This is a genomic window from Clavibacter sp. MX14-G9D (genome assembly GCF_032917815.1).
Taxonomy (GTDB): domain Bacteria; phylum Actinomycetota; class Actinomycetes; order Actinomycetales; family Microbacteriaceae; genus Clavibacter; species Clavibacter michiganensis_K.
The window spans coordinates 1-57,671 of sequence record NZ_JAVCVL010000001.1; the positions used below are offsets into that span (position 1 = coordinate 1).

Genomic DNA, 57,671 nt, shown 5'->3' on the forward strand with positions numbered 1-57,671 from the left:
CCCGCCAGTCGCAGCTCGAGTCGGAGCTGCTCGGCGACCTCGGGCCGCTCCTGCCCATCGTCACCCCGGGCGCGAGCGACTCCGCGTCGTTCGACGAGGTCCTCGAGCTCCTCAGCCTCAGCGGTCGCAGCCTGCCCCACGCGATGATGATGATGGTCCCCGAGGCGTGGGAGAAGCAGAGCGACATCGACCCCGTCCGCCGCGACTTCTACGAGTACCACTCGATGGTCATGGAGCCGTGGGACGGGCCCGCCGCCCTCACGTTCACCGACGGCACGCTCGTCGGCGCGACCCTGGACCGCAACGGGCTCCGTCCGGGCCGCTACCTCGTCACGCACGACGGCCTCGTCGTGCTCGGCAGCGAGATCGGCGTCCTCGAGATCGACCCGGCGCGCATCGCCCGCAAGGGCCGCCTCCGCCCGGGCAAGATGTTCCTCGTCGACACCGAGGCCGGCCGCATCATCGAGGACGACGAGATCAAGTCCCAGCTCGCGGCGAGCGCGCCGTGGGGCGAGTGGCTCGAGAACCGCATCCACCTGGCCGAGCTCCCGGAGCGCGAGCACATCGTGCACACGCCCGCGTCGGTCGTCCGCCGCCAGCGCACCTTCGGCTACACGGAGGAGGAGGTGCGGATGCTCCTCATGCCCATGGCGAAGGTCGGCGCCGAGCCCCTGGGCGCCATGGGGTCGGACACGCCCATCGCGGTGCTGTCGCAGCGCCCGCGACTCCTGTTCGACTACTTCACGCAGCAGTTCGCGCAGGTCACGAACCCGCCGCTGGACTCCATCCGCGAGGAGGTCGTGACCAGCCTCCGCCTCGGCCTCGGCCCGCAGCGGAACCTGCTCGACGCGGGGCCGGAGCACGCCAAGCAGGTCGTGCTCGACTTCCCCGTCATCGACAACGACGAGCTCGCCAAGGTCATCCACATCGACCACCGGCCGGGCAGCCGCACCACCACGATCGTGAGCGGGCTCTACCGCGTCGACGACGGCCCGCTCGCCATGCAGAAGCGGATCGACGCGATGTGCGACGAGGTCGACCGGGCCATCGTCCACGGGGCGCAGTTCATCGTCCTGTCGGACCGCGACTCCAACCGCGACCTGGCGCCCATCCCGTCGCTCCTCATGATCGCGGCCGTGCACCACCACCTCATCCGCAAGCAGACCCGCATGAAGGTCGGCATCGTGGTCGAGGCCGGCGACGTGCGCGAGGTGCACCACATCGCGCTGCTCATCGGGTACGGCGCCTCGGCGGTCAACCCGTACCTGGCCATGGAGTCCTGCGAGGACCTGGTCCGCAGCGGCATGCTCACGGGCGTCACCCCGGAGAAGGCCACCCGTAACCTCATCAAGGGCCTCGGCAAGGGCGTGCTGAAGATCATGTCCAAGATGGGCATCTCGACGGTCTCCTCCTACGCCGGCGCGCAGTGCTTCGAGGCCGTCGGCCTCTCGCAGCAGCTCGTCGACCAGTACTTCTCGGGCACCACCACGCGCCTCGGCGGCGTCGGGATCGACGTCATCGCGGCGGAGAACGCCGCACGCCACCGCAGCGCCTACCCGACGGACGGGGCCGTGCTGTCGCACGAGCGCCTGCAGACGGGCGGCGAGTACCAGTGGCGCCGCGACGGCTCGCCGCACCTCTTCAACCCGGACACGATCTTCCGGCTGCAGCACGCCACGCGCACGCGCCGGTACGACATCTTCCGCGAGTACACGTCCATGGTCGACGCGCAGTCGAAGGACCTCATGACCCTCCGGGGCATGTTCCAGCTGCGCACGGGCACGCGTCCGCCGGTCCCGCTCGACGAGGTGGAGCCCATCTCCGACATCGTCAAGCGCTTCTCCACGGGGGCCATGAGCTACGGCTCGATCTCCGAGGAGGCGCACGAGACGCTGGCGATCGCGATGAACCGGCTGGGGGCGAAGTCCAACACGGGCGAGGGCGGCGAGAACGTGGAGCGCCTGCTCGACCCCGAGCGCCGGAGCTCCATCAAGCAGGTCGCGTCCGGCCGCTTCGGCGTCACGAGCATGTACCTCACGCACGCCGACGACATCCAGATCAAGCTCGCGCAGGGCGCCAAGCCCGGCGAGGGCGGGCAGCTCCCCCCGGGGAAGGTCTACCCGTGGGTGGCGCGCACCCGCCACGCGACCGCGGGCGTCGGCCTCATCTCGCCCCCGCCGCACCACGACATCTACTCGATCGAGGACCTCAAGCAGCTCATCTTCGACCTCAAGCGCGCGAACCCGTCCGCCCGGATCCACACGAAGCTGGTGAGCCAGTCGGGCATCGGCGCGGTCGCCGCGGGCGTGGCGAAGGCGCTCAGCGACGTGATCCTCGTCTCGGGCCACGACGGCGGCACGGGCGCGAGCCCGGTCAACTCCCTCAAGCACGCGGGGACGCCGTGGGAGCTGGGTCTCGCGGAGACGCAGCAGACCCTCCGCCTCAACGGCATGCGCGACCGCGTCGTCGTGCAGGTGGACGGCCAGATGAAGTCCGGCCGGGATGTCATCGTCGGCGCGCTCCTCGGGGCGGAGGAGTTCGGCTTCGCCACCGCGCCCCTCGTCGTCTCGGGCTGCATCATGATGCGCGTCTGCCACCTCGACACCTGCCCCGTGGGCGTCGCCACGCAGAACCCGGAGCTGCGCAAGCGCTTCCCCGGCAAGGCCGACCACGTCGTCAACTTCTTCGAGTTCATCGCGCAGGAGGTGCGCGAGCACCTCGCCGCGCTCGGCTACCGCTCGCTCGACGAGATCGTCGGCCGCAACGACCTGCTGGGCGTCGGCGACGCGATCGACCACTGGAAGGCGTCCGGGCTCGACCTGTCGCCGATCCTGGTCGGTCCGGCCTTCGCCGACGACGAGCCGATGAAGCACGCCCGGTCGCAGGACCACGAGCTCGAGGACCACTTCGACAACGAGCTCATCCGCCTCAGCCGCGACGTCCTCGACCACGGCGGCCGCGTCGAGATCGACCTGCCCGTCCGCAACACGGCGCGCGCGGTCGGCACCATGCTCGGCCACCTGGTCACCAAGGCCCACGGCGAGAACGGCCTGCCCACCGGCTCGATCGACGTGACCCTCCGCGGGTCCGCGGGCCAGTCGTTCGGCGCGTTCATGCCCGCGGGCATCACCCTGCGCCTCGTCGGCGACAGCAACGACTACCTGGGCAAGGGCCTGTCCGGCGGCGACATCGTCGTGCGTCCGGACTCGAAGGCCGGCTTCCCCGCCGAGGAGAACGTCATCGCCGGCAACGTCATCGGCTACGGGGCGACCCAGGGGACGATGTTCATCCGCGGCATGGTGGGGGAGCGGTTCCTCGTCCGCAACTCCGGCGCCACCGCGGTCGTCGAGGCCGTCGGCGACCACGCGCTGGAGTACATGACGGGCGGGCTCGCGCTCGTGCTCGGCGGCACCGGCCGCAACATCGGCGCGGGCATGTCGGGCGGCACCGCCTACGTGCTCGACCTCGCCGAGGACCGCATCAACACCGACGCCCTCGCGTCGGGCGAGCTCGAGCTGCACCCGCTCGGGAGCGCCGACGTCGAGATCGTGCTCGACCTCCTCCGCCGGCACCTCGCCGAGACCGGCTCGACCGTGGCCGAGCGCCTGCTCGCCGACCCGGAGACATCCATGCACCGCTTCACCAAGATCCTGCCGCGGGACTACGCGGCCGTCCTCGCCACCCGCCAGACCGCGGTGGACGAGGGCCTCGACCCCGACGGCGACGTCGCCTGGAAGCGCATCCTGGAGGTGACCGGTGGCTGACCCCAAGGGCTTCCTCAAGGTGACGGAGCGCGAGCTCCCGAAGCGCCGCCCGGTCTCGGTGCGGCTCATGGACTGGAAGGAGGTGTACGAGCAGCAGGAGCGCGGCGAGCTCGTGCGCCAGGCCGGCCGGTGCATGGACTGCGGCATCCCGTTCTGCCATCAGGGCTGCCCGCTCGGGAACCTCATCCCGGAGTGGAACGACCTGACGTGGCGGGGCGAGGGCCGGCAGGCCATCGAGCGCCTGCACGCCACGAACAACTTCCCGGAGTTCACGGGCCGCCTGTGCCCCGCTCCGTGCGAGAGCTCGTGCGTGCTCGGCATCAACCAGCCGCCCGTGACGATCAAGCAGGTGGAGGTGTCGATCATCGACGACGCCTTCCAGAACGGCTGGGTCGAGCCGCACCCCCCGGAGCGCCTCACGGGCAAGACCGTCGCGGTCGTGGGCTCCGGTCCCGCGGGCCTCGCCGCCGCGCAGCAGCTCACGCGCGCCGGCCACACGGTCGCGGTCTTCGAGCGCGACGACCGCATCGGCGGGCTGCTGCGCTACGGCATCCCGGACTTCAAGATGGAGAAGCGCCACCTCGAGGCGCGCCTCGCGCAGATGACGGCCGAGGGCACCCGCTTCCGCGCGGGCGTCGACATCGGGAAGGACATCACCTGGTCCGACCTGCGCCTGCGCTACGACGCGGTCGTGGTCTGCACGGGCGCGCTCGTGCCCCGCGACCTCGACATCCCGGGCCGCGACGTCGACGGCGTGCACTTCGCCATGGACTACCTCCGCCAGTCGAACCACGCGACGGCCGGTGACCAGGTGCCCGAGCAGATCCACGCGGAGGGCAAGCACGTCGTCGTCCTCGGCGGCGGGGACACCGGCGCCGACTGCATCGGCACGGCGCACCGCCAGAAGGCGGCGTCCGTGACGAACCTCGCGATCGGCCAGCAGCCCCCGTCGGAGCGCCGCGCCGACCAGCCGTGGCCCACGTACCCGACCCTCTTCGAGGTGTCGAGCGCGCACGAGGAGGGCGGGGAGCGCCACTACCTGGCGTCCACCGTCGAGTTCCTGAAGGACGACGACGGGCACGTCCGCGCCGTCCGCGTCGCGGAGACCGAGTTCCGGGACGGGCGACGCGTGCCCAAGTCGGGCAGCGAGCGCGAGATCCCCGCGGACCTGGTGCTCCTCGCGCTCGGCTTCACGGGTCCCGAGAAGGAGGCGCTCGCGTCCCAGCTGACGGTCCCGTTCGACGAGCGCGGCAACGTCGCGCGCGGCGAGGACTACCAGACCGACCAGGCCGGCGTCTTCGTGGCGGGCGACGCGGGCCGCGGCCAGTCGCTCATCGTGTGGGCCATCGCCGAGGGGCGTTCAGCGGCCTCCGCCGTCGACCGGTACCTTGAGGGGGACACGGAGCTCCCGTTCCCGGTCCGTCCCACGGATCGCGCTCTCTCCATCTGACCCCGTCGCCGCGTCCGCGCGCGCGACCACTCACCCGAACCGCGTCCGTGTGCGACGCAGAAACGCGAGACAGACAGAGCATGACCAGAAGAGCGAAGATCGTCGCGACCCTCGGGCCCGCGACCAGCTCCTACGAGAGCATCCGAGCCATCATCGACGCCGGCGTGGACGTGGCGCGGATGAACCTGAGCCACGGCACCTACGACGTCCACGAGGGCATCTACTCCACGATCCGCAAGGCCGCCGACGACGCGGGACGCGCTGTCGCGGTCCTGGTCGACCTGCAGGGCCCGAAGATCCGCCTCGGCAAGTTCTCCGACGGACCGCACGACCTGGCCTTCGGCGACACCTTCATCATCACGATCGAGGACATCCTCGGCACGAAGGACATCTGCTCGACTACCTACAAGGGCCTCCCCGGCGACGTGAAGCCGGGCGACCCGCTGCTCATCGACGACGGCAAGGTCACGCTCCGCGTGGTCTCCACGGACGGCACGCGCGTCACGACCACGGTCGAGGTCGCCGGCGCCGTCAGCAACAACAAGGGCATCAACCTCCCGGGCGTCGCGGTCAACGTGCCCGCGCTCTCCGGCAAGGACGAGGCCGACCTCCGCTGGGGCCTCCGCCTCGGCGCCGACCTCATCGCCCTGAGCTTCGTGCGCGACGCGTCCGACATCGTGCGCGTGCACGAGATCATGGACGAGGAGGGCCGCCGCGTCCCCGTCGTCGCCAAGGTCGAGAAGCCGCAGGCCGTCGACGCGCTCGAGGAGATCGTCGACGCGTTCGACGCCATCATGGTCGCCCGCGGCGACCTCGGCGTCGAGCTCCCGCTCGAGGCCGTGCCGATCGTGCAGAAGCGCGCCGTCGAGCTCGCCCGCCGCAAGGCCAAGCCCGTCATCGTCGCGACCCAGATGCTCGAGTCGATGATCACGAGCCCCCGCCCCACGCGCGCCGAGGCCTCCGACTGCGCCAACGCCGTCCTCGACGGCGCCGACGCCCTCATGCTGAGCGGCGAGACGAGCGTCGGGGAGTTCCCCGTCGTCACGGTCAAGACCATGGCCCGCATCATCGAGTCGACCGAGGAGCACGGGCTGGAGCGCATCCCGAAGCTCGGCACGCGCCCCTTCACGCAGGGCGGCGCCATCACGCTCGCGGCGGCCGAGGTCGCCGAGTTCGTGGAGGCCAAGTTCCTCTGCGTGTTCACGGAGTCCGGCGACTCGGTGCGGCGCATGACGCGGCTGCGCAACGGCATCCCGATCCTCGCGTTCACGCCGAACGAGGGCATCCGCCGTCGCCTGGCGCTGTCGTGGGGCGTGCAGACGTACCTCGTCGACACGGTCACGCACACCGACCAGATGTTCCACCAGGTGGACGACGTGCTCCTCGCGGAGGGCCTCGCCGAGGTCGGCCAGAAGGTCGTCGTCATCGCCGGGTCCCCTCCCGGCATCGCGGGCTCGACCAACGAGCTGCGCGTCCACGTCGTCGGCGACGCCGTGAACGAGGCGGCTCCGGCCTACGAGAAGTAGGTCGGCGGGGCCGGGCGGGAGCCCGGCCCGGACGCACGGGAGGGCGGGCGACCACGTGGTCGCCCGCCCTCCCGCATGTCGTCCGCGCGTGCTCCGCGGGACCCGGTGCCGGATGTGGGACTCGAACCCACACGCCCTCACGGACAGAGCATTTTGAGTGCTCCGCGTCTGCCATTCCGCCAATCCGGCGCGCACCGGCCAGGCTGACGATACCGTAGGCTCCTATCCGTGAGTGACCAGGAAACAGCCCCCGCAGCCCCCCGTCGTGTCGTCGTCGCCGAGGACGAGTCGCTCATCCGCCTCGACATCGTGGAGACCCTCCGCGACAACGGCTTCGAGGTCGTCGGCGAGGCCGGGGACGGCGAGACCGCCGTCGCCCTGGCCACGGAGCTGCGCCCGGACCTCGTCATCATGGACGTCAAGATGCCCCAGCTCGACGGCATCTCCGCGGCGGAGCGGCTGAACCGCAACCACATCGCCCCCGTCGTCCTCCTCACGGCGTTCAGCCAGAAGGAGCTCGTGGAGCGCGCGGGCGAGGCCGGCGCGCTGGCCTACGTCGTCAAGCCCTTCACGCCCAACGACCTGCTCCCCGCGATCGAGATCGCGCTGGCGCGCTACGCGCAGATCATCACCCTCGAGGCCGAGGTGTCCGACCTCGTGGAGCGCTTCGAGACCCGCAAGCTGGTCGACCGGGCGAAGGGCCTCCTCAACGAGAAGATGGGCCTCACCGAGCCCGAGGCGTTCCGCTGGATCCAGAAGGCGTCCATGGACCGCCGGCTCACCATGCACGACGTGGCGCAGGCCATCATCGAGCAGCTCAGCGCCAAGAAGGCCTAGCGGCCCCCGGCCGCCCGGTCCCGCGGACCGCGGGTCGAGGACGGCGCTCCCGCCGACGAGGGCTCAGGCCCGCCCGCGCTCCCGGACGATGTTCGTGATCCGCACGGTCGACAGCCGCCGGCCCTCGTCGTCGGTCATCACGATCTCGTGCGTGGTGAGCGTGCCCCCGAGGTGGATCGCCGTGCACGTGCCGGTCACGGTGCCGGTCGACGCGGAGCGCGTGTGGCTCGCGTTCAGCTCGATGCCGAAGGCGACCCGGTCCGGGCCCGCGTGCACGTTCGCCGACATCGAGCCCAGCGACTCCGCGAGGACGACGTAGGCGCCGCCGTGCACGACGCCGTAGGGCTGCGTGTTGCCCTCGGCGGGCATGGTCGCGACCGAGCGCTCGGCGCTCAGCTCGGTGACCACGATGCCCATCTTCCGCGCCAGGGCGCCGACGTCCTGCGGCTGCCGGAGCCGCGGATCGGCGGCGTGGTCCTCGGGTGCGGGCTGGGTCATGGGGATCCTCCGAGGCCGGGTCCGAGGTCGGGAGCCCTCGATAGGCTGGGCCCGTGCCGAACACGGAAAAGCCTACCCTCCTCGTCATCGACGGCCATTCCCTGGCGTTCCGGGCCTTCTACGCCCTGCCGGCGGAGAGCTTCCAGAACCGCGAGGGGCAGCACACGAACGCCGTCCACGGCTTCATCGCGATGCTCATCAACCTCCTGCAGAAGGAGAAGCCCACGCACGTCGGCGTCGCGTTCGACATCTCGCGCTTCTCGTTCCGCACGCGCGAGTACCCGGAGTACAAGGGCACCCGCGGCGAGACGCCGGCGGAGTTCACCGGCCAGGTGCCGCTGCTCGAGCGGGCGCTGAAGACCATGAACATCCCCACCCTCACCAAGGAGGACCACGAGGCGGACGACATCCTCGCGACCCTCGCGCGGCAGGGTGCCGAGCAGGGCTACCGCGTGCTCGTCGTCTCCGGCGACCGGGACGCCATCCAGCTCGTCAACGACGACGTCACGCTCCTGTACCCGTCCACGCAGGGCGTCTCCCAGCTCACGCGCTACGACGCCGAGAAGGTGTTCGAGAAGTACGGCGTGCAGCCGGAGATGTACCCGGACATCGCGGCGCTCGTGGGGGAGACGAGCGACAACCTAATCGGCGTCGACAAGGTCGGCCCGAAGACCGCGGTCAAGTGGCTGAACCAGTTCGGGTCGCTCGACGCGGTCATCGAGCACCGGGACGAGATCACGGGCAAGGTCGGCGACAACCTCCGCGCCCAGTACGAGAACGTCATCCGCAACCGCCGGCTCAACCGGCTGCTCACCGACGTCGAGCTCCCGCTCGGCCCCGCGGACCTCGAGCGCAAGCCCATCGACGAGCCCGCGCTCCGCGAGGTCTTCGCCGTGCTGGAGTTCAAGCAGCTCCTGGAGCGCGTGCTGAAGCTCGAGGGCTCCGGCGCCTCCGCGTCCAGCGAGGGCACGCCCGTCGGCGCGGTGGAGCAGGAGCCGTCGACCGCCCCGCAGGCGCCCCGCGCCCAGCAGCTGCTCGACGAGGAGCTCGAGAAGTGGATCGCGACGCAGAGCGCCGCGTCCCCGCACGGGCTCGGCCTCACCGTGGAGACCCAGGACGGTGCGCCCGTCGGGTTCGGGCTCGCGAGCGCGACGGAGGCCGTCACGCTGCCCTGGCAGCCGGGCCGGGCGGACTACGCCCCCTTCGAGCGGTGGCTCTCGAGCGACGCCCCGAAGGTCATGTCCGACGCGAAGGTGCAGGTGAAGGCCATGCGCCGGGCCGGCCTCGCGTTCTCCGGCCTCGCCTTCGACGTGCTCGTCGCCGGCTGGCTGCTGCGGCCCGGCTTCACCGACAAGACGCTGGCGGCGCTCGTCAGCCGCTACCTCCTCGAGGACCTGCCCGAGCCGGACGCCAACCAGCTGGTCCCCGAGACCGAGGCCCTCACGGCGCCGGTCGAGGCCTGGTACACGCTCCGCGTCGAGCACGCGCTCCGCGAGGTGCTCGACGAGCGCACCCTCGGGGTCCTCGTCGACATCGAGATGCCCACCCTGCTCGTGCTGGTGGAGATGGAGCTGCGGGGGGTCGCGACGGACCGCGCCGGGCTCGCCGAGCTCAGCGCGCAGCTGCAGGAGCGCATCACCGACCTGGCCCAGCGCGCCTTCGCGGAGATCGGCAAGGAGATCAACCTCGGCTCGCCCAAGCAGCTGCAGGAGGTCCTCTTCGACCAGCTCGGCATGCCGAAGACGCGAGCGAACAAGACGGGGTTCTCGACGGACGCCGGGGCCCTCGCCGACCTCCAGGCGTCGAACCCGCACCCGTTCCTCGATCTCCTGCTGGAGCACCGGGACGCCAGCAAGCTGCGGCAGATCATCCAGACGCTCGAGCGCGGGATCGGGGACGACGAGCGGATCCACACCACGTACGTGCAGACCGGCACGACCACGGGCCGCATCTCCTCGAACGACCCGAACCTGCAGAACATCCCGGTGCGCACCGAGGAGGGTCGCCGCATCCGCAGCGCCATCCGCGTGGGCGAGGGCTTCGAGACCCTGCTCACGGCCGACTACTCGCAGATCGAGATGCGGATCATGGCGCACCTCTCGGGCGACGAGGGCCTCATCGAGGCGTTCGCGGCGGGGGAGGACCTGCACCGCTTCGTGGGATCCCGCATCTTCGGCGTCGAGCCGGCCGACGTGAGCGCCGAGATGCGCACCAAGGTCAAGGCCATGAGCTACGGCCTCGCGTACGGGCTGAGCGCCTTCGGGCTGTCCAAGCAGCTGCGGATCGCGTCGTCCGAGGCCAAGCAGCTCATGACCGACTACTTCGCCCGCTTCGGCTCCGTGCGCGACTACCTCCGCCAGGTGGTGGAGGAGGCGCGCGCGGCCGGCTACACGGAGACCATCTTCGGCCGCCGCCGTCCGTTCCCCGACCTCACCAGCCCGAACCGGGTGCTGCGCGACAACGCCGAGCGCGCGGCCCTCAACGCGCCCATCCAGGGCTCGGCCGCCGACATCATGAAGATCGCGATGATCCGCATCGAGGCCGACATGCGCGAGCGCGGCATGGAGTCGCGCATGCTGCTCCAGGTCCACGACGAGCTCATCCTCGAGGTCGCCGCCGGGGAGTGGGACGCCCTCGAGGCGATCGTGACCGACCGCATGGCCCACGCGGCGGACCTACGGGTCCCGCTCGAGGTGCAGGTCGGCCGCGGTGACTCGTGGGCCGCGGCCGCGCACTGACCGCCGGCGCCCCTTCCGACCCGTCCACCCCCAGCACGAGGAGCACCAGCGCATGACCCAGGCCCGACTCTCCGACCTCCTCGCGGACGGCTCCATCCGGCTCGCCGCGCGCGCCGACGACCGGGAGGACGCCATCCGCCAGGCCGGTGAGGCGCTCGTCGCGGCAGGCGCCGTGGAGCCCGCGTACGTCGAGGCCATGGTGGAGCGGGAGCGATCCGTGTCCACCTTCGTGGGCGAGGGCGTCGCCGTCCCCCACGGCACGCTCGCGGCCGGCCGCGACCTGGTGCGGGCCGACGCCATCAGCCTCCTCCGCCTGCCCGACGGCGTCGACTGGGACGGGCACGACGTCCGCATCGTCATCGGGATCGCCGCCACAGGAGGGGGCCACATCGCGCTGCTGTCGCGACTCGCGGAGATCCTGCTCGACCCGGTGCGCGCGGAGCAGCTGCGCGGGGCGACCGATCCCGCCGCCGTCCGGTCCCTCCTGGGAGCCGGTACGGTCGAGGGATGACGACGACGCCGAGGGCCCCCCGACCGCAGACGGACATCGACCGCATCGCCGAGGGGTGGATCGACACCAGCCTCGACCTGCACCCCGAGGAGCGCGTCTACCTCGGCCGGCCCGGACGCGAGGGCGAGTACGGCGACCACTCGCCCGCCGGGCACGCCGCCCACGCGGACGCGGCGCGGTCCGTCATCCGGCAGCTCCACGCCGCACGGCCGGTCGACGCGGTGGACGAGGTCACCCGCATGGACCTGACGCGCGAGCTCGAGCTCGACGTCGAGATGCACGACGCGGGCGTCCACCTCTCCGACCTCAACGTCATCGCCTCGCCCGCCCAGGCCATCCGCGAGGTGTTCGACATCTCGCCGACCGCGACCGAGGGCGACTGGGCGCACGTCGCCACGCGCCTCGGCAACGTCGCCGGCGCGGTCGACGGCTACATCGAGACCCTGCGGGAGGGCGTGCGCCGCGGCCAGGTGCCCGCGAAGCGCCAGATCCGCGAGGTCCTGGGCCAGGTCGAGCGCCAGGCCGCTCCCGACGGCTTCTTCCGCGGCTTCGCGGAGGAGGCGCGACCCGACGCGGGCGAGCTGCGCGCGTCCCTCCGGAGCGACCTCGGCGCCCGCGCCGAGGAGGCCCGCTCCGCCTACGAGCGCCTCGCGGCGTTCCTCGGCTCCGAGCTCGAGCCCGCCGGACGCGACGCCGACGCCGTGGGCCGTGAGCAGTACGCCCTGCGCTCCCGGTCGTTCCTCGGCGCGGAGGTCGACCTCGACGAGACGTACGAGTGGGGCGTGGGCGAGCTCGCCCGCATGGTCGAGGAGCAGGAGTCCATCGCCCGCGAGATCCTCCCCGGCGCGAGCGTCCTGGAGGCCATCGCGCACCTCGACGGCGACGCGTCGCGCAAGCTCCACGGCACGGACGCCCTCCGGGCCTGGATGCAGGAGACGAGCGACCGCGCCGTCGAGGAGCTCGGACGCACGCACTTCGACATCCCCGAGGAGATCCGCGCCCTCGAGTGCATGATCGCCCCCACGCAGGAGGGCGGCATCTACTACTCCGGCCCCGCGGACGACTTCAGCCGGCCGGGCCGCATGTGGTGGTCCGTGCCCGAGGGCGTCACCGAGTTCGACACCTGGCGCGAGCTCACCACCGTCTACCACGAGGGCGTCCCGGGGCATCACCTGCAGATCGCGCAGGCCACCTACAACAAGGCCGAGCTGAACACATGGCGCCGCTTCGCGGGCACCTCCGGGCACGCGGAGGGCTGGGCGCTGTACGCCGAGCGCCTCATGCAGGAGCTCGGCTACCTCGACGACCCGGCCGACCGGCTCGGCATGCTCGACGGCCAGCGGATGCGCGCCGCGCGCGTGGTGCTCGACATCGGCGTCCACCTCGGCAAGCGCGTGCCCGACGGCGACGCGGTGTGGGACGCGGGATACGCCTTCGACTTCATGGGCCGCAACGTCAACATGGACCCGTCGTTCGTGCGCTTCGAGGTGAACCGGTACCTCGGCTGGCCGGGCCAGGCGCCCTCCTACAAGGTCGGCCAGCGCATCTGGGAGGACCTCCGGGACGAGACGCGACGCCGCGAGGGCGACGCCTTCGACATCCGCGAGTTCCACCGCCGGGCGCTCGACGTCGGCGGCGTCGGCCTCGACACGCTGCGGGCCGCGGTCCTCCGCTGATCCCGGGGGTGGGCGCCGCGCGGCGGTCCCGCGCGGCGCGGTCGTCCCGCGCGGTGCGGTCGTCCCGCGCGGCGCGGTTGTCCCGCCTCCCGGGCCGGGTCTAAGATCGACTGTCGCAGTTCTGCGACGACCCATCCGTCCGCCGCTCGACCGGTACCCGCGCGGGTCCGCGTCCGCGGCCTTATTCATGCCCATCCTGGAGCACTAACTACATGACAATCGCAACGACCGACAAGGCGCCCAAGCAGGTCGCGATCAACGACATCGGATCTGCTGAGGACTTCCTCGCCGCGGTCGAGAAGACACTGAAGTTCTTCAACGACGGGGACCTCATCGAGGGCACCGTCGTGAAGATCGATCGGGACGAGGTCCTGATCGACGTCGGCTACAAGACCGAGGGCGTCATCCCCTCGCGTGAGCTGTCCATCAAGCACGACGTCGACCCCACGGAGGTCGTCAAGGTCGGCGACACCGTCGAGGCCCTCGTCCTCCAGAAGGAGGACAAGGAAGGCCGTCTGATCCTGTCGAAGAAGCGCGCGCAGTACGAGCGTGCGTGGGGCGACGTGGAGAAGATCAAGGAGTCCGACGGCGTCGTCACCGGCACCGTCATCGAGGTCGTCAAGGGCGGCCTCATCGTGGACATCGGCCTCCGCGGCTTCCTCCCGGCCTCGCTCATCGAGCTCCGCCGCGTCCGCGACCTCACGCCGTACCTCGGCCAGGAGATCGAGGCCAAGATCCTCGAGCTCGACAAGAACCGCAACAACGTGGTCCTGTCGCGCCGCGCCCTGCTCGAGCAGACGCAGTCCGAGAGCCGCAGCACGTTCCTCAACAACCTCCAGAAGGGCCAGGTCCGCAAGGGCGTGGTCTCCTCGATCGTCAACTTCGGTGCGTTCGTGGACCTGGGCGGCGTCGACGGCCTCGTGCACGTCTCCGAGCTCAGCTGGAAGCACATCGAGCACGCCAGCGAGGTCGTCGAGGTGGGTCAGGAGGTGACCGTCGAGATCCTCGAGGTCGACCTGGACCGCGAGCGCGTCTCGCTGTCGCTCAAGGCGACGCAGGAGGACCCCTGGCAGGTCTTCGCCCGCACGCACGCCATCGGCCAGGTCGCGCCCGGCAAGGTCACCAAGCTGGTGCCGTTCGGTGCGTTCGTCCGCGTGGCCGAGGGCATCGAGGGCCTCGTGCACATCTCGGAGCTCTCCGGCAAGCACGTCGAGCTCGCCGAGCAGGTCGTGTCCGTCGGCGACGAGGTGTTCGTCAAGGTCATCGACATCGACCTCGAGCGTCGCCGCATCTCGCTGAGCCTCAAGCAGGCCAACGACGGCGTCGACCCCGAGGGCACCGAGTTCGACCCGGCCCTCTACGGCATGCTCACCGAGTACGACGACCAGGGGAACTACAAGTACCCCGAGGGCTTCGACCCGGAGACCAACGAGTGGAAGGAAGGCTTCGAGTCGCAGCGCGAGACCTGGGAGCAGCAGTACGCCGCAGCCCAGGCCCGCTGGGAGGCCCACAAGAAGCAGGTCGCGGCGGCAGCCGAGGCCGAGGCGGCCGACACGGGCATCACGTCCGCCGGTCCCGGCTTCACGAGCGACTCGACGGGCGCCGGCACGCTGGCGGACGACGAGAGCCTCGCCGCCCTGCGCGAGAAGCTGTCCAGCTCGAAGTAGCACCACCCGCACCATGACGAGGCGGCCCTCCCTTCCGGGAGGGCCGCCTTCGTCGTCCCCTGGCGCCGCGCCGCTCCTCCGGGCGCACCTAGGCTGGATGCATGCGGAGGATCGGACTGACGGGCGGCATCGCCGCGGGCAAGACGGTGGTGGCCGACCGGCTGGCGGAGCTCGGCGCCGTGCGCATCGACGCCGACCGGCTGGCCCGCGAGGTGGTGGAGCCCGGCACGCCGGCGCTGGCGGAGATCGCCCGCCGCTTCGGCCCGGACGTCATCGCCGCCGACGGCTCGCTCGACCGGCCCGCGCTCGGCGCCGTCGTGTTCCGCGACCCGGACGCCCGGCGCGACCTGGAGGCCATCACGCATCCGGCGGTCCGCGCGCTGTCCGCCCGGCGGATGGCCGAGGCGGAGGAGCGGGACCCGGACGCGGTCGTCGTCTACGACATCCCCCTGCTGGTCGAGTCCGGCCGCGTCGACGAGTTCGACCGGATCGTGGTGGTCCACGCGCCGCGCGAGGAGCGGATCCGGCGCCTGGTCGAGCTCCGCGGCATGCCCGCCGAGGAGGCCGAGCGGCGCATCGCGGCGCAGGCCACGGACGCGGAGCGCCTCGCCGTCGCCGACGACGTCGTCGACTCCGGCGTCTCGCTGGCGAGCACCCTGGCGCAGACCGATCGGCTGTGGGCGAACCTGTCCGGCGGTGTCGGAGGCCGCTCGTAGACTCGGGGGCATGCAGCCCACCCGGTCCGTGCGCCCGTTCAAGGTCGTCAGCGAGTACTCCCCGAGCGGCGACCAGCCCACGGCCATCGCCGAGCTGGCGGGTCGGGTCAACGCCGGCGAGCCCGACATCGTCCTCCTGGGCGCCACCGGCACCGGCAAGTCCGCCACGGCGGCCTGGCTCATCGAGAAGGTCCAGCGGCCGACGCTCATCCTCGCCCACAACAAGACCCTCGCGGCGCAGCTGGCGACGGAGTTCCGCGAGCTCATGCCGGACAACGCGGTCGAGTACTTCGTCTCCTACTACGACTACTACCAGCCCGAGGCCTACGTCCCGCAGACGGACACGTTCATCGAGAAGGACTCCTCGGTCAACGCCGAGGTCGAGCGCCTGCGGCACTCCACCACGAACTCGCTGCTCAGCCGTCGGGACGTGGTGGTCGTGAGCACCGTGTCCTGCATCTACGGCCTCGGGCAGCCGGAGCAGTACATGAACGCGATGGTGGCCCTGCAGGTGGGCATGCAGATCAACCGCGACACGCTCATCCGCAAGTTCGTCTCCATGCAGTACCAGCGCAACGACGTCGACTTCTCGCGCGGCAACTTCCGCGTGCGGGGCGACACCATCGAGATCATCCCGATGTACGAGGAGCTGGCCATCCGCATCGAGATGTTCGGCGACGAGATCGAGGCGCTCTACACGCTGCACCCCCTCACGGGCGACGTGGTCCGCAAGATGGACTCGGTGTCCGTCTTCCCCGGCTCGCACTACGTGGCGGAGACCGAGGTCATGCAGCGTGCCATCGGCACCATCCAGCAGGAGCTGGAGGAGCGCCTGGCGGTGCTCGAGCGCGAGGGCAAGCTCCTCGAGGCGCAGCGCCTGCGGATGCGCACCAACTTCGACATCGAGATGATGCAGCAGATCGGCTTCTGCTCCGGCATCGAGAACTACTCGCGCCACATCGACGGGCGCGACGCGGGGGAGGCCCCGCACTGCCTCCTCGACTACTTCCCGGACGACTTCCTCGTGGTCATCGACGAGTCCCACGTCACGGTGCCGCAGATCGGCGCCATGTTCGAGGGCGACTCGTCGCGCAAGCGCACGCTCGTGGAGCACGGCTTCCGTCTCCCGAGCGCGCTCGACAACCGGCCGCTGAAGTGGAACGAGTTCACCGAGCGCGTCGGCCAGACCGTGTACATGTCCGCGACGCCCGGCAAGTACGAGCTCGGCATGGGCGACGGCGTGGTGGAGCAGATCATCCGCCCCACCGGGCTCATCGACCCCGCCATCGTGGTCAAGCCCACGAAGGGCCAGATCGACGACCTGCTGGAGCAGATCCGCGTCCGCGTCGAGAAGGACGAGCGCATCCTCGTCACCACGCTCACCAAGAAGATGGCGGAGGAGCTCACCGACTACTTCGCCGAGGCGGGCGTGCGCGTGCGCTACCTCCACTCGGACGTGGACACGCTGCGACGCGTCGAGCTCCTCTCGGAGCTGCGCGCGGGCATCTACGACGTGCTGGTCGGCATCAACCTCCTGCGCGAGGGGCTCGACCTCCCCGAGGTCTCGCTCGTCGCCATCCTCGACGCCGACAAGGAGGGGTTCCTCCGGTCGTCGACGTCGCTCATCCAGACCATCGGCCGCGCGGCGCGCAACGTCTCGGGCGAGGTGCACATGTACGCGGACGTGCTGACGGACAGCATGAAGCGCGCCATCGAGGAGACCGACCGTCGGCGCGAGAAGCAGGTCGCGTACAACCTCGAGCACGGCATCGACCCCACCCCGCTGCGCAAGCGCATCGCGGACATCACGGAGATCCTCGCCCGCGAGGGCGAGGACACGAAGAAGATGCTCGAGGGACGCGGAGGCGGCAAGCGGTCGCCCACGCCGAACCTCCGACGCGAGGGCAAGGCGGCCGCGGGCGCCAACGAGCTGGAGACGATCATCTCCGACCTCAACGACCAGATGCTCCAGGCTGCCGGCGAGCTGAAGTTCGAGCTGGCGGCGCGGTTGCGCGACGAGCTCGGGGACCTGAAGCGGGAGCTGCGGCAGATGGAGAAGGCGGGCCACCTGTCCTAAGGGCGGGTGCCCGGGCCGGGGAGGAGCAGGCGCCGGTCGCGGCGTCCCCGCCGTCGGTCGTGTCGGTGGCGACGCATACGATGGACAGGTGTCAATCTCCCCCGTCGAGTCCTCCTCCCTCCTCAGCGTGCGCGGTGCGCGCGTGCACAACCTCCGCGACGTCGACCTCGACATCCCGCGCGACTCGCTCGTCGTCTTCACGGGTCTCTCGGGGTCCGGCAAGTCCTCCCTCGCCTTCGACACGATCTTCGCGGAGGGGCAGCGCCGGTACGTCGAGTCGCTGTCCGCCTACGCGCGCCAGTTCCTCGGCCAGGTCGACCGGCCTGACGTCGACTTCATCGAGGGCCTGAGCCCCGCGGTCTCCATCGACCAGAAGTCCACGAACCGCAACCCCCGCTCGACGGTCGGCACCATCACCGAGATCTTCGACTACATGCGGCTGCTCTGGGCCCGCATCGGCGTCGCGCACTGCCCCACCTGCGGGGAGCGCATCTCCCGCCAGACGGTCCAGCAGATCGCCGACCAGCTCATGGAGCTCGAGTCCGGCACCCGGTACCAGGTGGTCAGCCCCATCGTGTCGCAGAAGAAGGGCGAGTTCGTCGACCTCTTCGCGGAGCTGGCGTCCGGTGGCTACTCGCGTGCCATCGTCGACGGCGAGCTCATCCAGCTCAGCTCGCCGCCCAAGCTGAAGAAGCAGTACAAGCACGACATCTCGGTCGTGGTCGACCGCCTCGTCGCGAACGAGGACATCCTGGGCCGCCTCACGGACTCGCTCGAGACCGCGCTCCGCCTCACGGACGGCATCGTCATGATCGACTTCGTCGACGTCGAGGGTCCCGGGGGCCTCCGCACGTACTCCGAGAAGCTGTCCTGCCCGAACAACCACCCGATCCAGCTCACCGAGATCGAGCCGCGCACCTTCTCGTTCAACGCGCCGTTCGGCGCATGCCCGGAGTGCTCGGGTCTCGGCACGCGCATGTCGGTCGACCAGGAGCTCCTGATCGGCGACGAGTCGCTGAGCATCGCGGACGGCGTCATCCTGCCGTGGACCACGCAGGGCAAGGGCCTCTTCCAGTACTACGAGAAGCTGCTCGCCGGTCTCGCCCGCGACCTCAAGTTCTCCCTCACGACGCCCTGGCGGAAGCTGTCGGAGGAGGTCCGCGAGGCGGTCCTCCGCGGCAACGACTTCGAGGTGCAGGTCAAGTGGAAGAACCGCTACGGCCGGGAGATGACCTACTCGTCCGGCTTCGAGGGCGTCATGCCGTACATCGAGCGCCAGTTCGCCCAGGCCGAGACCGACAACCAGCGCGCGCGCTGGGGGGAGTACCTCCGCGAGATCCCGTGCCCCGTGTGCGACGGCAAGCGCCTGAAGCCCGAGGTGCTCGCCGTCCTCGTGCACGGCGCGAACATCGCGGACGTGGCGGAGATGAGCCTGTCCGACGCGCAGGAGTTCATGGCGCAGCTCGAGCTGACCGACCGCGAGGCGCACATCGCCGCGCAGGTGCTGCGGGAGATCCGCGTGCGCCTCGAGTTCCTCATCGAGGTGGGGCTCAACTACCTGAACCTGGCCCGCGCCGCCGCGTCGCTCTCCGGCGGCGAGGCGCAGCGCATCCGCCTGGCCACGCAGATCGGGTCCGGGCTCACGGGGGTGCTCTACGTGCTCGACGAGCCGAGCATCGGCCTGCACCAGCGCGACAACCGCCGGCTCATCGAGACCCTGGTGAAGCTGCGCGACCTCGGCAACACGCTCATCGTCGTCGAGCACGACGAGGACACCATCCGCACGGCCGACTGGATCGTCGACATCGGCCCGGGCGCCGGCGTCAACGGCGGCAAGGTCGTGCACTCGGGCTCCTACGCCGGGCTCATCGAGAACCGCGAGTCGCTCACGGGCGACTACCTCGCGGGTCGCAAGGCCATCGCGACGCCCGCCAAGCGACGCAGGATCGACCGGAAGCGCCAGATCCAGGTCGTCGGCGCGCGCGCCAACAACCTGCAGAACGTCACGGCCGCGTTCCCGCTCGGCACGCTCACCGCGGTCACGGGCGTCAGCGGATCGGGCAAGTCGTCCCTCGTGAACGACATCCTCTACCGGGTGCTCGCCAACGAGCTCAACGGCGCCCGCAAGGTCCCGGGCAAGCACTCGCGCGTCACGGGGCTCGAGAACCTCGACAAGGTCGTGCACGTCGACCAGAACCCCATCGGCCGCACCCCGCGCTCCAACCCCGCGACCTACACCGGCGTGTTCGACCGCATCCGCACGCTCTTCGCCGAGACGACCGAGGCGAAGGCCCGCGGCTACCTCCCCGGCCGCTTCAGCTTTAACGTCAAGGGCGGCCGCTGCGAGGCGTGCTCGGGCGACGGCACCATCAAGATCGAGATGAACTTCCTGCCCGACGTGTACGTGGCCTGCGAGGTCTGCGGGGGAGCGCGCTACAACCGCGACACCCTGAGCGTCCACTACAAGGGCAAGAGCATCGCCGAGGTGCTCGACATGTCCATCAGCGAGGCGGCGGAGTTCTTCGAGCCCATCCAGGCCATCCACCGCTTCATGAAGACGCTCGTCGACGTGGGCCTCGGCTACGTGCGGCTGGGGCAGAGCGCCACCACGCTCTCGGGCGGCGAGGCGCAGCGCGTCAAGCTGTCGACGGAGCTGCAGCGGCGGTCGAACGGCCGCAGCGTCTACGTCCTCGACGAGCCCACCACGGGCCTCCACTTCGAGGACGTGCGGAAGCTCCTGCTGGTGCTCAACGGGCTCGTGGACAAGGGCAACACGGTCATCGTCATCGAGCACAACCTCGACGTCATCAAGTCCGCCGACTGGCTCATCGACATGGGCCCCGAGGGCGGCGCCGGCGGCGGCACGGTCCTCGCGACCGGCACGCCGGAGCACCTCGCGACGGTGCCGGAGAGCTACACCGGCGGGTTCCTCCGCGAGGTCCTCGACGCCGAGGCCGAGGCGGCCGCGCTCGAGTCGCAGCGTGCGCGCGAGGAGCGCGCGGCCGGCTGATGGCCCGCACCGACACGGTCGGCTACCGCCCGGCGGCGGGGGAGATCCCCACGTCGCCGGGCGTCTACCGGTTCCGCGACGCCGCCGGCCGCGTGCTGTACGTGGGCAAGGCGAACAACCTCCGCGCCCGCCTCGCCAACTACTTCGCCCCCCTGCAGAGCCTGCACGAGCGCACGCGCCGCATGGTGACCTCCGCGGCCGGCGTGGAGTGGACCGTGGTCGGCAGCGAGTTCGAGGCGCTCCAGCTCGAGTTCACCTGGATCAAGGAGTTCGATCCGCCCTTCAACGTCAAGTTCCGGGACGACAAGTCGTACCCGTACCTGGCCGTGACGCTGGGGGAGGACTACCCGCGCGTCATGGTGACCCGCAACCGCAAGATCCGCGGGGCCAAGTACTTCGGCCCCTACACGAAGGTGTGGGCGATCCGCGAGACGGTCGACCACATGCTCAAGGTCTTCCCCGTGCGCTCCTGCTCGGAGAGCACCTTCAAGCGCGCGCGGCAGACCAACCGGCCGTGCCTGCTGGGCGACATCGGCCGCTGCGCCGCGCCGTGCGTCGGCCGCGTCTCGGAGGAGGAGCACCGCGAGATCGCCGACGACTTCGTGAGCTTCATGGCCGGCAACGACTCGAAGTACGTGGGCCAGCTCACCCAGCGGATGAAGGACGCCGCGGCGGAGATGGACTACGAGGCCGCGGCGCGGCACCGTGACGACATCGGCGCGCTCGAGGCGGCGCTGTCCAAGACCGCCGTCGTGTTCGACGACCGCGTCGACGCCGACGTGTTCGGCATCGCCGCGGACGAGCTCGCGGCGGCCGTGCAGCAGTTCATGGTCCGCGGCGGCCGCATCCGGGGCACGCGCACCTGGGTCGTCGACAAGGAGCTCGACATCGGCATCGGCGAGCTCGTCGAGACCGTCCTCCACAACGCCTACGAGGACGAGGCGCACCCGCCCCGCGAGGTCCTCGTCCCGGAGCTCCCGGCGGACGCCGCCGAGCTGGAGCTGTGGCTCAGCCAGCGTCGGGCCGCGGGGGAGGACGACGGCACCGTCCGCCGGGGACGGCCGAGCTCCTGGCAGGTGGACCTCCGGGTCGCCCAGCGCGGCGACAAGGCCGCGCTCGCGCAGACCGCCGCCACCAACGCGCAGAACGCGCTCATGCTCTACAAGACGAGGCGCAGCTCCGACTTCACGACGCGGTCGAAGGCCCTCGCGGACATCCAGGAGGCGCTCGGCATGCCCGACGCCCCCCTGCGGATGGAGTGCTACGACGTCTCGCACCTCAGCGGCACCAACATCGTCGCGTCGATGGTCGTATTCGAGGACGGTCTCCCGCGCAAGGACCAGTACCGCCGCTTCAACATCGCCGACTCCACGGACGACACCGAGTCCATCCACCAGGTCATCACCCGGCGTCTCGCGTACCTCGGCAAGGAGGCGGAGGTGCCCGCCGACGCCGCCCCGCCCGAGCTCGGCGAGGCTCCGCCGGTCAACAGGTTCTCCTACAGCCCGAACCTGCTCATCGTCGACGGCGGCCAGCCGCAGGTCGCGGCCGCCCAGCGGGCGCTCGAGGAGTCCGGCGTGACGGGCATCCAGCTCGCGGGCATCGCGAAGCGCCTGGAGGAGATCTGGCTGCCCGACTCGGACTACCCGATCATCCTGCCGCGCAACAGCGACGCGCTCTTCCTCATCCAGCGCATCCGCGACGAGGCGCACCGGTTCGCCATCACGCACCAGCGCGCCCGTCGGAAGCGCGACATCACGTCGGTGCTGAACGAGATCCCGGGTCTCGGTCCGTCGCGGGTGCAGCGCCTTCTCCAGCAGTTCGGCTCGGTCGCCAAGCTCAAGCAGGCGGAGGTCGAGGAGATCGCGGCCGTCCGCACGATCGGCCCGACACTCGCGCAGGCCGTCTACGAGCGGCTCCGCTCGTGATCCGGGGCCGCGGGCGGCGTGTCGCGGGTCCCGCCTAGACTCGACCCACAGACCAGCGCGACGAGAGGTGCATGCCGGCATGAGCGTGGAGATCCCCCAGCAGGACGTCATGATCGTGACGGGGATGTCCGGCGCGGGCCGCTCCACCGTCGGCAACGCTCTGGAGGACCTCGGCTGGTACGTCGTCGACAACCTGCCCCCGCAGATGCTCAAGCCGCTCGTCGAGCTGGCCGGCCGCGCGGGCACGTCGCTGCCGAAGATCGCCGCGGTGGTCGACGTGCGCGGCGGCGACTTCTTCTCCGAGCTGCGCGACGTCCTGCAGACCTTCGGCACGGGACCCCGCCTCCGCGTCCTGTTCCTCGAGGCCACGGACGCGGCGCTCGTGCGCCGCTTCGAGCAGGTGCGCCGGCCGCACCCCCTGCAGGGCAACGGGACGCTCCTGGACGGCATCGCGGCCGAGCGCGCCCGGATGATCGAGATCCGCGAGGCCAGCGACCTCGTCATCGACACGTCCGAGCTCAACATCCACCAGCTGGCCACGACCATCACCGAGCAGTTCAGCGGGGCCGACGACGCCGGCGTCCGCGTCACCGTCATGAGCTTCGGCTTCAAGTACGGGACGCCCGCGGACGCCGACATGGTTGCCGACATGCGCTTCCTGCCGAACCCGTTCTGGACCCCGGAGCTCCGGCCGCTCACCGGCCGCGACAAGGCCGTCAGCGACTACGTGCTGGGCCAGGAGGGCGCCGAGGAGTTCGTCCACGCGTACGCCCGGGCCCTCGCCCCGGTGCTCGCCGGGTACCAGCGGGAGAACAAGAGACACGCTACGATCGCTATCGGCTGTACCGGCGGCAAGCACCGCTCGGTAGCCGTCGCCGAGGAGCTCACCAGCCTCCTCCGCGCCCTTCCCGGCGTCGCTGTCAGCACCAAGCACCGCGACCTCGGCCGGGAGTAGGGCACCCATCTCATCAAGGGAGTAAGCATTTGCCTCTGACCTCGGACGTCAAGGAAGAACTGTCACGCGTCGAGGTCAGCAAGACCACGGTGAGGGCTGCCGAGCTGGCCACGATCCTCCGCTTCTCCGGCGGTCTGCACCTCATCTCCAACCGCATCGCCGTGGAGTCGGAGCTGGACACCCCGCTCCTGGCCCGCCGCGTGCGCAAGGACCTGGCCGAGCTCTACGGGGTCCGCAGCGACATCTCCGTGATCCCCGCGTCCGGCATGCGCCGCGCCACGCACTACCTTGTCCGCGTCATGGAGGGCGGCGAGACCCTGGCGCGGCAGACGGGGCTCCTCGACGCGCGACGCCGGCCCATCCGCGGCCTCCCCAACCGGCTCACCACGGGCTCGCGCGAGGAGATCGCCGCCGTGTGGCGCGGCGCGTTCCTGGCGGCGGGCACGCTCACCGACCCGGGTCGCTCCGCCGCCCTCGAGGTGACCTGCCCCGGCAACGAGGCGGCGATGGCCCTCGTCGGCGCCGCCGGCCGTCTCGACGTGAGCGCGAAGGCGCGCGAGGTCCGTGGCGTCCACCGCGTCGTGATCCGCGACGGCGACGCCATCGGGCAGATGCTGCGGGCCATGGGCGCCCAGGGCACGGTCGTCAACTGGGAGGAGATGCGGCAGCGTCGCGAGGTGCGCGCCACCGCCAACCGCCTCGTCAACTTCGACGACGCCAACCTCCGCCGCTCCGCGCAGGCGGCCGTCGCCGCGTGCGCGCGCGTCGAGCGGGCCATGGAGATCCTCGGCCCCGACATCCCCGAGCACCTCAAGTACGCCGGCGACCTGCGCCTGCGCTTCCGCGACTCGAGCCTCGACGAGCTGGGTCACCACGCGGATCCGCCCATGACCAAGGACGCGGTCGCCGGGCGCATCCGCCGCCTGCTGGCGATGGCCGACAAGAAGGCCGTCGACGAGGGCCTGCCCGGCACCGACGCGAACCTCCCGGCCGACCTCGACGACGTCTGATCCGCCCGGGGCGCCCGCGGCACGCGGTGTCGTCCGCAGCGGGCTGCGGGCGGGATCCGCTCGACGTCCGGCGTCATCCGGCCAGGTCCCGCGGAGGGCCGCCGGACTAGACTCGATCCGTCACCCACCCCCGGCCTCTGGCCGGGAGCCCCCGGGCAATGAAGAGGAGATACACCTATGGCTGACTACACTCTCGTCGACCTCCCGTACGACTACTCGGCCCTCGAGCCGAGCATCAGCGGCCGCATCATGGAGCTGCACCACGACAAGCACCACAAGACCTACGTCGACGGCGCGAACACCGCCCTCGTCAAGCTGCAGGAGGCGCGCGACGCCGGCGACCTGACGTTCGTCAACAAGCTGCAGAAGGACCTCGCGTTCAACCTCGCGGGCCACGTGAACCACACGGTGTTCTGGAACAACCTCAGCCCCGACGGCGGCGACAAGCCCACCGGCGAGCTCGCCGCGGCCATCGACGAGTTCTTCGGCTCGTACGACAAGTTCCAGGCCCACTTCACCGCCTCCGCCCTCGGCATCCAGGGCTCCGGCTGGAGCATCCTCGCGTGGGACTCGCTCGGCCAGAAGCTCATCATCGAGCAGCTGTACGACCACCAGGGCAACCTCGCCGCGGCGACCGTGCCGATCCTGCTGCTCGACATGTGGGAGCACGCCTTCTACCTCGACTACGTCAACGTCAAGGCCGACTACGTCAAGGCGTTCTGGAACATCGTCAACTGGGCCGACGTGCAGGCGCGCTTCGAGGCCGCCCGCACCAAGACGCAGGGCCTCTTCCTCCTCTCGTAGGCGCCGCCGCGGGCGGCCGGACGGGAGACCCCGGCCGCCCGCGGCTCCCGCACGCCAGGACTCCCGCACCCGAACCTCCACCACCCACCGCCGCCCCCGAGCGCGCAGAACATCAGGAGAACACGTGACCGTCAAGATCGGCATCAACGGCTTCGGCCGCATCGGCCGCAACTACTTCCGCGCAGCGCTCGCCAAGGGCAGCGACATCGAGATCGTCGCGGTGAACGACCTCACCGACAACACGGCCCTCGCGCACCTGCTCAAGTACGACTCCATCACCGGCCGCCTCGACGCGACCGTCGAGCTCGACGGCGACAACATCGTCGTCAACGGCAAGGCGATCCGCGTGCTCGAGGAGCGCGACCCCGCCAACCTCCCCTGGGGCGAGCTGGGCGTCGAGATCGTCATCGAGTCCACCGGCCGCTTCACCAAGGCGGAGGACGCGCGCAAGCACATCGCCGCCGGCGCCAAGAAGGTCCTCGTCTCGGCGCCCGCCACGGGCGACAACGTCGCGACCCTCGTCCTCGGCGTCAACGAGGGCACCTACGACCCCGCCACCCACGACGTGATCTCCAACGCGTCGTGCACCACCAACTGCCTCGCGCCCCTCGCCAAGGTCTTCCTCGACGAGTTCGGCATCGAGCGCGGCCTCATGACGACGGTCCACGCCTACACGGCCGACCAGAACCTGCAGGACGGCCCGCACAGCGACCTGCGTCGCGCGCGCGCCGCCGCGGTCAACATCATCCCCACGTCGACGGGTGCCGCCAAGGCGCTCGGCCTCGTGATCCCGGAGCTCGTCGGCAAGCTCGACGGCTACGCCCTCCGCGTGCCCGTGCCCACCGGCTCGATCACCGACCTGACCATCGAGACCACGGCGAACGTCACGGTCGAGCAGGTCAACGCCGCCTACAAGGCCGCGGCCGAGGGCCCGCTCAAGGGCATCCTCAAGTACACCGAGGACCCCATCGTCTCGAGCGACATCGTGAACGACCCGCACTCCTCCATCTTCGACGCCGGCCTCACGAAGGTCATCGGCTCGCAGGTCAAGGTCGCGTCGTGGTACGACAACGAGTGGGGCTACTCCAACCGCCTCGTCGACCTCACCGAGTACGTCGCCGATCGCCTGTAACCGGCCGTGGCACTCCGCACCATCGACTCCCTGGGGGACCTCCGGGGTCGTCGCGTCATCGTGCGCTGCGACCTCAACGTCCCCCTGAAGGACGGCGTGATCGGGGATGACGGGCGCATCCGCGCCTCGCTGGGGACCCTCACGGGTCTCCGCGAGGCCGGCGCGCGCGTCGTCGTGATCTCGCACCTCGGCCGGCCCGACGGCACCCCGGACGAGCAGTACAGCCTCCGCCCCGTCGCGGCGCGCCTCGGCGAGCTGCTCGACGCCGAGGTGGCGTTCGCGACGGACACCGTGGGCGACTCCGCCGGCGCCGCCGTGGACGCCCTCGCGGACGGCGACGTCGTCGTGCTCGAGAACCTGCGCTTCCACGCGGAGGAGACGAGCAAGGACGAGTCCGTCCGCCGCGGCTTCGCGGAGTCGATCGCCGAGCTGGGGGACGCGTTCGTGTCCGACGGCTTCGGCGTCGTGCACCGCAAGCAGGCCAGCGTCTTCGAGCTCGCCTCGGTCCTGCCGAGCGCCGCCGGCTCGCTCATCGCGAGCGAGCTCGAGGTGCTGGACCGCCTGACGGAGAACCCGGAGCGGCCCTACACGGTCGTCCTCGGCGGTTCCAAGGTGTCCGACAAGCTCGGCGTCATCGGCCACCTGCTGCCGCGCGTCGACTCGCTGCTCATCGGCGGGGGGATGCTCTTCACCTTCCTGAAGGCGCAGGGCCACTCCGTCGGATCCAGCCTCCTCGAGGAGGACCAGGTCGAGACCGTCAAGGGCTACCTGGCCGAGGCGGAGGAGCGGGGCGTCCAGATCGTGCTCCCCACCGACGTGGTGGTCGCCGACGGGTTCTCCGCCGACGCCGCACACGAGGTCACGCGCGCGGACGCCATCGAGCAGACGCCCGCGGGCGAGAAGGGGCTCGGGCTCGACATCGGCCCCGAGACCGCCGAGGCGTTCGCCACCATCATCCGCGGTTCGACCACGGTGTTCTGGAACGGGCCCATGGGCGTCTTCGAGCTGGAGCCGTTCGCGGCCGGCACGAAGACGGTCGCCGACGCGCTCACGCGCGTCGAGGGGCTGTCCGTGGTCGGAGGCGGCGACAGCGCCGCGGCCGTCCGCGCGCTCGGATTCGATGATGACCGCTTCGGTCACATCTCGACCGGAGGCGGCGCGAGCCTCGAGTTCCTCGAGGGGAAGCGCCTGCCGGGACTGGAGGTCCTCGGATGGCAGTGACGGATCGCCCCGCGGGGCGCACGCCCCTCATCGCGGGCAACTGGAAGATGAACCTGGACCACCTCCAGGCCATCGCCTTCGTGCAGAAGCTCGCGTGGAGCCTCAAGGACGCGAAGCACGACTACGCGGAGGCGGAGGTCGCGGTGTTCCCGCCGGCCACCGACATCCGGAGCGTGCAGACGCTCGTGTCGGCCGACAAGCTGGAGCTCGCCTACGGCGCGCAGGACGTCTCCGAGCACGAGTCGGGCGCCTACACGGGGGAGATCTCCGCGGCGTTCCTCGCGCAGCTCGCCTGCCGCTACGTGATCGTCGGCCACTCGGAGCGGCGCACCCTGCACGGGGAGACCGACGAGCAGGTGGCCGCCAAGTCCACGGCGGCCGTCGCGCACGGCATCGTCCCCGTGATCTGCGTGGGCGAGACCGCGGCCGACCTCGAGGAGCACGGCGCGAGCGCCGTCCCCGTGGCGCAGCTGCGCGTCGCGCTCCAGGGGCTCGAGAAGGGCGCCGACGTCGTCGTCGCCTACGAGCCCGTGTGGGCCATCGGATCCGGCGTCGCCGCGACTCCCGAGCAGGCCCAGCAGGTGGCGGCGCCGCTGCGCGCGGTCGTCGCCGAGATCCTGGGCGACGAGGCCGCGAAGGCCACGCGCATCCTCTACGGCGGATCGGTCAAGTCCGGCAACATCGCGGGCTTCCTCCGCGAGCCGGACGTGGACGGCGCGCTCGTCGGCGGCGCCAGCCTCGACGTGCAGGAGTTCTCCGCCATCGCGCGGTTCCGCTCCCACGTCGGCGTCTGATCCGCTCACCCGCTCCGAGCCGTCCGCGCCCCTCCGGGCGCGGACGGCTCGCCGCGTCCAGCCGCCCGCTATAATCGACAACGGCCCATCGGCCGTTCACCGGTCGGTCTCGGCCACAGCACCGCGCACCCGAAAGGCCGCACGTGGAAATCCTCCAGGTAGTCCTGCAGGTGGTTCTGGGAATCACCAGCCTCCTGCTGACCATGCTCATCCTCCTGCACAAGGGGCGGGGCGGCGGTCTCTCCGACATGTTCGGAGGCGGCACGACGTCGAGCCTCGGCTCCTCGGGCGTCGCCGAGCGCAACCTGAACCGCATCACCGTCATCCTCGGCCTCGTCTGGGTCACGTGCATCGTGGTCCTCGGGCTGATCACCAAGTTCGACACCGGATTGTAGGGAGCAGCCACATGGCATCAGGAGGAAGCGCCATCCGCGGTTCGCGCGTCGGCGCGGGCCCCATGGGCGAGCAGGACCGCGGTTTCCACGCGGAGCGCATCTCGATCTCGTACTGGGACGCGCTCGGCAACGAGACCGTCCGCCACTTCGCGGCGAACCTGCCCGAGGAGGAGATCCCCGAGACCATCGACTCCCCGCAGTCGGGTCTGCCGGCCGGTCGTGACAAGGCGAACCCGCCGTCGGTCGCCAAGCTGGAGCCCTACAAGACGCACCTCGCGTACGTGAAGGAGCGTCGCAGCGAGGAGGAGGCGAGCCAGCTCCTCGAGGAGGCGCTGGAGCAGCTCCGCGCGCGCCGTGGGACGGTCAAGGCCACGAAGTAACAGCACGCGTCAGCGACGCAGAACGCCCCCGTCCGGATGGACGGGGGCGTTCTGCGTGCGGTGCGTGCTCCGCGTGACGGGGACGGAGACGGGACGACGGAGGGCGGGCCCTCAGGACCCGCCCTCCGTCGTCCGGCTCTCGCCGGCATCGTGCGTCAGTAGGACGACAGCATCAGGTTCTCCGGCACGTCCGCGGCGGCCTCCCGGTCGATGAAGAAGACCGTGCGCTTGCGGCCCTTGATGCCGGCGACCGGTACCTCGGTGCGATCGGCACCCGCGAGGGCGAGACCGAGCGCGAACGCCTTGTCGGGCCCGGCGAGGACCATCCAGATGCGCAGCGAGGAGTTCAGGACCGGCAGCGTGAGCGAGATGCGCTCGGCCGGCGGCTTGGGGCTGTTGCGCACCGCGACCACGGCGGTGTCCATGGTGCGGATGCCGTCGCTGTCCGGGAAGAGCGACGCCACGTGGCCGTCCGGTCCGACGCCGAGGAACGTGATGTCGAAGCGGGGCAGCGACGTGTCGCCGTTCGCGAACTCGGCGAGCTCCGCCGTGTAGGCCTGCACGGCCTCGTCGAGGCTCATCCCCGCGTCGCTCGCGCCCATGGCGTGGACGTTCTCGGCGGGGACGTCGATGTGGTCCAGCAGCGCCGTGCGCACCGTGGTGTCGTTGCGCTCGGGGTCGCCGTGCGGGAGCCACCGCTCGTCGCCGAACCAGAAGTGGACGCGGGTCCAGTCGACGCTGTCGCGCGCCGCGGACTCGTTGACGGCCGCGAGGATGCTCGGGCCCACCGTCCCCCCGGTGAGGACGACGTTGGCCGTCTCCTCCTCATCCAGGATGTCGACGAGCTTCGTGAGGAAGCGCGCGGCGACGGAGCCGGTCATGGCCTTCTTGTCGGGGTGCACGAGCACCCTGCGGTCGTTCGTCATCGCTCTTCGGAGTCCTTCCGTGCGGTGGTGGACGCGGTGATGTATCCCTGGCCCGCCGTCGCCCGCTCGAGTCCGTGACGGATCACGTCCCCGTAGAGGGAGTCGGGGTCGAGGCGCCGGAGCTCCTCGGCCAGGCAGTCGCGGAGGCTCCGGCGGGGGAGGCTCACATCGTGCGTCGGCTGGTTCGGCTGCTTGAGCGTCGCGACGTTCGCGATCGGCCGGTCGAGGTCGATCACACCCGACGCGCGGTGCAGCCGCACGCCGTGGATGCCGCTCGAGCCGGTGGCCCGGGTGGTGACCTCGTGCAGGACCGGCACCTGGAGCTGCAGGCCGAGCCAGGCGGCGAGCAGGACGGTGGAGGGGGAGTCGGCGGCGCCGGACACCTCCACCTGGGTGACGGGCTCGTAGGGCGGCTGGTCGAGCACCGCGGCGAGCAGCGCGCGCCACAGCGTGAGCCGGGTCCACGCGAAGTCCGTGTCCCCGGGCGCGTACGTCTCCGCCAGGTGCTGCAGGGCGACGCGCGGGTTGCTGCTCGTCGACGAGTCGGTGATGCGGCGCTGCGCGATGCGGCCGAGCGGCGACTGGCTGACGACCGCGGGGGCGTCGTGCGGCCACCAGGCCACGACGGGCGCGTCGGGGAGGAGGAGGCCCGTGACCAGGCTCTCCTCGTCCTCGGCAGCCGCGCCGTACACGCGGAGGACGACGACCTCGCTCGCGCCGGCGTCGCCGCCCACGCGGATCTCGGCGTCCACGCGGGCCGACTCGGTGGTCGTCTCCGCGGCGGCGCCGCGCTCGGTCGAGATGACGATGACGCGCATGGGGTGCTCGCGCGACGCGTCGTTCGCGGCCTCGATGGCCTCCTCCTCGCTGCCGAGCGAGGTGGAGATCACGAGCGTCAGGACGCGGCCGAGGGCGACGGCGCCGCCCTCCTCGCGGATCTTGACGAGCGCCTTCGAGATCTTCGCGGTGGTGGTGTTCGGCAGATCGACTCTCATGGCCGCCTCCAGGTCCGTCCGTCGCGGGCGAGGAGCTCGTCGGCCGAGGCCGGCCCCCAGGTGCCCGGTCGGTACTGCTCGGGCTGGCCCTGCGTGCGCCAGAATTCTTCGATGGGGTCCAGGATCTTCCAGCTCAGCTCGACCTCCTGGTGGCGGGGGAAGAGCGGCGGGTCGCCGAGCAGCACATCGAGGATGAGCCGCTCGTACGCCTCCGGGCTCGCCTCGGTGAAGGCGTGGCCGTAGCCGAAGTCCATGGTGACGTCGCGCACCTGCATCCCCGCACCCGGCACCTTGGAGCCGAAGCGGATGGTGACGCCCTCGTCGGGCTGCACCCGGATGACGAGCGCGTTCTGGCCGAGGGCCGACGTCTGGTCCTCCGCGAAAAGGTTCTGCGGCGCGCGCTTGAACACGACCGCGATCTCCGTCACGCGGCGACCGAGCCGCTTGCCCGCGCGCAGGTAGAACGGGACGCCCGACCAGCGGCGCGTGTTGATGTCGAGGCGCATCGCCGCGTAGGTCTCCGTCGTCGACTGGGGGTCCATGCCCTCCTCGTCGAGGAAGCCCACGACCTCCTCGCCGCCCTGCCAGCCGCCGGCGTACTGCCCGCGTGCCGTGGCGGTGGAGAGGTCCTTGGGGAGGCGCACCGCGGACAGCACCTTCTCCTTCTCGTCCCGGAGGCTCGACGCGTCGAACGCGACGGGCTCCTCCATGGCCGTGAGGGCGAGGAGCTGAAGCAGGTGGTTCTGGATGACGTCGCGCGCCGCGCCGATGCCGTCGTAGTAGCCGGCACGGCCGCCCACCCCGATGTCCTCGGCCATCGTGATCTGCACGTGGTCCACGTAGTTGGCGTTCCACAGGGGCTCGTAGAGCTGGTTCGCGAAGCGCAGCGCCAGGATGTTCTGGACCGTCTCCTTGCCCAGGTAGTGGTCGATGCGGAACACCGAGTCCGGCGGGAAGACCGTCTCGACGACCGCGTTCAGCTCGCGCGCGGTCTTCAGGTCGCTGCCGAAGGGCTTCTCGATGACGACGCGTCGCCAGTGGCCCTCCTTCTGCTCCGCGAGACCCGAGCGGCGGAGCTGCTCGGTGACCAGCGGGAAGGACTTCGGCGGGATCGACAGGTAGAACGCGTGGTTCCCCATCGTGCCCCGCTCGCGGTCGAGCTCCTCCGTGATGTCCTTCAGCGTCTGGAACGCCTCGTCGTCGTCGAAGGTGCCCTGCACGAAGCGGATGCCCTGCGCCAGCTGGCGCCAGACGTCCTCGTCGAACTTGGTGCGCGAGTACTGCTTGACGGCCTCGTACACGACCTGCTCGAAGTCCTGGTCCTCCCAGTCCCTCCGTGCGAAGCCGATGAGCGCGAACCCCGGGGGCAGGAGCCCCCGGTTGGCCAGGTCGTAGACGGCCGGCATCAGCTTCTTGCGCGACAGGTCACCCGTCACGCCGAAGATGATGAGGCTGCTGGGCCCCGCGATGCGGTTCAGTCGACGATCCGACGGGATCCGCAGGGGATTGAATTCCGGGGTGATATCCACCGGCGACATGTAACTCCTCGATCTGCCGGACGGATCCGGCGATGCGGTCATTCGAGCGTCGAGAGCAGGGCCCGGGCGTCCGTGGTGGGGTCGGTCAGGTTCAGGCGCAGGACCGGACGACCGTGCTCGGCGAGCACGGTGGCGTCGCCGGCGGCCTGGGCCTGGATGAGCTCGCCGAAGGTGAAGGGGCGGTCGGGGATCGCGAGGTCCTCGGCCGCGTCCGCGGTGATCTGCAGGAACACGCCGACGGGGGTGCCGCCCTTGTGGAACTGCCCCGTGGAGTGCAGGAAGCGCGGGCCCCAGCCGAACGTCACCGGACGGCCGGCCTTGCGGGCGACGGCGTCGCGGAGGCGCTCGAGCTCGGGGAGCGCGAGGCGGTCGACGAACGCCTGTACGGCGACGTAGCCCGTGGGGCCGACGTGCGCGAGCAGGGCGTCGATGGCGGAGGACACGTCCGTGGCGCCCTCGGTGACGTCGGACGTGCCCCGGACCTCGATGCCGTCCGTCGTGACGACGGGGGCCTCGGGGGCGGGACGGTCGTCCAGCAGACCGCGCGCGGCGACCTTGGCGGCCTCCACGTCGGGCTGGTCGAAGGGGTTGATCTCGAGCAGGCGGCCCGCGACCGCGACGGCGTACTCCCACGTGAGGATTTGCGCGCCCAGCGTGCCGCTGATGACGATCTCGCCCTCGGCCGCGTCGTGCGCGTCGACGTCGGCGACGAGCCGCGCGATCTGCAGGTCGGCGAGGTCGAGGCCGAGCTCGGGGGCGTCCGTCGGCAGCACGACGGGCAGGAGGCCCGTGCCGAGCTTGCCGGTGGACTCCGCGATGAGCTGCTCGACCCAGTCGCCGAAGCCCACGATGTGGGTGCCGTCGGAGACGATGCCGAGCTTGTCCTTGAGGGGCGAGGTGCCGGCGATGGCGGCTCCGAGCACGAGGCCCGGGTTCGACACGTCGTCGACGGCGAGCTGCGCGGACGCCGCCTCCGCCTCGTCGAGGAGGCCTCCGATGTCGGCGCCGGCGAGGCCGGACGGCACGAGGCCGAACGCCGTGAGGGCGCTGTAGCGGCCGCCCACGTCCGGGTCGGCGTTGAAGACGCGGTACCCGTCGGCACGGGCGGACTCGTCGAGCGGGGATCCCGGGTCGGTCACGATGACGATGCGCGCGGTGGGATCGATGCCCGCCTCGCGGAAGGACCGCTCGTACACGCGCTTCTGGCTGTCCGTCTCGAGCGTCGAGCCCGACTTGGAGGAGATGACGACGGCCGTCGTGGCGAGCCGGTCGCCGAGGGCGGCGAGCACCTGCCCCGGGTCGGTCGAGTCGAGGACCGTGAGCTCGACGCCCGCGGTGCGCGTGATGACCTCGGGCGCGAGCGACGAGCCGCCCATGCCCCCGAGGACGATGTGGTCGACGCCCTGGCCGCGGAGCTCCTCGCGGAGCGCCGTGATCTCGGCGACGAGCGGACGCGAGACGGAGACCGCCTGCGTCCAGCCGAGGCGCTTCGTGGCCTCGGACTCGGCGTCGGCTCCCCATAGGGTGCCGTCGAGCCCGGTGATGCCGGAGGCGACGTGCGCCTCGACGAGCGCGGGGACGTGGGTCTCGACGGCCGTGGCCGCCGCACCGCTCAGCGCGATGCGGACGCTCACTTGGCGCCGTCCAGGGCGTTGGTGACGGTCTCGATGAGCTCGCTCCACGACACCTTGAACTTCGCGACGCCCTCCTCCTCGAGGAGCTCGGTGACCTCCTTGTAGGAGATGCCGAGGGCGTCGACGCGGTCGAGCACGTCGTTGGCGGCGTCGTAGGAGCCCGTGATGGTGTCACCCTCGATGACGCCGTGGTCGAAGGTCGCGTCGAGCGTCTTCTCCGGCATCGTGTTGACGACGTCCGCGGCGACGAGCTGCGTGACGTACAGCGTGTCGGGCAGGTCCGGGCTCTTGACGCCCGTGGACGCCCACAGCGGGCGCTGCTTGTTGGCGCCGGCGCCGAGGAGGCCCTGGGCCCGCTCGGACGCGAAGGACTGCTCGAAGGCCTGGTAGGCGAGCTGCGCGTTGGCGACGCCGGCCTTGCTCTTCAGCGCGGTGGCCTCGTCGGTGCCGAGCGCGTCGAGGCGCTTGTCGATCTCGGTGTCGACCCGCGACACGAAGAAGGACGCGACCGAGTGGATGGTGGACAGGTCGATGCCCGCCGCCTTGGCCTTCTCGAGGCCGGTGAGGTACGCGTTGATGACCTCGCGGTAGCGCTCGAGCGAGAAGATCAGCGTGACGTTGACGCTGATGCCGGCGCCGATGACCTCGGTGATGGCCTCGAGGCCCTCGCGGGTCGCCGGGATCTTGATCATGACGTTCGGCTCGGCGATCTTCTCCCACAGCTTGTGGGCCTCGTCGATGGTGGCCTGCGTGTCGTTCGCGAAGTCGGGGGAGACCTCGATGGAGACGCGGCCGTCGAAGCCGGCGGTGCGGTCGTAGACGGGGCGGAAGATGCGCGCGGCCTCGCCCACGTCGCGGGTGGTGATCTCGAAGACCGCGCGGTCGACGTCGGCGCCGTCGGCCGCGAGCTCGCGGACCTGGGCGTCGTACGCCTCGCCCTTGGCGAGGGCCGACGCGAAGATGGTGGGGTTCGTCGTGATGCCGACGACGTCGCGCTCGGCGATCACCTTCTCGATGCCCTTGGCATCGATGCGCTCGCGGGACAGGTCGTCGAGCCAGATGCTGACGCCCGCGGCGGAGAGCTGCGCGGTGGGGGAAGTGGTGTCGGTCATGTTGCCTTCTTCATGCTGGTTGTGAGGTTCGGGGGGAGGGGCGCGCGATGCACGCCCCTCCCGGGTCCCGGCCGGCGGACCGGTCGGGGGTCCGGCGGGGAGCGGAGCAGCTCGGCCGCCCCGCTCCTCGTCAGCTACGCGAGGGAGGCGATGGACTCCTGGGCCGCCTTCACGACGGCCTCTGTGGTGATGCCGAACTCGCGGTACAGGACCTCGTACTCGGCGCTGGCGCCGAAGTGCTCGATCGAGATGCTGCGGCCGTGGTGCCCGACGTACTGCTTCCAGGAGAGCGAGATGCCCGCCTCGACGGAGACGCGCGCGGCGACCGCCTCGGGGAGGACGTGCTCCTTGTACGCGGCGTCCTGCTCCTCGAACCACTCGAGGCTCGGGGCGCTGACGACGCGGGCCTGGACGCCCTCGCCGGCGAGGGCCTCGCGGGCCTCGACGGCGAACTGCACCTCGGAGCCCGTGGCGATGAGGATCACGTCGGGCGTGCCCTCGGTGTCGGCCAGGATGTAGGCGCCCTTGGCGACGCCGGCGGCCGAGGCGTACTCGGTGGCGGTGGCGTCGCCCGTGCCGCGCTCCAGGACCGGGAGGTTCTGGCGCGAGAGCGCGATGCCGGCGGGACCCATGCGGCGCGTGAGGATCGTCTTCCACGCCTGCGCCGTCTCGTTGGCGTCCGCGGGGCGGATGACGTCGAGGCCCGGGATGGCCCGGAGGCTGGCGAGCTGCTCCACCGGCTGGTGGGTCGGCCCGTCGCCGCCGAGGGCGACCGAGTCGTGGGTCCACACGAAGATCGACGGCGCCTTCATGAGCGCGGCGAGACGGACCGCCGGACGCATGTAGTCGCTGAAGATGAGGAACGTGCCGCCGAAGGGGCGCGTGTTGCCGTGCAGCACGATGCCGTTGAGGATCGCGCCCATGGCGTGCTCGCGGATGCCGAAGTGGAGGACGCGGCCGTAGGGGTCGCCCTTCCACATGTCGGTGGAGCGCTCGGCGGGGACGAACGACGGCGCCGACTCGATGGTCGTGTTGTTCGACTCGGCGAGGTCGGCGGAGCCGCCCCACAGCTCGGGCATGACCTCGGCGATGGCGTTGATGACCTTGCCGGACGCGGCGCGCGTCGAGACGTCCTTGCCCGCCGGGAAGACGGGGAGCGCGGCGTCGAGGCCCTCGGGGGCGTCACCCGCGAGTACGCGGTCGAGGAGGGTCTTCCGCTCGGGGTTGGCCTCGGCCCAGGCGGCCAGCTTCCCGTCCCACTCGCGGTGCTGCTCCTGGCCGCGCTCGACGGCCTTCCGGGTGTGCTCGAGGACGCCGTCCGGCACCTCGAACGACTTCTCGGGGTCGAAGCCGACGATCTCCTTGACGGCCGCGAGCTCCTCGGCGCCCAGGGCGGAGCCGTGGATCTTGCCCGAGTTCTGCTTCTTCGGGGACGGCCAGCCGATGATGGTCTTCAGGATGATCAGCGAGGGCTTCCGCGTCTCGGCCTTCGCGGCCTCGACGGCGTCGAACAGCTCCTGGACGTCCTCGACGTACTCGCCGGACCGCTTCCAGTCGACGTGCTGCACGTGCCAGCCGTAGGACTCGTAGCGCGCGGCCACGTCCTCGGTGAACGCGATGTCGGTGTCGTCCTCGATGGAGATCTGGTTGCTGTCGTAGATCGCGATGAGGTTGCCGAGTTCCTGGTGGCCGGCGAGGGACGAGGCCTCGGAGGTGATGCCCTCCTGCATGTCGCCGTCGCCCGCGATCACGTAGACGAAGTGGTCGAAGGGGCTCTCGCCGACGGGCGCCTCGGGGTCGAACAGGCCGCGCTCGAAGCGGGCCGCGTAGGCGAATCCGACCGAGGAGGCGAGGCCCTGGCCGAGGGGGCCCGTGGTGATCTCGACGCCGTCGGTGTGGCCGTACTCGGGGTGGCCCGGGGTCTTGGAGTCCCACGTGCGGAGCGCCTGCAGGTCCTCGATCTCGAGGCCGTAGCCGCCGAGGAAGAACTGCGTGTACTGCGTGAGCGAGCTGTGGCCCACCGAGAGGATGAACCGGTCGCGACCGATCCAGGTGCTGTCGGACGGGTCGCGGCGCATGACCTTCTGGAAGAGGAGGTAGGCCGCCGGGGCGAGGCTCATGGCGGTGCCGGGGTGACCGTTTCCGACCTTCTCGACCGCATCCGCGGCGAGGATCCGTGCGGTGTCGACCGCCTTGCTGTCGATGGGGTCCCATTGCAATGCTGCCACTTGGTTCTAGCCCTTCTGAAGATGGGGGAGGCCCAGCCGGACCGGCTATCAGTATAGGGAACACCCACTTGCCCCTCGGTGTTCCGGCGGGCCTCGCGACGGGCCCCGCGCGGCTCGGCTCGCAGGTGCCGTGGCCTACCATGGGGAGGGAATGTCCGGCGAGTTAGAGGTGCGATGAACGTTGCGGTGCAGAGTCGGGTCGATCGGGAGACGATCGGCCTGGCGAGGAAGACCAAGGCGTACGTCGCACTGACGAAGCCGCGCGTCATCGAGCTCCTGCTCGTGACGACGGCGCCCGTGATGATCCTCGCCCAGGGCGGGTGGCCGAACCCCTGGCTGATCCTCGGCGTCCTCGTCGGCGGCTCGCTGAGCGCCGGCAGCGCCAACGCGTTCAACTGCTACATCGACCGCGACATCGACCGCGTCATGAAGCGCACGCAGCGCCGCCCCCTCGTGACGGGGGAGCTGACGGACCGCGAGGCGCTCGTCTTCGCCTGGATCATCGGCGTCGCCAGCATCGTCTGGCTGGGCGTCATCTCCAACTGGCTCGCCGCCGCGCTCTCGCTCGCCGCGATCCTCTTCTACGTCTTCGTCTACACGCTCTGGCTGAAGCGCCGCACGCCGCAGAACATCGTCTGGGGCGGGGCCGCCGGGTGCATGCCCGTGCTCATCGGCTGGGCCGCGGTCACCGGCGACATCTCCTGGGCCCCGGTCATCCTGTTCATGATCGTGTTCCTCTGGACGCCGCCGCACTACTGGCCGCTGTCCATGAAGTACCGCGACGACTACGCCTCGGTCAACGTGCCCATGCTCGCCGTCGTCCGCGGACGCGCCGCGGTCGGCCTGCAGACCATCCTGTACGCGTGGGCCACGCTCGCGTGCTCGCTCCTGCTGATCCCGGTCGCGGGGATGGGACTCGTCTACACGGTCGCGGCGCTCGCGGGCGGCGGCTGGTTCGTCTACGAGACGCACCGCCTCTACGACCTCGCGGTCCGGCACGAGCCGATCAAGCCCATGCGCGTCTTCCACGCGTCGATCTCGTACCTGTCGCTGCTGTTCCTGGCGGTGGGGATCGACCCGCTGCTGCCCTTCTGATCGCGACGGGGGCTGAGCCTCCGGGCTGATCCCGAGCCGCGACGAGGTCGGGGCCTCCGGTCCCCCCCCGCCCCGGCGACGCCGGCTGGTCCTACGGCTCGCGGTCGAGTCGTGCGTGCCGCACGTGCCGCCCGGCCGTCCTTCCGGGGAGGACGGGGTCCGCGCCCGGTGGGCCGACCCCCGTGCGCCGGCGATGCCCCGTCACGGGACGTGCGCGGAGATCGCCCTCTCCTCGACTCGGGGACGGATGCACGGGGACCCGTCAGCGGGGCCTGGATCACCGGCCCACCGGGCACGACGACGCTCGCCGGACACGACGACGCCCGCCGCGAGGGGCGCTCGGGCGGGCGTGGTCCGGGCGGGCGACGGGTCAGCCGACGTGCGCAGAGCGCCGGACCTCCGCGGGGGTGAGCCGGAGGGTGTCCGCGCGGCGGGTCGTGCTGAGGAGCGTCGCCGTCATCGCCGAGGCGAGGAGGCAGGCCAGCACCATGTGCAGCCCGACGAGGAACTCCGGCAGGCCCGTCCGCGCCTGGATGAGGCCCACGGCGATCTGGACGAGCTCGACGGCGAGCAGCATCCGGGTCCACCGCGACACCGCCGTCCAGCGGTTCCGCGCCGCGACGACGACGAGGACGACGGTCAGGCCGAAGGTCGCGTAGGCGGGCCAGCTGTGCACGTGCTGCAGCAGCTCGGGGTCGAGGCCGTTGCGCGCCGCGCCCTGGTCGCCGGCGTGCGGGCCGGATCCGGTGACGACGATCCCGACGAGGATCGTGATGCCCACCACGACGGCGGTGACCCGGGCGAGCGCCAGGAAGGAGGCCGGCACCGAGCGCTCGGCCTCGTCGAGGGGGTGGTAGGTGCGCCACACCAGCACGGTCGACAGCACCACGAGCACGACGGACACGACGAAGTGGAGACCCACGATGTACGGGTTGAGGCCCGTGAGGACCGTGATGCCGCCGATGACCCCCTGCGCGGGGATGCCGAGGCCGATGGCCAGGGCGAGCGAGAACAGCCCGCGGCCCCGGTTCCGCAGCCGCAGCACCGCGAGGAACGTGGCGATCGCGACGATGACCAGGAGGAACGTCAGCAGGCGGTTGCCGAACTCGATGACGCCGTGGACGCCCATCTCGGGCGTCGAGACGAAGGAGTCCTCGGTGCACCTCGGCCACGTCGGGCAGCCGAGGCCGGAGCCCGTCAGGCGGACGAGCCCGCCCGTGCCGACGACGAGCGTCTGCACCACCAGCGTCGTCCAGACGAGGAGGCGCGTCGTCCGCGTGATCCCGTCCGGCAGCCGCTCGCGCAGCCGCCTCCCGACCATGAGGGTCTGACCTAGCACGCTCCCACTGGGAGACTGCCCCGCATCGGTGCCGTGAGTCACTGCCTGCCTTCCGCGCCCGCTGGATTGCCCGTAGAATCGGGTGGTTCATGGAACACGTCGGGTCTTGCAGCATCCGGCACGTCAGCGAGGACGGCGGGAACAAGTCCACCCGCGTTCGTGTTCATCCTAAGAGGGGCGCGAGGCGTGAAGCCGCCGCATCCCGGACACCCACAGTCTTCCCCCGTCACCGAAGCGGCGTCGCCGTGCGGGGGGCATGCCGATACGGCGCTGATACGCCCAGATCGTCAGGAAAGCAGGTAGCCATGTCAGATGTGCTCATCGACCGACCCGAGCTCGAGAGCCTGGGGCAGTACGAGTTCGGCTGGTCCGACTCGGACGTCGCCGGGGCCTCCGCCAAGCGGGGCATCTCGCCCGAGGTCGTCGCCGACATCTCCCGTCGCAAGAGCGAGCCGGAGTGGATGCTCGCCAACCGCATGAAGGGCTACGAGCTCTTCGGCCGGAAGCCCATGCCGACCTGGGGCGCCGACCTCTCGGGCATCGACTTCGACAACATCAAGTACTTCGTGCGCTCCACGGAGAAGCAGGCCCAGACGTGGGAGGACCTGCCCGACGACATCAAGAACACGTACGAGCGGCTCGGCATCCCCGAGGCGGAGCGCCAGCGCCTCGTCTCCGGCGTCGCGGCCCAGTACGAGTCCGAGGTCGTCTTCCACTCGATCCAGAAGGACCTCGAGGACCAGGGCGTCATCTTCATGGACACCGACACCGCGCTGCGCGAGCACCCGGAGCTGTTCAAGGAGTACTTCGGCACCGTCATCCCCGCGGGCGACAACAAGTTCGCCGCGCTGAACACGGCCGTGTGGTCGGGCGGATCGTTCGTGTACGTGCCCAAGGGCGTCCACGTCGAGATCCCGCTGCAGGCCTACTTCCGCATCAACACCGAGAACATGGGCCAGTTCGAGCGGACGCTGATCATCGCGGACGAGGGCAGCTACGTCCACTACATCGAGGGCTGCACCGCGCCCATCTACAAGTCCGACTCGCTGCACTCCGCGGTCGTCGAGATCATCGTGAAGAAGGACGCCCGCGTCCGCTACACGACCATCCAGAACTGGTCGAACAACGTCTACAACCTGGTCACCAAGCGCGCGACGGCGGCCGAGGGCGCGACCATGGAGTGGATCGACGGCAACATCGGGTCCAAGGTCACGATGAAGTACCCCTCCATCTACCTCATGGGCGAGCGCGCCAAGGGCGAGACCCTCTCGGTCGCGTTCGCGGGCCCCGGCCAGCACCAGGACGCCGGCGCGAAGATGGTGCACATGGCGCCGTACACGCAGTCGTCGATCGTCTCCAAGTCGATCGCCCGCGGCGGCGGACGGGCCGGCTACCGCGGCGAGATCCGCGTGGACGCCGCGGCGCACCACTCCGCCAACACGGTCCGCTGCGACGCGCTGCTGGTCGACACCATCTCCCGCTCCGACACGTACCCCGCCATCGACATCCGCGTGGACGACGTCCAGCTCGGGCACGAGGCCACGGTCTCGCGCGTCAGCGAGGAGCAGCTGTTCTACCTGATGAGCCGGGGCATGCCCGAGGACGAGGCCATGGCCATGATCGTCCGCGGCTTCATCGAGCCCATCGCCCGCGAGCTCCCCATGGAGTACGCGCTCGAACTCAACAAGCTCATCGAGATGGGCATGGAAGGATCCGTCGGCTAGATGACGACCCCACTCGCCACCACAGATGCCGTCGCCCCCATCGGCAACGGCGCCCGCGCGCACACCGACGGTGGGTGGGGCGTCATCCCCATCCAGACCCGCTCCGAGCGCTTCACCTCCACCGACGTCGAGGCGTTCGACGCCGTGACCAGCCGCGAGGCCGTCTGGAAGCTGACGCCCGTCCGCCGGCTCGACGACCTCATCTCCGGTGAGCTCGACGGCGGGCGCTACCCCGTCACCCACAGCGACGCCGAGGGCACCTCCGTGTCTTGGGTCGCCCGGGACGACGCGCGCATCGGCACCGCAGGCGCCCCCGAGGACCGCGCCCAGGCGAATGCCTGGTCGTCGTTCGGCGAGGCGCTGGCCATCGAGGTCACGGGGGAGGAGCGCGTCACCGTCACGGTCGGCCGCTCCGAGCTCGGCCCGGCTCCCCGCGCCGCGCACACCCTCATCACCGCCGCGCCCTTCAGCCGCGGCGTCGTCATCCTCGACAACGCCGGCTCCGCGTCGCTCGCCGAGAACGTCGAGATCGTCGTCGGCGACCAGGCGGAGCTGACCGTCGTCACCGTCCAGCAGTGGGACGACGAGGCGCGCCACCTGGCCGCGCACCAGGCCGTCGTCGGTCGGGACGCGAAGCTCAAGCACGTGGTGGTGACGCTCGGCGGATCCATCGTGCGGGTCAACCCCTCCGCGCACCTCTCCCACGAGGGCGCCGACGGCGAGCTGCTCGGCGTCTACTTCGCTGATGCGGGCCAGCACCTCGAGCAGCAGGTCTACGTGGACCACGACGCGCCCAACACCCGCAGCCGCGTCACCTACAAGGGTGCGCTCCAGGGCGCCGGGGCGCGCACCGTCTGGATCGGCGACGTCCTCATCCGACGCTCCGCCCCGGGCACCGACAGCTACGAGCAGAACCGCAACCTGGTCCTCACGGACGGCACGCGCGCCGACTCGGTGCCGAACCTCGAGATCGAGACCGGCGACATCGCCGGCGCGGGTCACGCGAGCGCCACGGGCCGGTTCGACGACGAGCAGCTGTTCTACCTGCAGGCCCGCGGGATCACGGAGGAGGAGGCGCGACGCCTCGTCGTCCGCGGCTTCCTCAGCGAGATCGTCCAGCAGATCGGCGTCCCCGAGCTCGAGGAGCGGCTCCAGTCCGCCATCGAGGCGGAGCTCTCCGGATCCACGGGCGCGGCAACCGGGGCGGTCGCACGATGACCGCGGTCCGCATCTGCGCCGTCGACGAGCTCGGCGAGAACGAGGCGCTGCGCATCGAGATCGAGGGCCTCGCCATCGCGCTCGTGAAGGACTCCTCGGGCACGGTGCACGCCATCGGCGACACCTGCACGCACGGCGACATCTCGCTGGCCGAGGGCTTCGTCGAGGGCGACACCCTGGAGTGCTGGGCCCACGGGTCCAAGTTCTCCCTGGAGACGGGCAAGCCGCGCACGCTGCCGGCGTACGAGCCCGTCCCCGTCTACCCCGTGTCCATCGTGGACGGCGACATCCACATCGACACCACCCCGAAGAGCTAGAGGAACGCACCGATGTCAACACTCACCATCTCCGACCTGCACGTCAGCGTCGACACCGAGCAGGGCCGCAAGCAGATCCTCAAGGGCGTCGACCTCACGATCAACGAGGGCGAGATCCACGCGATCATGGGCCCCAACGGCTCCGGCAAGTCCACGCTGGCCTACTCCATCGCTGGCCACCCCAAGTACCACGTCGACTCCGGCTCGGTGACGCTCGACGGCGTCGAGGTCCTCGACATGACGGTGGACGAGCGCGCCCGCGCGGGCCTCTTCCTCGCCATGCAGTACCCGGTCGAGATCCCCGGCGTCACGACCACCAACTTCCTGCGCACCGCCAAGACCGCGATCGACGGCGAGGCGCCGGCCATCCGCGGCTGGATCAAGGACGTCCGCACCTCCATGGCGGCGCTGAAGATGGACCCGGCGTTCGCCGAGCGCAACGTCAACGAGGGCTTCTCCGGTGGCGAGAAGAAGCGCAACGAGGTGCTGCAGCTCGAGCTGCTGAAGCCCAAGTTCGCCGTGCTCGACGAGACCGACTCCGGCCTCGACGTCGACGCGCTCAAGATCGTGTCCGAGGGGGTCAACCGCGCGAAGGCGAACACGGGGCTCGGCCTCCTGCTCATCACGCACTACACGCGCATCCTCCGCTACATCCAGCCCGACTTCGTCCACGTGTTCGTCGCCGGACGGGTCGCCGAGCAGGGCGGCCGCGAGCTGGCCGACCGCCTCGAGGAGGAGGGCTACGACCGCTTCCTGACGCCCTCCACCACGGTGACCGCGTGAGCACGCAGAGCACCCTGACCCCGCAGAAGTTCGACGAGGTCGAGGAGGCGCTCAAGGACGTCATGGATCCCGAGCTCGGGATCAACGTGGTGGACCTGGGCCTCATCTACGACCTCGCGTGGGACGACGAGAACGACGCGCTCATCATCCACATGACGCTGACGTCGGCGGGCTGCCCGCTGACCGACGTGCTCGAGGAGCAGACGGCGGAGGCGCTCGACGGCGTCGTCGCCGCGTTCCGCATCAACTGGGTGTGGATGCCGCCGTGGGGTCCCGAGCGGATCACCGACGACGGCCGCGACATGATGCGGGCCCTCGGCTTCTCCATCTGATCCGCACCGCTCGGCCGACGACGGCCCCACCCTCGGGTGGGGCCGTCGTCGCGTGCGAGCCCCGGCGGGAGGCCCGTCCGCCGCCGTCTCGTACACTGGACCGGTCGGGTTCGATGAACGCCCTCGACCGACCGGGCTCGACCCCCTCTGCTGCGGGTCGCCCTCCTCCCACGGACCGTGGGACATCCGCTGACCAGAAGGACCCCTCACCGTGCTCGCTGTACACGAACTGGAGCTGCGCGTCGGCGCCCGCGTCCTCATGGAGGACGTCTCGTTCCGGGTGAGCCCGGGGGACAAGATCGGCCTCGTCGGCCGCAACGGCGCGGGCAAGACCACGCTCACCAAGATCCTCGCGGGGGAGGGCCAGCCCACGGGCGGCCGCATCGACCGCTCCGGCGAGATCGGCTACCTCCCGCAGGACCCGCGCTCCGGCAACCCCGAGGACCTGGCGCGGACGCGCATCCTCGACGCCCGCGGGCTCGGGACGCTGTCGATCGACATGCAGCGCGCGATGCTCGACATGGCGTCGACGGACGAGAAGGTCTCGGCGAAGGCCATGAAGGACTACGGCCGCCTGGAGGAGCGCTTCGTCGCCCTCGGCGGGTACGCGGCCGAGGCGGAGGCCGCGTCCATCGCGAGCAACCTCAGCCTGCCCGACCGCATCCTCGACCAGCCCCTCAGCACCCTCTCCGGCGGTCAGCGCCGCCGCATCGAGCTGGCGCGCATCCTCTTCTCCGGCGCCGACACGATGCTCCTCGACGAGCCCACCAACCACCTCGACGCGGACAGCGTCACCTGGCTCCGCGAGTTCCTCAAGGGCTACCAGGGCGGCCTCATCGTGATCAGCCACGACGTGGAGCTCGTCGGCGACACCGTCAACCGCGTCTTCTACCTCGACGCGAACCGCATGGTCATCGACATCTACAACATGGGCTGGAAGCACTACCAGCGACAGCGCGCCGCGGACGAGGAGCGCCGCAAGAAGGAGCGCGTCAACGTCGAGAAGAAGGCGGGCGTCCTCCAGCTGCAGGCCGCGAAGTTCGGCGCCAAGGCGTCGAAGGCGGCGGCCGCCCACCAGATGGTGCGGCGCGCGGAGAAGATGCTGTCCGGGCTAGAGGAGGTGCGCGCGGTCGACCGCGTCGCGAAGCTGCGCTTCCCCGAGCCGGTGGCCTGCGGACGCACGCCGCTCATGGCGAGCGACCTCAGCAAGAACTACGGCTCGCTCGAGATCTTCACGGCTGTGGACCTCGCGATCGACCGCGGCAGCAAGGTCGTGATCCTCGGGCTCAACGGGGCGGGCAAGACGACCCTGCTGCGGATTCTCGCGGGCGTCGACCAGCCCGACACCGGGCGCCTCGAGCCCGGCCACGGTCTCCGGGTCGGCTACTACGCGCAGGAGCACGAGACCATCGACGTGAAGCGCAGCGTGCTGGAGAACATGGTGTCCTCCTCGCCGGACATCTCCGAGATGGAGGCCCGGCGGGTGCTCGGCTCGTTCCTGTTCACGGGCGACGACTCCGCCAAGCCCGCCGGGGTCCTGTCCGGCGGCGAGAAGACGCGGCTGGCGCTGGCGATGATCGTCGTCTCGGGTGCGAACGTGCTGCTGCTCGACGAGCCCACCAACAACCTGGATCCCGCGAGCCGCGAGGAGATCCTCGGCGCGCTCAACACGTACTCGGGCGCGGTGGTGCTCGTCAGCCACGACTCGGGTGCGGTCGAGGCGCTGAACCCGGAGCGGGTCCTCATCATGCCGGACGGCACCGAGGACCACTGGAGCCCGGACTACATGGACCTGATCGAGCTGGCCTGACGCCCGAGGACCGCGTCGCACCGTCGCGGGCGGGACCGCCGCGAGCCCGGACCGGTCGTGTCCGGGTCAGCGCGCGTCGTCGAGGATGCGGTCCTCGATGTCCGCGTCGGACGGCTGCTTGCGCGCCCGCTTCAGCTGCCGGGCGCGCTCCCGGTCCTGCTCCTCGGGATCGTCGGCGTTGATGATGCGGTACTCGTTGCGGACGGCGACGCCCAGCCCCACGAACGCGATCAGCGCGAAGACGATCCACTGGAACGCGTAGGAGAGATGCGGGCCCTCGTCCTCCGTGGGACGCGGCGTCGCGAACGGGGCCGCGTCGGCCGGCGCCGGGTCCTCCGAGATGAGGAGCCCGTACGCGGCCGTGAAGGTCGGGGCGCCCACGCGGTCCGCGATGTCGGGCAGATGCACCGTGGCGATCTGGCCCTCGGGAGCGGAGCGCCCGGGGAGCTCCGGCTCGCCCGCCTTCAGCCGCGCCGTGACGGTCACCTCGCCCGCGGGCGGTGCCGGGACGGAGTCCGGGGAGTCCTGCGAGTTGCCGACGGGCACCCATCCTCGGTCGACGACGAAGACCCGCCCGTCGTCGAGCCGCAGGGGCGTGAGGACCTCGAAGCCCGGCTGGCCGTTGAACGGCCGGTTCCGGGCCAGGAGCTGCTCGTCGACCAGGTAGGTGCCCGTCATGGTGACGGGCGTCCACTTCTGCGTGTCGACGTAGGCGTCCGTGTCCCCCAGCACCTGCTCGACGGGGAGGGGCGTGCTGTCCCAGTTGTCCTCGACCTTGGCGATCTCGGCCACGGCCTCGTCACGGCGCGCGAACTGCCAGTGGCTGAGCAGCACGCAGGCGATGGCGAAGACGACCGCCACGAGGAGGTAGCCGGCCCAGCGGCGGTTGAGCACGAAGCGCCAGCGGTTCACCGGATCGCCCCCTCGACGGGATCGTCGATGGCCGCGACGCGGACGGGGAAGTCCCGTCCGGCGAGGAACTCGCGGAGGAAGCCGACGTGCTCGTCGCACGCCGTCCACGTCTTCACGCGATCGGCCGCGTGGATGCGCGGGTTCCGCCACTCCACGCGCCATCCGGCGTCGGCACGGCAGCCGGCGCGCGAGCACTCGACGACGTCGGCGGGACCGGCGGCGCCGAGACCCCAGGAGGCGAGCCCGCTCACGCGCCGGTCGGGGTGTCGGGCGCGTCGCCCACGGTCGAGGGTCGGACGTCGGACGCACGCGGCTCGGGCGCGCGCCCGGTCTCGTACGTGGTGAACGGCTCGGGCGTGGTGAACGGCTCGGACGCGCGGAAGGGCTCGGAGGGCGTGTACGTCGGCGCCGTGGGCGGGAAGCCGGAGTGGCGGGCCGAGACGACCACGACGCCGCCCGGCCGCTCCACCGCGGTGCCCTGGTTGGCACCCACGTTGGCGAGGATGACGGCGAAGTACGGCAGGACGATGGCGCCGATGGCGGCCACGGCCAGCCACCAGCCCTGCAGGAAGAGGCAGGACAGGATGCAGACCATGCGGATGCTCATGGCGATGGTGTACTTCACCATGCGGGCGTGGCGGTCCTCCTGCGGGGACCGGGGGAGGCTGGTGACCGACTGCTGCGGGGTTGGCATGCGTGGATGGCGTCCTTCGGGGGAGCGTCGCGCTCCCCATCCCCTCCAGGGTACGCCGCGCCACCGCTAGGCTCGTCCGAGTCCGCAAGCCCCCGCCGAGCCGTAAGGGAAGGTCCCCATGAGCATCGCACGCACCGTCGTCGTCACCGGAGGCAACAGGGGGATCGGGTTCGCGATCGCCGAGGAGATGCTCCGCCGGGGACACCGCGTGGCGGTCACCGCGCGCTCGGGCGAGGGCCCGGAGGGCAGCCTCACCGTGCGGGCCGACGTCACCGACGCCGCGTCCGTCGACGCCGCGTTCACCGAGGTCGAGGCGGCGTACGGACCCGTGGAGGTCGTGGTGGCCAACGCGGGCATCACGCGCGACACGCTCATGATGCGGATGAGCGACGACGACTTCACCGAGGTCGTCGACACCAACCTCGGGGGCGCGTTCCGCGTCGTCAAGCGCGCGTCGAAGGGCATGCTCAAGGCGCGCTTCGGCCGGATCGTCCTCATCTCGAGCGTCGTCGGCCTCTACGGCTCGGGCGGCCAGGTCAACTACGCCGCCTCCAAGAGCGGGCTGGTGGGCGTCGCCCGCTCCATCACCCGCGAGCTCGGTGCCCGCGGCATCACGGCCAACGTCGTGGCCCCCGGCTTCATCGAGACCGACATGACGGCGGAGCTCCCCGAGGCCACCGCGGCCGAGTACAAGAAGACCATCCCCGCCGGCCGCTACGGCACCGCCGCCGAGGTCGCGGGCGTGGTCGCGTGGATCGCCTCCGACGAGGCCGCGTACATCTCCGGCGCCGTGATCCCGGTCGACGGCGGCCTCGGCATGGGCCACTGACGACGCTCGCCGGGGATCGCACCGTGTCCGACCTCCTGGCGGCCTGGGACCTGGGTCCCGCCGCGCTCACCGAGCTGGGGGCGACGCACAACCACGCCTACCGCGTCGACGTCGACGGCGGACCCGCCTACCTGCTGCGCCTGCACGTCGCGCGACGGCAGCAGCACGAGATCGACCTGGAGCTCGAGTGGCTCGACATGCTGGCCGCGCGCGGCTGGCCGTCGGTCCCGGGACCCCAGCGCACGCGCGACGGGTCCTGGACGGCGACCGTCGAGGCCGCCGTCCCCGACGACGACGAGGTCGGGCGCCGGCGGTCGGTGATCGGCGCGTCGGGGGAGCGCGTGGAGCGGCGCCTCGCGAGCCTCCTCACCTGGCACGACGGGGAGATGCTGAGCAGCCTCCCGGCGTCCTCCGACGCCGGCCCGTTCGCCGAGACCCTGGCCGCCCTGCACGCCGCCGGCGCGCAGCCGGGAGCGGTCGCCCTGGCCGCCCGTCGGCGGAGGTACGACGCCGACTACGCGTCGACACGCCTGGAGCGGCTGGTCGAGGGCTACCCCGCGATCATGGCCGACGGATCCACCGCGGCGGCCCTGGCCGCTGCCGTGGAGGAGCTGCGGGCGACGCTCGCGCTGGCGGGCCCGCCGATCATGGTGCACGGCGACTACCACCCGGGCAACCTCATCCAGGGGCCCGAGGGGGTCTCCGTCATCGACTTCGACCGCTGCGGGCTCGGGCCGGCGGGGCTCGACGTCGCCGCCGCCATCATGTACCTCGCGCCGCGGCAACGGGCGCAGTTCCACCGGGCCTACACGGCCGCGGGCGGCAGCACGGGCGTGCCGGACGAGCGCTTCGGTGCCTTCATCTTCCTGGCGTACCTCGACAACGTCACGCACCTCGCGAGCCTGCCGTCCGAGCGGGAGCGGATGCCCGGCAACATCGCGCAGCTCGCCGCCATCGCGCGGGCGGTCGTCACCGGCTGACGGCCGTGCGCCGCCCAGTCCTCCTCCGGCCGACGCGGTCGGGGACGTGCCGCTGCGCACGTGCGGCCGAGGGCCTAGGGCCGGAGGCCGACGAGCGCGAGGACCTGCGCGAGGTCGCGCCGGTCGATGCACACGTCGGCACCACGGCGCACGGCCGGCTTCGCGTCGAACGCGACCGACAGGCCGGCGACGGCCATCATCTCGAGGTCGTTGGCGCCGTCGCCGACGGCGATGACGCGGGTGAGCGGGATCCCGAGCTCCCGGCTCCACTCCTCGACCGCGGCGCGCTTCGCCGCGGCGTCGATGACCGGCCCGGTGACGCGGCCGGTGAGATGGCCCCCGGCCGTCTCCAGGCGGTTCGCGCGCCACAGGTCGAGCCCGAGTCGGGCGGCCAGCGGGTCCAGGAGCTCGTGGAAGCCTCCGGAGACGACGGCCACGACGTGCCCCGCGGCGTGCAGGGCCTCGACCATCCGGTCGGCCCCCGGGGTCACGCGGATGCGCGCTCCCACCTCCACATGCACGGTGTCGGGGAGGCCGGCGAGGGTCGCGACCCGGGACCGGAGGCTCTCGGCGAAGTCGAGTTCGCCGCGCATCGCCCGGTCGGTGACCGCGGCGACCTCCGCGAGCGAGCCCGCCTCCGCTGCCAGCAGCTCGATCGCCTCGTCCTCGATGAGGGTCGAGTCGACGTCGAGCACCACCAGCATGCGGGGGAGCGCGCGGGGGACGGCGGCCGTCGCCCCGGGGCGGGTCGGCGTCGGGCTGACCTCGATCACGGGGTGACGTGCACGCCCTTGCCCACGACCGTGATGCCGCCGTCGGTCACGGTGAAGCCGCGCTCCCGGTCGCGGTCGTGGTCGACGCCGACGGTGGCGCCGGGCGCGACCTCCACGTCCTTGTCGAGGATCGCACGGCGGATGTCCGCGCCCGCCCCGATGTGGACCTTGTCGAACACGATGGAGTCGACGATGCGGGCGCCCGACTCGGCGATGACCCACGGGCCGAGCACGCTGCGCTCGACGTGGGCGCCGCTGATCACGCCGCCGAGGGAGGTGATCGAGTCGATCATCGTGCCGGTGTTGCCCTGCGCGTCGCGGACGAACTTCGCCGGCGGGCTGTTGAGCTGCTGGCTGAAGATCGGCCAGTCCTTGTTGTAGAGGTTGAAGACCGGGAGGGCCGAGATGAGGTCCTGGTGGGCGTCGAAGAAGGACTCGATGGTCCCGACGTCCCGCCAGTAGTAGCGGTCGCGGTCGTTGGCGCCCGGCACCTCGTTGCGGTTGAGGTCGTAGACGCCCGCGTTCCCCTGCTCGACGAACCACGGGACGATGTCGCCGCCCATGTCGTGGGCCGAGTCGGCGTTCTCGCCGTCGCGGCGGACGGCGTCGATGAGCTGGTCGGTGTCGAAGACGTAGTTGCCCATGGAGGCGAGGACCTCGCCGGGCGAGTCGTCGAGGCCGACCGGGTCCTTCGGCTTCTCGAGGAAGGCGCGGATGGCGGCGGGGTTCGCGGGATCCGTGTCGATCACGCCGAACTGGTCGGCCAGCTCGATGGGCTGGCGGATGGCCGCGACCGTGGCGCCGCGACCCGAGGCGATGTGCGCGTCGATCATCTGGCTGAAGTCCATGCGGTAGACGTGGTCGGCGCCGACCACGACGACGATGTCGGGCTTCTCGTCGTTGATGAGGTTGAGGCTCTGCAGGATGGCGTCGGCCGAGCCGCTGAACCACCGCTTGCCGAGGCGCTGCTGCGCGGGCACGGAGGCGATGTAGGAGTTCAGCATCTGGTTGAGGCGCCAGGTCTGCGACACGTGGCGGTCGAGCGAGTGCGACTTGTACTGCGTCAGCACCACGATCTGCGTGAGCCCCGAGTTGATGAGGTTCGACAGCGCGAAGTCGATGAGGCGGTACTGGCCGCCGAACGGGACCGCGGGCTTGGCCCGGTCCGCGGTGAGCGGCATGAGCCTCTTGCCCTCGCCGCCGGCGAGCACGATTCCAAAGATCTTCTTCGATGCCATTGCCCCAGCGTAGATGCACGACGGGGCATGTACTAGCGTTCGACCAATGCGAGCAGACGTGATCACCAAGGAGTATCCGCCCGAGGTCTACGGGGGTGCCGGCGTGCACGTCACGGAGCTCGTGAAGGCCATGCGGCAGCGGACCGAGGTCGTCGTCCGCGCGTTCGGCGCCCCGCGCGACGAGCCCGGCGTCCTCTCCTACCCGGTCCCCGCGGAGCTCCGCGAGGCGAACGCGACCCTGCAGACCATGGCGGTCGACCTCGCCATCGCCAGCGACGTGGCCGGGGCCGACGTCGTGCACTCCCACACCTGGTACGCGAACCACGCGGGCCACGTCGCCTCGATGCTGCACGGCATCCCGCACGTGGTCACCGCGCACAGCCTCGAGCCGCTCCGCCCGTGGAAGGCCGAGCAGCTCGGCGGCGGCTACCGGGTGTCCAGCTGGATCGAGCGCACCGCCTACGAGGCGGCCGACGCCGTCATCGCGGTGAGCGACGGCATGAAGCGGGACATCCTCCGCTCGTACCCCGCGCTCGACGAGTCCCGCGTGCACACCGTCTACAACGGCATCGACCTCGAGGCGTGGGCCCCGGTGCACGACGACGAGCTGGTGCGGTCGCTCGGCATCGACCCGTCGCGGCCGTCCGTGGTGTTCGTCGGGCGGATCACGCGGCAGAAGGGCCTGCCCTACCTCCTCCGCGCGGCCGCGCTCCTGCCCGCCGACGTCCAGATGGTGCTCTGCGCGGGCGCTCCCGACACCCCGCAGATCATGGAGGAGGTCACGTCCCTCGTCCGCGGGCTCCAGGCGGAGCGCTCCGGCGTCGTCTGGATCGACCGCCTGCTGCCGCGCCGCGAGCTGTCCGCCGTGCTCACCGCGGGCACGGTCTTCGTCTGCCCGTCGATCTACGAGCCGCTCGGCATCGTCAACCTCGAGGCCATGGCGTGCGGCGCCCCCGTCGTCGGCACGGCGACGGGCGGGATCCCCGAGGTCGTCGACGACGGCGTCACCGGCCGCCTCGTCCCCATCGACCAGGCCACCGACGGCACGGGCACCCCCACCGACCCCGAGCGCTTCATCCGGGACCTCGCCGCCGCGCTGACCGAGGTGGTGCAGGATCCGGACACCGCCCGCCGCATGGGCGAGGCCGGCCGGGCGCGCGCCGAGCGCGAGTTCGGCTGGGATCGCATCGCGCGCCAGACCGAGGCGATCTACGCGTCGATCCTCCGCTGACGGGACCCGCGGGGACGGGCACGACGTCCTTCCCCGCGGCTCTGGCGGTCGAGCCGCGCGCGGGCCGGGGCCGGTAGACTCGTGGCATGAGCCACGTCCTCTCCCTGTCCGGAGTGTCCTTCGTCCGGAACGGGACGACCATCCTCGACCGCATCGACTGGACGGTGGACGGCGACGAGCGCTGGGTCGTCCTCGGGCCGAACGGCGCGGGGAAGACGAGCCTGCTGCAGATCGCCTCGGCGATGGCGCACCCCTCCTCCGGCAGTGCGACGGTCCTCGACCACGAGCTCGGCCGCGTCGACGTGTTCGAGCTGCGCTCGCGCATCGGCTTCGCCTCGACCGCGATGGCCCGCCGCATCCCGGCGGACGAGACCGTGCTCGACGTCGTCCTCACGGCGGCGTACTCGGTGACGGGTCGCTGGAACGAGGACTACGAGGACATCGACGTGCGCCGCGCCCAGCGCGTGCTCGCGGAGTGGCGCCTCGGACACCTCGAGCAGCGCCGGTTCGGCACCCTCAGCGACGGCGAGCAGAAGCGCGTGCAGATCGCGCGATCGATCATGACCGACCCCGAGCTCCTCCTCCTCGACGAGCCGGCCGCGAGCCTCGACCTCGGCGCCCGCGAGGAGCTCCTCCAGCTGCTGGGCGGCTACGCGTCGGCGCCGGAGGCCCCCGGCATCGTCATGGTCACGCACCACGTCGAGGAGATCCCGCTCGGCTTCACGCACGGCCTGCTCCTCCGCGACGGCGCGGTCGTCGCGGCCGGGCCGCTCGCGGACGTCATCACCGCCGACTCCCTCGGCCGCACCTTCGGGCTCGAGCTCGAGGTCACGCACGTCGACGGGCGCTTCACCGCCCGCGCCGTGCGCGCCTGACCGCGGCTCCTCTCGGCGCGCCGGATCACCGGCCGACCGGAAGCCGCGCCCGTCTGGTAGGCTCGTCCACTGGTCCGGTGATCATCCCGCACCGCTCACGCTTCCCACGCACGACATCGATTCGACGAAGGACACCCCCGATGAAGACCGACATCCACCCCCAGTACGCCCCCGTCGTCTTCCGCGACCTCGCCTCCGGTGAGACGTTCCTCACCCGCTCCACCGTGGGCAGCTCGAAGACCATCGAGTGGGAGGACGGCAACACGTACCCCGTCATCGACGTCGAGATCTCCAGTGCCTCGCACCCCTTCTACACGGGCAAGCAGCGCATCATGGACTCCGCGGGCCGCGTCGAGAAGTTCAACTCGCGCTACGCGGGCTTCGGCAAGAAGTAGCAGCCACCCGTTGCACCACGAAGGGCGCCCGGCTCCGGCCGGGCGCCCTTCGTCGTCCCCGGGCCCAGCCGCCGATCGCAGACGGGCGCGCGACGGAGGACGTGACCCGCGGGCGGGGATCCTCGATCAGCTGCCGGCGTGCCGCTCGGGCCAGGCGCCGGAGGTCGTGAACGCGGGATCCCGCGTGCGCCGCATGTAGTCCTGGAAGCTCTCGGCCTGCACGCGGGACCAGTCGACCTGGCGGTCGTGGAGGTCGAGCACGGGGATGTCGAGCTGGTCGGCGTAGCGCCCCGCGATGGCCTGGGCGACGCGGCCCGCGGCGATCGCGTCGGCACCGGCGTCGTGCGCGTCGTCGAGCCGCACGCCGTAGTGCTCGGCCGCGACCGACAGGGTGCGCTTGCCGCGGCGGTAGGTGTCCACGGCCTTGTCGATGACGAGCGGGTCGATCACCGGCCCGGTGTCGCGCAGCGGCTCCACGCCGTGGCGCACCGCCTCGCGGTTGAGGAGGGTGAGGTCGTAGGGCGCGTTGTAGACGACGAGCGCGAGCCCGCGGGCGAACATCTCGCGGATGGTGGTGACGATCTCGAGCACCACCGCGCCCGCGTCGCGGCCCTCCGCCCGGGCGCGCTCCGTGGTGACGCCGTGGATGGCGGCGGCACCCGCGGGGATCTCGACGCCGGGGTCCGCGAGCCAGTCATGGCGCTCGAGCACGCGCCCCTCGGCGTCGAGCACGACGATGCAGGCCGTGACGATGCGGGCGGTCTCCACGTCCACCCCCGTCGTCTCGAGGTCGAACGAGGCCAGGGTGTCGTGCCAGCGGGAGGTCATCCTGTAGATGCTACGGGCGACCGCCGATGGCGGGCGCACCCATGTGCAGCCAGTAGAAGCTCTGCGTCGCGAGCGTGAGGGTCAGGCGGCCGTCGTCGCCGACCGTCGGGAACACGCCGCCGCCGAAGAGGTCGTAGAGCTGCGATCCCGCGAAGTCGGACGCGTCGATCGTGACCGAGACGGGGTTGTGCGCGAACGAGAAGACGCACAGCACGTCCTCGGCGCGGTCGCCGAAGTGCGTGCCGCTGCCCTCGTAGGAGCGCACGAACGCGAGGACGCTCTCGTGGTCCGTGGGGAGCACCCGGATGGTGCCCTGCCCGAAGACCGGGTGCGCCTTCCGGACGTGGATGACGTTCCGCACCCAGTGCAGGAGCGACCGCGACTGGGCCAGCTGCGACTCCACGTTGATCTGCGCGTAGTTGTAGACGAGCGACTGCACGACCGGGAGGTAGAGCTTGCCCGGGTCGGCGGTGGAGAAGCCGGCGTTGCGGTCCGGCGTCCACTGCATCGGCGTCCGCGACGCGTCGCGGTCCGGGAGCCAGATGTTGTCGCCCATCCCGATCTCGTCGCCGTAGTACAGGAACGGGCTGCCGGGCAGGGAGAACAGGAGCGCGTGCACGAGCTCGAGCTCGGCGCGCGAGTTGTCGAGCAGGGGCGCCAGGCGACGGCGGATGCCGATGTTCACGCGCATGCGCGGGTCGTACGCATACCAGCCGTACATGGCCTGGCGATACTCCTCGCTCACCATCTCGAGCGTCAGCTCGTCGTGGTTGCGGAGGAACACGCCCCACGCCGCGGCGTCGGGGATCTCGAACGTCTCGCTCATGATGCGCTTCAGCTCGTCGGCCGTCTGCGAGCGCAGGGAGTAGAAGATGCGGGGCATGATCGGGAAGTCGAAGGCCATGTGGCACTCCGGCTCCTCCTCCGTGCCGAGGAATGCGGAGACCTCGCGCGGCCACTGGTTCGCCTCGGCGATGAGGATGCGGCCCGGGTACTCCTCGTCCACCATCGCGCGCAGGCGCTTCAGGAACTCGTGCGTGGCGGGCTCGCCCTCGCCGTTGCCCTCCTCGGTCTCGTAGAGGTAGGGGATGGCGTCGAGGCGCAGGCCGTCGACGCCCATGTCGAGCCAGTGGCGGATGACGCCGTAGATCGCCTCGTGCACCTTCGGGTTGTCGAAGTTCAGGTCGGGCTGGTGCGAGAAGAAGCGGTGGAAGAAGAACTGGCGCCGCACGGGGTCGAAGGTCCAGTTGGACTCCTCCGTGTCGACGAAGATGACGCGGATGTCCTCGTACTTCTCGTCGGTGTCGCTCCACACGTAGAAGTCGCCGTAGGGGCCGTCCGGGTCGGAGCGGGACTGCTGGAACCACTCGTGCTGGTCGGAGGTGTGGTTCATCACGAGGTCGATGACGATGCGCATGTTGCGCTCGTGGGACTTGGTGACGAGCTCCTTGAAGTCGTCGAGCGTGCCGAACTCGGGGAGGACCGACATGTAGTCGCTGATGTCGTAGCCGCCGTCGCGGAGCGGCGACTGGAAGAACGGCGGGATCCACAGGCCGTCGATGCCGAGCCACTGCAGGTAGTCCAGCTTGGAGATGAGCCCCTGGATGTCGCCCGTGCCGTCGCCGTTCGAGTCGACGAAGGAGCGGATCATGACCTCGTAGAAGACGGAGCGCTTGTACCACTGCTTGTCGAGGGTGAGGCCGGGCAGGGTGATGGGGGCGGTGAAGCTCACGGTTCTCCTCATGGGCGCGACGGGGCGTCGACTCGGGGGCGGGAAGGCCTGGGGGCGATTCTAGGTCCGGCGGCCAGGGCGGCCGGCCCGGCGCGCCCGGGGGCGCGGGCCGCGGGCGCTCGTAGACTCGACCCCGATGACCGTCCCCTCGCCCTACGCCGCCCAGCTCGACCGCATCCCCGTGGTGCGCCGCACCGTCGACCTCCTCGGGAGCAGCACCGCGTGGTGGGAGTACGGGCCGGCGGACGCCGCCGAGGTCCTGGTGGTCGTGCACGGCTTCCGCGGGGACCACCACGGGCTCGAGCCCGTGGTGGCGCAGCTGCCCGGGGTGCGGATCCTCTCGCCCGACCTGCCCGGCTTCGGCGACTCGACGCCGCTCGTCGGCGCTCGGCACGACATCCCCGGCTACTCGGCCTGGCTCCTGGCCTTCGTGGAGGCGACCGCGACCCGCGACGCGACCGTCCTCGGGCACTCGTTCGGGTCCATCGTCGTCACGGCCGCGCTGGCCGACGGGCTGCCGGCTCCCCGCGCCGTCCTCGTGAACCCGATCGCGGCGCCGGCCCTCGAGGGCCCGCGGGGCATCCTCACCCGGCTCGCCGTCCTCTACTACCGCGCGGCCGCCGTGCTCCCCGAGCGCGCCGGGTTCGGCCTGCTCCGCAACCGCGCCATCGTGCGCGTCATGAGCGAGGCGATGGCGAAGACCCGCGACCGCGGGCTCCGGCGGTGGATCAACGACCAGCACGACCGCTTCTTCAGCGCCTTCAGCGACCGGCGCGTGGTGCTCGAGGCGTTCCGCGCGTCGGTGTCCTCCGACGCCAGCACGTACGCCCCGCGGGTGCGTGTCCCGGTGCTGCTGGTCGCGGCGGAGCGCGACGACATCACGCCCGTCGCGGCGCAGCACCGGCTCCAGCGCCTCTTCGCCGACGCGCGCCTGGAGGTCATCCCGCGGGTCGGCCACCTGATCCACTACGAGACGCCGCGCGAGGCGGCCCGCGCCATCCGCCGCTTCCTGGACGAGGGGACCGCATCGTGAGGCTCGTGTTC

Annotated in this window: 49 protein-coding genes and 1 tRNA gene (1 of these 50 running past the window's edge); 34 read left to right on the top strand and 16 right to left on the bottom strand. The window is 71.0% G+C overall.

The genetic code is table 11. The features are described 5' to 3' along the window. The 3 genes from gltB to pyk all read left to right on the top strand — a co-directional run. Positions 1-3,764, top strand: a 3,764-nt coding sequence (gene gltB, locus Q6969_RS00005; protein WP_317228622.1) for a glutamate synthase large subunit, incomplete at its 5' end; no start/stop codon positions are given. After that, positions 3,757-5,214: a glutamate synthase subunit beta gene (locus tag Q6969_RS00010; RefSeq protein WP_317228623.1), complete on the top strand. Its 1,458-nt coding sequence runs from the start codon at positions 3,757-3,759 to the stop codon at positions 5,212-5,214. The genes gltB and Q6969_RS00010, both read left to right, overlap by 8 nt. Before the next feature lie 80 nt (positions 5,215-5,294). Beyond that, complete coding sequence (pyk, locus tag Q6969_RS00015) at positions 5,295-6,740, top strand: pyruvate kinase (RefSeq protein ID WP_317228624.1); 1,446 nt, start codon at positions 5,295-5,297, stop codon at positions 6,738-6,740. 106 nt (positions 6,741-6,846) lie between these two features. Here the strand turns inward: pyk and Q6969_RS00020 are convergent. Continuing rightward, positions 6,847-6,929 (bottom strand) — tRNA-Leu (locus Q6969_RS00020). 39 nt (positions 6,930-6,968) lie between these two features. Between Q6969_RS00020 and Q6969_RS00025 the strand changes: the two genes are divergently transcribed. After that, positions 6,969-7,577 (top strand): ANTAR domain-containing response regulator, encoded by a 609-nt coding sequence (locus tag Q6969_RS00025; protein WP_015490426.1) that lies wholly within the window; start codon positions 6,969-6,971, stop codon positions 7,575-7,577. A 63-nt stretch (positions 7,578-7,640) separates the two neighbouring features. On the opposite strand, the gene Q6969_RS00030 is transcribed toward Q6969_RS00025, so the two are convergent. Continuing rightward, positions 7,641-8,075, bottom strand: a complete 435-nt coding sequence (locus tag Q6969_RS00030; protein ID WP_317228625.1) for a hotdog fold thioesterase — start codon at positions 8,073-8,075, stop codon at positions 7,641-7,643. 53 nt (positions 8,076-8,128) lie between these two features. Between Q6969_RS00030 and polA the strand changes: the two genes are divergently transcribed. The 16 genes from polA to Q6969_RS00110 all read left to right on the top strand — a co-directional run bounded on the left by polA (position 8,129) and on the right by Q6969_RS00110 (position 29,089). Beyond that, a complete protein-coding gene (gene polA / locus Q6969_RS00035; protein WP_317228626.1) occupies positions 8,129-10,813 on the top strand; it encodes a DNA polymerase I in 2,685 nt (894 codons plus the stop codon). A 52-nt stretch (positions 10,814-10,865) separates the two neighbouring features. After that, positions 10,866-11,324, top strand: a complete 459-nt coding sequence (locus Q6969_RS00040) for a PTS sugar transporter subunit IIA (RefSeq protein WP_317228627.1) — start codon at positions 10,866-10,868, stop codon at positions 11,322-11,324. Further along, entirely contained in the window at positions 11,321-13,000 is a 1,680-nt protein-coding gene (locus tag Q6969_RS00045) for a DUF885 domain-containing protein (RefSeq protein ID WP_317228628.1), read from the top strand. Before Q6969_RS00040 ends, Q6969_RS00045 begins: the two co-directional genes overlap by 4 nt. A 212-nt stretch (positions 13,001-13,212) precedes the next feature. Continuing rightward, positions 13,213-14,667, top strand: a complete 1,455-nt coding sequence (rpsA, locus tag Q6969_RS00050) for a 30S ribosomal protein S1 (RefSeq protein ID WP_012038440.1) — start codon at positions 13,213-13,215, stop codon at positions 14,665-14,667. Positions 14,668-14,768: 101 nt separating this feature from the next. Then, positions 14,769-15,383 (top strand): dephospho-CoA kinase, encoded by a 615-nt coding sequence (coaE, locus tag Q6969_RS00055; protein ID WP_317228629.1) that lies wholly within the window; start codon positions 14,769-14,771, stop codon positions 15,381-15,383. Between the two features lie 10 nt (positions 15,384-15,393). Beyond that, entirely contained in the window at positions 15,394-17,460 is a 2,067-nt protein-coding gene (gene uvrB, locus Q6969_RS00060; RefSeq protein ID WP_094115995.1) for an excinuclease ABC subunit UvrB, read from the top strand. A gap of 88 nt (positions 17,461-17,548) precedes the next feature. Next, positions 17,549-20,470, top strand: a complete 2,922-nt coding sequence (gene uvrA, locus Q6969_RS00065; protein ID WP_317228630.1) for an excinuclease ABC subunit UvrA — start codon at positions 17,549-17,551, stop codon at positions 20,468-20,470. Continuing rightward, positions 20,470-22,398, top strand: a complete 1,929-nt coding sequence (uvrC, locus tag Q6969_RS00070; RefSeq protein ID WP_317228631.1) for an excinuclease ABC subunit UvrC — start codon at positions 20,470-20,472, stop codon at positions 22,396-22,398. Before uvrA ends, uvrC begins: the two co-directional genes overlap by 1 nt. 79 nt (positions 22,399-22,477) lie before the next feature. Beyond that, complete coding sequence (gene rapZ / locus Q6969_RS00075) at positions 22,478-23,353, top strand: RNase adapter RapZ (protein ID WP_317228632.1); 876 nt, start codon at positions 22,478-22,480, stop codon at positions 23,351-23,353. A gap of 29 nt (positions 23,354-23,382) precedes the next feature. Further along, complete coding sequence (gene whiA / locus Q6969_RS00080; protein WP_012299318.1) at positions 23,383-24,363, top strand: DNA-binding protein WhiA; 981 nt, start codon at positions 23,383-23,385, stop codon at positions 24,361-24,363. Positions 24,364-24,540: 177 nt separating this feature from the next. After that, positions 24,541-25,167, top strand: coding sequence for a superoxide dismutase (locus tag Q6969_RS00085; protein ID WP_094115993.1), 627 nt, complete (start codon positions 24,541-24,543; stop codon positions 25,165-25,167). Positions 25,168-25,291: 124 nt separating this feature from the next. Next, entirely contained in the window at positions 25,292-26,299 is a 1,008-nt protein-coding gene (gene gap / locus Q6969_RS00090; RefSeq protein ID WP_317228633.1) for a type I glyceraldehyde-3-phosphate dehydrogenase, read from the top strand. 6 nt (positions 26,300-26,305) lie between these two features. Continuing rightward, on the top strand, positions 26,306-27,520 hold the full coding sequence (locus tag Q6969_RS00095) for a phosphoglycerate kinase (RefSeq protein WP_317228634.1): 1,215 nt from the start codon (positions 26,306-26,308) through the stop codon (positions 27,518-27,520). Next, the gene (gene tpiA, locus Q6969_RS00100) at positions 27,511-28,314 is read left to right on the top strand and encodes a triose-phosphate isomerase (protein ID WP_317228635.1); all 804 of its coding nucleotides are present in this window, start codon (positions 27,511-27,513) and stop codon (positions 28,312-28,314) included. The genes Q6969_RS00095 and tpiA overlap by 10 nt, the downstream gene beginning before the upstream one ends. Before the next feature lie 143 nt (positions 28,315-28,457). After that, on the top strand, positions 28,458-28,709 hold the full coding sequence (gene secG, locus Q6969_RS00105; RefSeq protein ID WP_012038429.1) for a preprotein translocase subunit SecG: 252 nt from the start codon (positions 28,458-28,460) through the stop codon (positions 28,707-28,709). An 11-nt stretch (positions 28,710-28,720) separates the two neighbouring features. After that, positions 28,721-29,089, top strand: a complete 369-nt coding sequence (locus Q6969_RS00110) for an RNA polymerase-binding protein RbpA (protein WP_053774592.1) — start codon at positions 28,721-28,723, stop codon at positions 29,087-29,089. Positions 29,090-29,244: 155 nt separating this feature from the next. On the opposite strand, the gene pgl is transcribed toward Q6969_RS00110, so the two are convergent. From pgl to tkt, 6 genes are all read right to left on the bottom strand, one after another. Continuing rightward, complete coding sequence (gene pgl, locus Q6969_RS00115) at positions 29,245-30,015, bottom strand: 6-phosphogluconolactonase (protein ID WP_317228636.1); 771 nt, start codon at positions 30,013-30,015, stop codon at positions 29,245-29,247. Beyond that, positions 30,012-31,010 (bottom strand): glucose-6-phosphate dehydrogenase assembly protein OpcA, encoded by a 999-nt coding sequence (locus Q6969_RS00120; RefSeq protein WP_104289216.1) that lies wholly within the window; start codon positions 31,008-31,010, stop codon positions 30,012-30,014. Before Q6969_RS00120 ends, pgl begins: the two co-directional genes overlap by 4 nt. Further along, positions 31,007-32,548 (bottom strand): glucose-6-phosphate dehydrogenase, encoded by a 1,542-nt coding sequence (gene zwf, locus Q6969_RS00125; protein WP_317228637.1) that lies wholly within the window; start codon positions 32,546-32,548, stop codon positions 31,007-31,009. Before zwf ends, Q6969_RS00120 begins: the two co-directional genes overlap by 4 nt. A 38-nt stretch (positions 32,549-32,586) precedes the next feature. Further along, positions 32,587-34,182: a glucose-6-phosphate isomerase gene (locus Q6969_RS00130; RefSeq protein WP_317228638.1), complete on the bottom strand. Its 1,596-nt coding sequence runs from the start codon at positions 34,180-34,182 to the stop codon at positions 32,587-32,589. Next, on the bottom strand, positions 34,179-35,294 hold the full coding sequence (tal, locus tag Q6969_RS00135) for a transaldolase (RefSeq protein ID WP_317228639.1): 1,116 nt from the start codon (positions 35,292-35,294) through the stop codon (positions 34,179-34,181). The genes Q6969_RS00130 and tal overlap by 4 nt, the downstream gene beginning before the upstream one ends. 134 nt (positions 35,295-35,428) lie before the next feature. Next, positions 35,429-37,522 (bottom strand): transketolase, encoded by a 2,094-nt coding sequence (tkt, locus tag Q6969_RS00140; protein ID WP_317228640.1) that lies wholly within the window; start codon positions 37,520-37,522, stop codon positions 35,429-35,431. A gap of 174 nt (positions 37,523-37,696) precedes the next feature. Here tkt and Q6969_RS00145 point away from each other — a divergent pair, with 174 nt between their 5' ends. After that, positions 37,697-38,617 (top strand): heme o synthase, encoded by a 921-nt coding sequence (locus tag Q6969_RS00145; protein ID WP_317228641.1) that lies wholly within the window; start codon positions 37,697-37,699, stop codon positions 38,615-38,617. Positions 38,618-38,987: 370 nt separating this feature from the next. On the opposite strand, the gene Q6969_RS00150 is transcribed toward Q6969_RS00145, so the two are convergent. After that, entirely contained in the window at positions 38,988-39,998 is a 1,011-nt protein-coding gene (locus Q6969_RS00150) for a COX15/CtaA family protein (RefSeq protein WP_317228642.1), read from the bottom strand. 263 nt (positions 39,999-40,261) lie between these two features. Between Q6969_RS00150 and sufB the strand changes: the two genes are divergently transcribed. The 6 genes from sufB to Q6969_RS00180 all read left to right on the top strand — a co-directional run bounded on the left by sufB (position 40,262) and on the right by Q6969_RS00180 (position 46,140). Next, positions 40,262-41,680 (top strand): Fe-S cluster assembly protein SufB, encoded by a 1,419-nt coding sequence (sufB, locus tag Q6969_RS00155; protein WP_094115985.1) that lies wholly within the window; start codon positions 40,262-40,264, stop codon positions 41,678-41,680. Next, entirely contained in the window at positions 41,681-42,898 is a 1,218-nt protein-coding gene (gene sufD, locus Q6969_RS00160; protein WP_317228643.1) for a Fe-S cluster assembly protein SufD, read from the top strand. After that, on the top strand, positions 42,895-43,215 hold the full coding sequence (locus tag Q6969_RS00165) for a non-heme iron oxygenase ferredoxin subunit (protein WP_045528105.1): 321 nt from the start codon (positions 42,895-42,897) through the stop codon (positions 43,213-43,215). The genes sufD and Q6969_RS00165 overlap by 4 nt, the downstream gene beginning before the upstream one ends. 12 nt (positions 43,216-43,227) lie before the next feature. Further along, a complete protein-coding gene (gene sufC / locus Q6969_RS00170; protein ID WP_094115984.1) occupies positions 43,228-43,998 on the top strand; it encodes a Fe-S cluster assembly ATPase SufC in 771 nt (256 codons plus the stop codon). After that, complete coding sequence (locus Q6969_RS00175; RefSeq protein ID WP_043669540.1) at positions 43,995-44,330, top strand: metal-sulfur cluster assembly factor; 336 nt, start codon at positions 43,995-43,997, stop codon at positions 44,328-44,330. The genes sufC and Q6969_RS00175 overlap by 4 nt, the downstream gene beginning before the upstream one ends. Positions 44,331-44,541: 211 nt before the next feature. Next, positions 44,542-46,140 (top strand): ABC-F family ATP-binding cassette domain-containing protein, encoded by a 1,599-nt coding sequence (locus Q6969_RS00180; protein ID WP_094115983.1) that lies wholly within the window; start codon positions 44,542-44,544, stop codon positions 46,138-46,140. 66 nt (positions 46,141-46,206) lie between these two features. On the opposite strand, the gene Q6969_RS00185 is transcribed toward Q6969_RS00180, so the two are convergent. Genes Q6969_RS00185 through Q6969_RS00195 form a run of 3 tightly spaced genes read right to left on the bottom strand, consistent with a single transcriptional unit; the run spans position 46,207 to position 47,746 of the window. After that, positions 46,207-47,052 carry an SURF1 family protein gene (locus Q6969_RS00185; RefSeq protein ID WP_317228644.1) on the bottom strand — a complete coding sequence of 282 codons (846 nt, stop codon included), beginning with the start codon at positions 47,050-47,052 and terminating at the stop codon, positions 46,207-46,209. Next, the gene (locus Q6969_RS00190; RefSeq protein ID WP_317228646.1) at positions 47,049-47,303 is read right to left on the bottom strand and encodes a hypothetical protein; all 255 of its coding nucleotides are present in this window, start codon (positions 47,301-47,303) and stop codon (positions 47,049-47,051) included. The genes Q6969_RS00185 and Q6969_RS00190 overlap by 4 nt, the downstream gene beginning before the upstream one ends. Beyond that, positions 47,300-47,746, bottom strand: coding sequence for a DUF3099 domain-containing protein (locus tag Q6969_RS00195; RefSeq protein ID WP_317228647.1), 447 nt, complete (start codon positions 47,744-47,746; stop codon positions 47,300-47,302). The genes Q6969_RS00190 and Q6969_RS00195 overlap by 4 nt, the downstream gene beginning before the upstream one ends. A gap of 118 nt (positions 47,747-47,864) precedes the next feature. Here Q6969_RS00195 and fabG point away from each other — a divergent pair, with 118 nt between their 5' ends. Both fabG and Q6969_RS00205 read left to right on the top strand, forming a co-directional pair. Then, positions 47,865-48,575, top strand: coding sequence for a 3-oxoacyl-ACP reductase FabG (fabG, locus tag Q6969_RS00200; protein ID WP_317228648.1), 711 nt, complete (start codon positions 47,865-47,867; stop codon positions 48,573-48,575). 23 nt (positions 48,576-48,598) lie between these two features. Further along, positions 48,599-49,555: a phosphotransferase gene (locus Q6969_RS00205; RefSeq protein WP_317228649.1), complete on the top strand. Its 957-nt coding sequence runs from the start codon at positions 48,599-48,601 to the stop codon at positions 49,553-49,555. A gap of 74 nt (positions 49,556-49,629) precedes the next feature. Here the strand turns inward: Q6969_RS00205 and serB are convergent, their stop codons facing one another. Both serB and Q6969_RS00215 read right to left on the bottom strand, forming a co-directional pair. Then, positions 49,630-50,259, bottom strand: a complete 630-nt coding sequence (serB, locus tag Q6969_RS00210) for a phosphoserine phosphatase SerB (RefSeq protein ID WP_317228665.1) — start codon at positions 50,257-50,259, stop codon at positions 49,630-49,632. 65 nt (positions 50,260-50,324) lie between these two features. Then, complete coding sequence (locus Q6969_RS00215) at positions 50,325-51,566, bottom strand: glucose-1-phosphate adenylyltransferase (RefSeq protein WP_317228650.1); 1,242 nt, start codon at positions 51,564-51,566, stop codon at positions 50,325-50,327. A 46-nt stretch (positions 51,567-51,612) separates the two neighbouring features. Here Q6969_RS00215 and glgA point away from each other — a divergent pair, with 46 nt between their 5' ends. The 3 genes from glgA (at position 51,613) to Q6969_RS00230 (ending at position 54,067) form a co-directional block, all read left to right on the top strand. Next, entirely contained in the window at positions 51,613-52,797 is a 1,185-nt protein-coding gene (gene glgA / locus Q6969_RS00220) for a glycogen synthase (RefSeq protein WP_317228651.1), read from the top strand. 86 nt (positions 52,798-52,883) lie between these two features. Beyond that, entirely contained in the window at positions 52,884-53,672 is a 789-nt protein-coding gene (locus Q6969_RS00225; RefSeq protein ID WP_317228652.1) for an ABC transporter ATP-binding protein, read from the top strand. 140 nt (positions 53,673-53,812) lie between these two features. After that, positions 53,813-54,067 (top strand): type B 50S ribosomal protein L31, encoded by a 255-nt coding sequence (locus Q6969_RS00230; RefSeq protein WP_094115976.1) that lies wholly within the window; start codon positions 53,813-53,815, stop codon positions 54,065-54,067. 126 nt (positions 54,068-54,193) lie between these two features. Here Q6969_RS00230 and Q6969_RS00235 read toward each other — a convergent pair whose 3' ends face one another. Together Q6969_RS00235 and treS are read right to left on the bottom strand one after the other, a co-directional pair. Continuing rightward, positions 54,194-54,895, bottom strand: a complete 702-nt coding sequence (locus tag Q6969_RS00235; protein ID WP_317228653.1) for a 3'-5' exonuclease — start codon at positions 54,893-54,895, stop codon at positions 54,194-54,196. 10 nt (positions 54,896-54,905) lie between these two features. Next, positions 54,906-56,639, bottom strand: coding sequence for a maltose alpha-D-glucosyltransferase (treS, locus tag Q6969_RS00240; protein ID WP_374953154.1), 1,734 nt, complete (start codon positions 56,637-56,639; stop codon positions 54,906-54,908). A 124-nt stretch (positions 56,640-56,763) separates the two neighbouring features. Between treS and Q6969_RS00245 the strand changes: the two genes are divergently transcribed. Together Q6969_RS00245 and Q6969_RS00250 are read left to right on the top strand one after the other, a co-directional pair. Further along, the gene (locus Q6969_RS00245; RefSeq protein ID WP_317228654.1) at positions 56,764-57,660 is read left to right on the top strand and encodes an alpha/beta hydrolase; all 897 of its coding nucleotides are present in this window, start codon (positions 56,764-56,766) and stop codon (positions 57,658-57,660) included. Further along, positions 57,657-57,671, top strand: the beginning of a protein-coding gene (locus Q6969_RS00250; RefSeq protein ID WP_317228655.1) for a glycosyltransferase family 1 protein. The gene runs 1,080 nt beyond the window's last position; 15 of the gene's 1,095 nt are visible here — the first part of the coding sequence; the start codon lies at positions 57,657-57,659; the stop codon falls past the right edge of the window. Before Q6969_RS00245 ends, Q6969_RS00250 begins: the two co-directional genes overlap by 4 nt.

What these genes read in the sequence shown, in the direction of transcription:
- Q6969_RS00225 (WP_317228652.1), top strand. Translation starts at nt 52,884, where the DNA reads ATGAGCCACGTCCTCTCCCTGTCCGGAGTGTCCTTCGTCCGGAACGGG.
- sufD (WP_317228643.1), top strand. Translation starts at nt 41,681, where the DNA reads ATGACGACCCCACTCGCCACCACAGATGCCGTCGCCCCCATCGGCAAC.
- Q6969_RS00030 (WP_317228625.1), bottom strand. Translation starts at nt 8,075, where the DNA reads ATGACCCAGCCCGCACCCGAGGACCACGCCGCCGATCCGCGGCTCCGG.
- rapZ (WP_317228632.1), top strand. Translation starts at nt 22,478, where the DNA reads ATGAGCGTGGAGATCCCCCAGCAGGACGTCATGATCGTGACGGGGATG.
- zwf (WP_317228637.1), bottom strand. Translation starts at nt 32,548, where the DNA reads ATGTCGCCGGTGGATATCACCCCGGAATTCAATCCCCTGCGGATCCCG.
- pyk (WP_317228624.1), top strand. Translation starts at nt 5,295, where the DNA reads ATGACCAGAAGAGCGAAGATCGTCGCGACCCTCGGGCCCGCGACCAGC.
- Q6969_RS00245 (WP_317228654.1), top strand. Translation starts at nt 56,764, where the DNA reads ATGACCGTCCCCTCGCCCTACGCCGCCCAGCTCGACCGCATCCCCGTG.
- Q6969_RS00145 (WP_317228641.1), top strand. Translation starts at nt 37,697, where the DNA reads ATGAACGTTGCGGTGCAGAGTCGGGTCGATCGGGAGACGATCGGCCTG.
- coaE (WP_317228629.1), top strand. Translation starts at nt 14,769, where the DNA reads ATGCGGAGGATCGGACTGACGGGCGGCATCGCCGCGGGCAAGACGGTG.
- serB (WP_317228665.1), bottom strand. Translation starts at nt 50,259, where the DNA reads ATGCTGGTGGTGCTCGACGTCGACTCGACCCTCATCGAGGACGAGGCG.
- fabG (WP_317228648.1), top strand. Translation starts at nt 47,865, where the DNA reads ATGAGCATCGCACGCACCGTCGTCGTCACCGGAGGCAACAGGGGGATC.
- uvrB (WP_094115995.1), top strand. Translation starts at nt 15,394, where the DNA reads ATGCAGCCCACCCGGTCCGTGCGCCCGTTCAAGGTCGTCAGCGAGTAC.
- Q6969_RS00045 (WP_317228628.1), top strand. Translation starts at nt 11,321, where the DNA reads ATGACGACGACGCCGAGGGCCCCCCGACCGCAGACGGACATCGACCGC.
- tal (WP_317228639.1), bottom strand. Translation starts at nt 35,294, where the DNA reads ATGACCGACACCACTTCCCCCACCGCGCAGCTCTCCGCCGCGGGCGTC.
- pgl (WP_317228636.1), bottom strand. Translation starts at nt 30,015, where the DNA reads ATGACGAACGACCGCAGGGTGCTCGTGCACCCCGACAAGAAGGCCATG.
- Q6969_RS00085 (WP_094115993.1), top strand. Translation starts at nt 24,541, where the DNA reads ATGGCTGACTACACTCTCGTCGACCTCCCGTACGACTACTCGGCCCTC.
- Q6969_RS00215 (WP_317228650.1), bottom strand. Translation starts at nt 51,566, where the DNA reads ATGGCATCGAAGAAGATCTTTGGAATCGTGCTCGCCGGCGGCGAGGGC.
- Q6969_RS00040 (WP_317228627.1), top strand. Translation starts at nt 10,866, where the DNA reads ATGACCCAGGCCCGACTCTCCGACCTCCTCGCGGACGGCTCCATCCGG.
- glgA (WP_317228651.1), top strand. Translation starts at nt 51,613, where the DNA reads ATGCGAGCAGACGTGATCACCAAGGAGTATCCGCCCGAGGTCTACGGG.
- Q6969_RS00110 (WP_053774592.1), top strand. Translation starts at nt 28,721, where the DNA reads ATGGCATCAGGAGGAAGCGCCATCCGCGGTTCGCGCGTCGGCGCGGGC.
- Q6969_RS00230 (WP_094115976.1), top strand. Translation starts at nt 53,813, where the DNA reads ATGAAGACCGACATCCACCCCCAGTACGCCCCCGTCGTCTTCCGCGAC.
- treS (WP_374953154.1), bottom strand. Translation starts at nt 56,639, where the DNA reads ATGAGGAGAACCGTGAGCTTCACCGCCCCCATCACCCTGCCCGGCCTC.
- Q6969_RS00165 (WP_045528105.1), top strand. Translation starts at nt 42,895, where the DNA reads ATGACCGCGGTCCGCATCTGCGCCGTCGACGAGCTCGGCGAGAACGAG.
- Q6969_RS00235 (WP_317228653.1), bottom strand. Translation starts at nt 54,895, where the DNA reads ATGACCTCCCGCTGGCACGACACCCTGGCCTCGTTCGACCTCGAGACG.
- sufC (WP_094115984.1), top strand. Translation starts at nt 43,228, where the DNA reads ATGTCAACACTCACCATCTCCGACCTGCACGTCAGCGTCGACACCGAG.
- rpsA (WP_012038440.1), top strand. Translation starts at nt 13,213, where the DNA reads ATGACAATCGCAACGACCGACAAGGCGCCCAAGCAGGTCGCGATCAAC.
- Q6969_RS00120 (WP_104289216.1), bottom strand. Translation starts at nt 31,010, where the DNA reads ATGAGAGTCGATCTGCCGAACACCACCACCGCGAAGATCTCGAAGGCG.
- tpiA (WP_317228635.1), top strand. Translation starts at nt 27,511, where the DNA reads ATGGCAGTGACGGATCGCCCCGCGGGGCGCACGCCCCTCATCGCGGGC.
- sufB (WP_094115985.1), top strand. Translation starts at nt 40,262, where the DNA reads ATGTCAGATGTGCTCATCGACCGACCCGAGCTCGAGAGCCTGGGGCAG.
- Q6969_RS00195 (WP_317228647.1), bottom strand. Translation starts at nt 47,746, where the DNA reads ATGCCAACCCCGCAGCAGTCGGTCACCAGCCTCCCCCGGTCCCCGCAG.
- uvrC (WP_317228631.1), top strand. Translation starts at nt 20,470, where the DNA reads ATGGCCCGCACCGACACGGTCGGCTACCGCCCGGCGGCGGGGGAGATC.